54 protein-coding genes, 1 tRNA gene and 2 riboswitches (1 of these 57 cut by a window edge) are annotated in these 55,939 nt (G+C 55.7%); of the genes, 20 read left to right on the forward strand and 35 right to left on the reverse strand.

The window, feature by feature from the left end:
* Window positions 1-139: 139 nt before the first annotated feature.
* Window positions 140-334 (forward strand): hypothetical protein, encoded by a 195-nt coding sequence (locus tag IEY52_RS01000; RefSeq protein WP_188998467.1) that lies wholly within the window; start codon window positions 140-142, stop codon window positions 332-334.
* Window positions 335-365: 31 nt separating this feature from the next.
* Here the strand turns inward: IEY52_RS01000 and IEY52_RS01005 are convergent, their stop codons facing one another.
* From IEY52_RS01005 to IEY52_RS01015, 3 genes are all read right to left on the reverse strand, one after another.
* Window positions 366-668, reverse strand: a complete 303-nt coding sequence (locus IEY52_RS01005; protein ID WP_188998470.1) for a PadR family transcriptional regulator — start codon at window positions 666-668, stop codon at window positions 366-368.
* A 75-nt stretch (window positions 669-743) separates the two neighbouring features.
* Window positions 744-1,484: an alpha/beta hydrolase gene (locus IEY52_RS01010; RefSeq protein WP_188998473.1), complete on the reverse strand. Its 741-nt coding sequence runs from the start codon at window positions 1,482-1,484 to the stop codon at window positions 744-746.
* Between the two features lie 333 nt (window positions 1,485-1,817).
* Window positions 1,818-2,735 carry a transglutaminase-like domain-containing protein gene (locus IEY52_RS01015; protein ID WP_188998475.1) on the reverse strand — a complete coding sequence of 306 codons (918 nt, stop codon included), beginning with the start codon at window positions 2,733-2,735 and terminating at the stop codon, window positions 1,818-1,820.
* 106 nt (window positions 2,736-2,841) lie between these two features.
* Between IEY52_RS01015 and IEY52_RS01020 the strand changes: the two genes are divergently transcribed.
* On the forward strand, window positions 2,842-3,711 hold the full coding sequence (locus tag IEY52_RS01020; RefSeq protein WP_188998478.1) for a GNAT family N-acetyltransferase: 870 nt from the start codon (window positions 2,842-2,844) through the stop codon (window positions 3,709-3,711).
* A gap of 26 nt (window positions 3,712-3,737) precedes the next feature.
* Window positions 3,738-4,253, forward strand: a complete 516-nt coding sequence (locus IEY52_RS01025) for an HD domain-containing protein (protein ID WP_188998480.1) — start codon at window positions 3,738-3,740, stop codon at window positions 4,251-4,253.
* A 26-nt stretch (window positions 4,254-4,279) separates the two neighbouring features.
* On the opposite strand, the gene IEY52_RS01030 is transcribed toward IEY52_RS01025, so the two are convergent.
* From IEY52_RS01030 to IEY52_RS01065, 8 genes are all read right to left on the reverse strand, one after another.
* The gene (locus IEY52_RS01030; protein ID WP_229684592.1) at window positions 4,280-5,305 is read right to left on the reverse strand and encodes an aldo/keto reductase; all 1,026 of its coding nucleotides are present in this window, start codon (window positions 5,303-5,305) and stop codon (window positions 4,280-4,282) included.
* A gap of 72 nt (window positions 5,306-5,377) precedes the next feature.
* A complete protein-coding gene (locus IEY52_RS01035) occupies window positions 5,378-5,794 on the reverse strand; it encodes an RrF2 family transcriptional regulator (protein WP_188998483.1) in 417 nt (138 codons plus the stop codon).
* Window positions 5,795-5,966: 172 nt separating this feature from the next.
* Window positions 5,967-6,497 carry a hypothetical protein gene (locus tag IEY52_RS01040; RefSeq protein ID WP_188998485.1) on the reverse strand — a complete coding sequence of 177 codons (531 nt, stop codon included), beginning with the start codon at window positions 6,495-6,497 and terminating at the stop codon, window positions 5,967-5,969.
* A gap of 48 nt (window positions 6,498-6,545) precedes the next feature.
* A complete protein-coding gene (gene chrA / locus IEY52_RS01045) occupies window positions 6,546-7,688 on the reverse strand; it encodes a chromate efflux transporter (RefSeq protein WP_188998488.1) in 1,143 nt (380 codons plus the stop codon).
* An 89-nt stretch (window positions 7,689-7,777) separates the two neighbouring features.
* The gene (locus tag IEY52_RS01050) at window positions 7,778-8,776 is read right to left on the reverse strand and encodes a LacI family DNA-binding transcriptional regulator (protein ID WP_188998492.1); all 999 of its coding nucleotides are present in this window, start codon (window positions 8,774-8,776) and stop codon (window positions 7,778-7,780) included.
* Between the two features lie 123 nt (window positions 8,777-8,899).
* Window positions 8,900-10,102 (reverse strand): MFS transporter, encoded by a 1,203-nt coding sequence (locus IEY52_RS01055; protein WP_188998495.1) that lies wholly within the window; start codon window positions 10,100-10,102, stop codon window positions 8,900-8,902.
* 208 nt (window positions 10,103-10,310) lie between these two features.
* The gene (locus IEY52_RS01060; RefSeq protein WP_188998498.1) at window positions 10,311-10,910 is read right to left on the reverse strand and encodes a glycoside hydrolase family 19 protein; all 600 of its coding nucleotides are present in this window, start codon (window positions 10,908-10,910) and stop codon (window positions 10,311-10,313) included.
* A gap of 289 nt (window positions 10,911-11,199) precedes the next feature.
* Window positions 11,200-11,289: transfer RNA gene (locus IEY52_RS01065), tRNA-Ser, on the reverse strand.
* 125 nt (window positions 11,290-11,414) lie between these two features.
* Here IEY52_RS01065 and hmpA point away from each other — a divergent pair.
* The 3 genes from hmpA (at window position 11,415) to IEY52_RS01080 (ending at window position 15,368) form a co-directional block, all read left to right on the forward strand.
* Entirely contained in the window at window positions 11,415-12,647 is a 1,233-nt protein-coding gene (gene hmpA / locus IEY52_RS01070) for an NO-inducible flavohemoprotein (protein WP_229684593.1), read from the forward strand.
* Window positions 12,648-12,994: 347 nt separating this feature from the next.
* Window positions 12,995-14,833 (forward strand): alpha-amylase family glycosyl hydrolase, encoded by a 1,839-nt coding sequence (locus IEY52_RS01075; protein WP_229684594.1) that lies wholly within the window; start codon window positions 12,995-12,997, stop codon window positions 14,831-14,833.
* Window positions 14,826-15,368 carry a nucleoside deaminase gene (locus IEY52_RS01080; protein ID WP_188998500.1) on the forward strand — a complete coding sequence of 181 codons (543 nt, stop codon included), beginning with the start codon at window positions 14,826-14,828 and terminating at the stop codon, window positions 15,366-15,368. The genes IEY52_RS01075 and IEY52_RS01080 overlap by 8 nt, the downstream gene beginning before the upstream one ends.
* Window positions 15,369-15,422: 54 nt before the next feature.
* Here IEY52_RS01080 and metX read toward each other — a convergent pair whose 3' ends face one another.
* Window positions 15,423-16,475 carry a homoserine O-acetyltransferase MetX gene (metX, locus tag IEY52_RS01085; RefSeq protein WP_188998504.1) on the reverse strand — a complete coding sequence of 351 codons (1,053 nt, stop codon included), beginning with the start codon at window positions 16,473-16,475 and terminating at the stop codon, window positions 15,423-15,425.
* Window positions 16,476-16,572: 97 nt separating this feature from the next.
* Window positions 16,573-16,691: riboswitch (SAM riboswitch) on the reverse strand.
* Window positions 16,692-16,713: 22 nt separating this feature from the next.
* On the opposite strand from metX, the gene IEY52_RS27065 reads away from it, so the two are divergent.
* The 6 genes from IEY52_RS27065 (at window position 16,714) to IEY52_RS01115 (ending at window position 24,462) form a co-directional block, all read left to right on the forward strand.
* Window positions 16,714-16,812, forward strand: coding sequence for a GlyGly-CTERM sorting domain-containing protein (locus IEY52_RS27065; RefSeq protein ID WP_188998507.1), 99 nt, complete (start codon window positions 16,714-16,716; stop codon window positions 16,810-16,812).
* 60 nt (window positions 16,813-16,872) lie between these two features.
* Window positions 16,873-18,078, forward strand: a complete 1,206-nt coding sequence (locus IEY52_RS01095) for a serine hydrolase domain-containing protein (RefSeq protein WP_188998510.1) — start codon at window positions 16,873-16,875, stop codon at window positions 18,076-18,078.
* 19 nt (window positions 18,079-18,097) lie between these two features.
* A riboswitch (ZMP/ZTP riboswitch) is annotated at window positions 18,098-18,177 on the forward strand.
* 27 nt (window positions 18,178-18,204) lie between these two features.
* On the forward strand, window positions 18,205-19,707 hold the full coding sequence (purH, locus tag IEY52_RS01100) for a bifunctional phosphoribosylaminoimidazolecarboxamide formyltransferase/IMP cyclohydrolase (RefSeq protein ID WP_188998513.1): 1,503 nt from the start codon (window positions 18,205-18,207) through the stop codon (window positions 19,705-19,707).
* Between the two features lie 8 nt (window positions 19,708-19,715).
* Window positions 19,716-20,582 carry a bifunctional 5,10-methylenetetrahydrofolate dehydrogenase/5,10-methenyltetrahydrofolate cyclohydrolase gene (locus IEY52_RS01105; RefSeq protein WP_188998516.1) on the forward strand — a complete coding sequence of 289 codons (867 nt, stop codon included), beginning with the start codon at window positions 19,716-19,718 and terminating at the stop codon, window positions 20,580-20,582.
* Window positions 20,579-21,184: a cyclodeaminase/cyclohydrolase family protein gene (locus tag IEY52_RS01110; RefSeq protein WP_188998519.1), complete on the forward strand. Its 606-nt coding sequence runs from the start codon at window positions 20,579-20,581 to the stop codon at window positions 21,182-21,184. Before IEY52_RS01105 ends, IEY52_RS01110 begins: the two co-directional genes overlap by 4 nt.
* A 188-nt stretch (window positions 21,185-21,372) precedes the next feature.
* Window positions 21,373-24,462, forward strand: coding sequence for an alpha-amylase family glycosyl hydrolase (locus IEY52_RS01115; protein ID WP_188998522.1), 3,090 nt, complete (start codon window positions 21,373-21,375; stop codon window positions 24,460-24,462).
* A 131-nt stretch (window positions 24,463-24,593) separates the two neighbouring features.
* On the opposite strand, the gene IEY52_RS01120 is transcribed toward IEY52_RS01115, so the two are convergent.
* The 4 genes from IEY52_RS01120 to IEY52_RS01135 form a co-directional block, all read right to left on the reverse strand.
* Window positions 24,594-26,693, reverse strand: a complete 2,100-nt coding sequence (locus tag IEY52_RS01120) for a S8 family peptidase (RefSeq protein ID WP_188998525.1) — start codon at window positions 26,691-26,693, stop codon at window positions 24,594-24,596.
* A gap of 483 nt (window positions 26,694-27,176) precedes the next feature.
* Complete coding sequence (locus IEY52_RS01125) at window positions 27,177-28,166, reverse strand: EcsC family protein (protein ID WP_188998528.1); 990 nt, start codon at window positions 28,164-28,166, stop codon at window positions 27,177-27,179.
* 63 nt (window positions 28,167-28,229) lie between these two features.
* The gene (locus IEY52_RS01130; RefSeq protein WP_188998530.1) at window positions 28,230-28,571 is read right to left on the reverse strand and encodes a hypothetical protein; all 342 of its coding nucleotides are present in this window, start codon (window positions 28,569-28,571) and stop codon (window positions 28,230-28,232) included.
* A 77-nt stretch (window positions 28,572-28,648) separates the two neighbouring features.
* Window positions 28,649-29,563, reverse strand: coding sequence for a DUF2785 domain-containing protein (locus IEY52_RS01135; RefSeq protein WP_188998533.1), 915 nt, complete (start codon window positions 29,561-29,563; stop codon window positions 28,649-28,651).
* 82 nt (window positions 29,564-29,645) lie between these two features.
* On the opposite strand from IEY52_RS01135, the gene IEY52_RS01140 reads away from it, so the two are divergent.
* Window positions 29,646-30,380: a hypothetical protein gene (locus IEY52_RS01140; protein ID WP_188998536.1), complete on the forward strand. Its 735-nt coding sequence runs from the start codon at window positions 29,646-29,648 to the stop codon at window positions 30,378-30,380.
* A gap of 25 nt (window positions 30,381-30,405) precedes the next feature.
* Here the strand turns inward: IEY52_RS01140 and IEY52_RS01145 are convergent, their stop codons facing one another.
* From IEY52_RS01145 to IEY52_RS01160, 4 genes are all read right to left on the reverse strand, one after another.
* Window positions 30,406-30,969, reverse strand: coding sequence for a hypothetical protein (locus IEY52_RS01145; RefSeq protein ID WP_188998539.1), 564 nt, complete (start codon window positions 30,967-30,969; stop codon window positions 30,406-30,408).
* Between the two features lie 344 nt (window positions 30,970-31,313).
* Entirely contained in the window at window positions 31,314-31,847 is a 534-nt protein-coding gene (locus IEY52_RS01150; RefSeq protein WP_188998542.1) for a hypothetical protein, read from the reverse strand.
* Window positions 31,848-32,078: 231 nt separating this feature from the next.
* Complete coding sequence (locus IEY52_RS01155; RefSeq protein ID WP_188998545.1) at window positions 32,079-32,633, reverse strand: hypothetical protein; 555 nt, start codon at window positions 32,631-32,633, stop codon at window positions 32,079-32,081.
* A 189-nt stretch (window positions 32,634-32,822) separates the two neighbouring features.
* A complete protein-coding gene (locus IEY52_RS01160) occupies window positions 32,823-34,469 on the reverse strand; it encodes an acyl-CoA mutase large subunit family protein (protein WP_188998548.1) in 1,647 nt (548 codons plus the stop codon).
* A gap of 86 nt (window positions 34,470-34,555) precedes the next feature.
* On the opposite strand from IEY52_RS01160, the gene IEY52_RS01165 reads away from it, so the two are divergent.
* Entirely contained in the window at window positions 34,556-35,206 is a 651-nt protein-coding gene (locus IEY52_RS01165) for a hypothetical protein (RefSeq protein WP_188998552.1), read from the forward strand.
* 5 nt (window positions 35,207-35,211) lie between these two features.
* Here the strand turns inward: IEY52_RS01165 and IEY52_RS01170 are convergent, their stop codons facing one another.
* Together IEY52_RS01170 and IEY52_RS01175 are read right to left on the reverse strand one after the other, a co-directional pair.
* A complete protein-coding gene (locus tag IEY52_RS01170) occupies window positions 35,212-35,859 on the reverse strand; it encodes a DUF2259 domain-containing protein (RefSeq protein WP_188998555.1) in 648 nt (215 codons plus the stop codon).
* Between the two features lie 79 nt (window positions 35,860-35,938).
* On the reverse strand, window positions 35,939-36,871 hold the full coding sequence (locus tag IEY52_RS01175; protein ID WP_229684595.1) for a phosphohydrolase: 933 nt from the start codon (window positions 36,869-36,871) through the stop codon (window positions 35,939-35,941).
* Window positions 36,872-37,247: 376 nt separating this feature from the next.
* On the opposite strand from IEY52_RS01175, the gene IEY52_RS01180 reads away from it, so the two are divergent.
* Both IEY52_RS01180 and IEY52_RS01185 read left to right on the forward strand, forming a co-directional pair.
* Window positions 37,248-37,778, forward strand: coding sequence for a hypothetical protein (locus tag IEY52_RS01180; RefSeq protein WP_188998558.1), 531 nt, complete (start codon window positions 37,248-37,250; stop codon window positions 37,776-37,778).
* Between the two features lie 357 nt (window positions 37,779-38,135).
* Window positions 38,136-38,576 carry a hypothetical protein gene (locus IEY52_RS01185; protein ID WP_188998560.1) on the forward strand — a complete coding sequence of 147 codons (441 nt, stop codon included), beginning with the start codon at window positions 38,136-38,138 and terminating at the stop codon, window positions 38,574-38,576.
* 117 nt (window positions 38,577-38,693) lie between these two features.
* Here the strand turns inward: IEY52_RS01185 and IEY52_RS01190 are convergent, their stop codons facing one another.
* The 3 genes from IEY52_RS01190 to IEY52_RS01200 all read right to left on the reverse strand — a co-directional run bounded on the left by IEY52_RS01190 (window position 38,694) and on the right by IEY52_RS01200 (window position 41,018).
* Complete coding sequence (locus IEY52_RS01190) at window positions 38,694-39,494, reverse strand: enoyl-CoA hydratase/isomerase family protein (protein ID WP_188998563.1); 801 nt, start codon at window positions 39,492-39,494, stop codon at window positions 38,694-38,696.
* Window positions 39,495-39,532: 38 nt separating this feature from the next.
* Window positions 39,533-40,258 (reverse strand): phosphorylase family protein, encoded by a 726-nt coding sequence (locus IEY52_RS01195; RefSeq protein WP_188998566.1) that lies wholly within the window; start codon window positions 40,256-40,258, stop codon window positions 39,533-39,535.
* A gap of 109 nt (window positions 40,259-40,367) precedes the next feature.
* A complete protein-coding gene (locus IEY52_RS01200) occupies window positions 40,368-41,018 on the reverse strand; it encodes an ABC transporter ATP-binding protein (RefSeq protein ID WP_188998568.1) in 651 nt (216 codons plus the stop codon).
* 277 nt (window positions 41,019-41,295) lie between these two features.
* On the opposite strand from IEY52_RS01200, the gene IEY52_RS01205 reads away from it, so the two are divergent.
* Entirely contained in the window at window positions 41,296-41,997 is a 702-nt protein-coding gene (locus IEY52_RS01205; protein ID WP_188998571.1) for a Crp/Fnr family transcriptional regulator, read from the forward strand.
* Window positions 41,998-42,004: 7 nt separating this feature from the next.
* On the opposite strand, the gene queG is transcribed toward IEY52_RS01205, so the two are convergent.
* Window positions 42,005-43,138: a tRNA epoxyqueuosine(34) reductase QueG gene (gene queG / locus IEY52_RS01210; RefSeq protein WP_188998574.1), complete on the reverse strand. Its 1,134-nt coding sequence runs from the start codon at window positions 43,136-43,138 to the stop codon at window positions 42,005-42,007.
* A 209-nt stretch (window positions 43,139-43,347) separates the two neighbouring features.
* Window positions 43,348-43,827 (reverse strand): hypothetical protein, encoded by a 480-nt coding sequence (locus tag IEY52_RS01215; RefSeq protein WP_188998576.1) that lies wholly within the window; start codon window positions 43,825-43,827, stop codon window positions 43,348-43,350.
* Between the two features lie 102 nt (window positions 43,828-43,929).
* On the opposite strand from IEY52_RS01215, the gene aroH reads away from it, so the two are divergent.
* Window positions 43,930-44,295 (forward strand): chorismate mutase, encoded by a 366-nt coding sequence (gene aroH, locus IEY52_RS01220; RefSeq protein ID WP_188998579.1) that lies wholly within the window; start codon window positions 43,930-43,932, stop codon window positions 44,293-44,295.
* A 49-nt stretch (window positions 44,296-44,344) separates the two neighbouring features.
* On the opposite strand, the gene IEY52_RS01225 is transcribed toward aroH, so the two are convergent.
* Together IEY52_RS01225 and IEY52_RS01230 are read right to left on the reverse strand one after the other, a co-directional pair.
* Entirely contained in the window at window positions 44,345-44,998 is a 654-nt protein-coding gene (locus IEY52_RS01225; protein ID WP_188998582.1) for an MBL fold metallo-hydrolase, read from the reverse strand.
* A complete protein-coding gene (locus tag IEY52_RS01230) occupies window positions 44,982-45,557 on the reverse strand; it encodes a TetR/AcrR family transcriptional regulator (RefSeq protein WP_188998584.1) in 576 nt (191 codons plus the stop codon). The genes IEY52_RS01225 and IEY52_RS01230 overlap by 17 nt, the downstream gene beginning before the upstream one ends.
* A 256-nt stretch (window positions 45,558-45,813) precedes the next feature.
* Here IEY52_RS01230 and IEY52_RS01235 point away from each other — a divergent pair, with 256 nt between their 5' ends.
* A complete protein-coding gene (locus tag IEY52_RS01235; protein WP_188998586.1) occupies window positions 45,814-47,862 on the forward strand; it encodes a thioredoxin domain-containing protein in 2,049 nt (682 codons plus the stop codon).
* 57 nt (window positions 47,863-47,919) lie between these two features.
* Here IEY52_RS01235 and bioB read toward each other — a convergent pair whose 3' ends face one another.
* The 5 genes from bioB to IEY52_RS01260 form a co-directional block, all read right to left on the reverse strand.
* A complete protein-coding gene (gene bioB / locus IEY52_RS01240; RefSeq protein ID WP_188998589.1) occupies window positions 47,920-48,891 on the reverse strand; it encodes a biotin synthase BioB in 972 nt (323 codons plus the stop codon).
* Window positions 48,888-50,462 carry an ABC transporter substrate-binding protein gene (locus IEY52_RS01245; protein WP_188998592.1) on the reverse strand — a complete coding sequence of 525 codons (1,575 nt, stop codon included), beginning with the start codon at window positions 50,460-50,462 and terminating at the stop codon, window positions 48,888-48,890. Before IEY52_RS01245 ends, bioB begins: the two co-directional genes overlap by 4 nt.
* A 402-nt stretch (window positions 50,463-50,864) precedes the next feature.
* Complete coding sequence (locus tag IEY52_RS01250) at window positions 50,865-52,460, reverse strand: hypothetical protein (protein WP_188998594.1); 1,596 nt, start codon at window positions 52,458-52,460, stop codon at window positions 50,865-50,867.
* 428 nt (window positions 52,461-52,888) lie between these two features.
* A complete protein-coding gene (locus IEY52_RS01255) occupies window positions 52,889-54,148 on the reverse strand; it encodes an ABC transporter permease (RefSeq protein ID WP_188998597.1) in 1,260 nt (419 codons plus the stop codon).
* Window positions 54,138-54,869 carry an ABC transporter ATP-binding protein gene (locus IEY52_RS01260; RefSeq protein WP_188998600.1) on the reverse strand — a complete coding sequence of 244 codons (732 nt, stop codon included), beginning with the start codon at window positions 54,867-54,869 and terminating at the stop codon, window positions 54,138-54,140. Before IEY52_RS01260 ends, IEY52_RS01255 begins: the two co-directional genes overlap by 11 nt.
* Before the next feature lie 276 nt (window positions 54,870-55,145).
* Between IEY52_RS01260 and IEY52_RS01265 the strand changes: the two genes are divergently transcribed.
* Window positions 55,146-55,799, forward strand: coding sequence for a glycosyltransferase family 2 protein (locus tag IEY52_RS01265; RefSeq protein ID WP_188998603.1), 654 nt, complete (start codon window positions 55,146-55,148; stop codon window positions 55,797-55,799).
* Between the two features lie 23 nt (window positions 55,800-55,822).
* Here IEY52_RS01265 and IEY52_RS01270 read toward each other — a convergent pair whose 3' ends face one another.
* Window positions 55,823-55,939, reverse strand: the final stretch of a protein-coding gene (locus tag IEY52_RS01270; RefSeq protein WP_188998606.1) for a CDP-alcohol phosphatidyltransferase family protein. It continues 459 nt past the right edge of the window; 117 of the gene's 576 nt are visible here — the last part of the coding sequence; its start codon lies off the right edge, out of view — the gene reads right to left on this strand; it ends in the stop codon at window positions 55,823-55,825.

Genomic DNA, 55,939 nt, shown 5'->3' on the forward strand with positions numbered 1-55,939 from the left:
TCTTGCATCTGTACGGAAAACCATTGAGATTCTGCCTTCAGAGAATGGGCATGTGCATGATCCATGTGCATCCTCAAAGTGCAACCCATCAGAACTCAGGTTTCTGAAGCCCTCTCGGCCCCCTTGAAAGGAGCAGGCCATGATCCACATCGAAATGGAAGCCCACCTGCGTCACCTGGAACACCAGCAAGAAGCAGAGCTGCTTCATTTGCTCAGACAGGCCCCCAGAACCAGCATGTTGCATCAGGTGGCAGAATCCCTGCGATCTCTCGCAGACCAGCTGGACATGCTGCAACCTGACCAGCAGCAGGTCCGGCAACGGCAGCCTTCCTGAATCCAACCTCCCTGCTGCATTGATCCGTGAATCACCTGAGCAGAAAAGGCAAAATGCAGCTCAGGTGTTCCAGTTCAGGCTTTCGGGTTTGCAACTGGGCAAGTCCCTGAGCAGTCAGGTTGTACTGTTTCTGCAAGGTGCCTGCCCTGGTGGTGGCATGGAAACCCACAGCAATCTGACCGTGTGCCTCCAGCTGCTGCAATGCCCGTTCCAGATCTTCTGGCTGCAGGTCAAAGAAACCGCCTGTGCGTTCCTGCACCTGCCTGATCATGGCTGCAGTGATGCAGGGACCAGATTCCAGAAAGCTGAGCAGCAGCACCTGCAGATGATCCATGAACCTTGTGGACTCCATTTCAGCCTCCAGAAAAGGGCCTGCCCTCCTTGAAGAAGGCAGGCCCTGGTGTGGTGTTCAGGGGTTGAGTTGTTGCAGGAAGTCAAAAGAAGCTTTCTGGTAGACCTCCAGGGTTCTGGGGTCGTTGAAACCCAGGGTGTACCCATCCAGTTCAGGGGCCAGCACCACCTGACCTCTCTGGTCAGGCAAACCTTCCAGAATGGCTTCTGCAAGGCCTTTTTCATCTGCAGGGGTGATCATGACCAGCGGAACAGACAGGTTTTTCAGGTTTGCAGCCACTTCTCCTGTCATGTCGATGCTGCTTGAGCCCGGAGCAAAGGCCACCACACCTTGCACCTGCTCCGGGTGCTGCAAGGCATAAAAGATGGACATCATTGAAGAAAACCCATTCCCAAACAACAGGACCTTTTGCTGCCCGGTTTTGGCCTGCATCCATTGGACTGCAGCTGCCAGGTCTTGCATGGCGTCATAGGCATCTGCCACCGGGGCATGGGTGTGGGTCTGGCAATTTTGCCCATCGCTGCTGATGCGCAGGTCCACATTCAGCACAGCATAACCCTGGTCCTGCAGTTTCTGGGGAAAGGAGCCGTATTCGCAACGGTTGCGTGGAGGCACCAGCGGATCCAGCGGAGCACCATTCAGCAGGATGATGGCTCCTTTTGGGCTGGCAGGGGTGTAATAATCTGCGTAGACTTTCACCCCATCGGCGGCCTGCAGATAGACCCCTTCCTGCGCGAAGGCTGGCTGGAAAACAGACGTGCAGGCAAGGGCGAACAGAAACATCAGGGGCTTTTTCATGACAATCCTTTCTGCAGAAGCTCAGGCCTCTGCTTGAAACATGGGATGGTTTGCCCCTCGAAAAGGCAACTTCCACCCGAAGGGGTGATGTGTGGGCTTCCTGCATGGCATGTTCAGCAGGGTTCGGTTGATTTTAGTATAGATAAACGATATCGGATTTCGATAATCAAGTCAAGAGCCTCGTCAACAACCTCATCAAGGGCCTTCAGCAAAAACACACCCTTGCGGGTGTGCTGGGCGTGTAGGATTCGAACCCACGGTGAATGGTGGATCATGAGGACATCCTTTCAGCGACTCCCCACATTCGGCCACTCGATATATTCGGTCAAACTGTCAAGCGCCTGTCAACAGGGGATCAGGTTCCAGATCCCACTCCTCCTCAAATCCATTGGGTGCCCGGCAGATGATGTATTCTGCAGGATATTTGTGCAGCCAGTGCTGTAAACCTTCCAGCGTTTCAGTGCCGGAAGCAAGATACGCTGCCAGCAGGTCCATCTCCTGCAATTCCAGATCTGAGAGGTCTTCCACATCGCGCCAGAATTCGGGTGGACCTTCCCAGAGCAGCAACTCGATTATGTTCAGGGACCACAGTTCGTGCAACAGGTTCCCCCGAATGAAACCCGGCCCACCAATGGGTGAACCTGGAAAGATGGCGTAATGCCAGGGGTCAATTTTGCCTGCCCTGTAAAGCTGCCAGGCTTCTGCAGCCGTCACAAACACGGTGGGATCAAAAGGCATGTCGAGGGGATCAAAGCCCAGTTGCACGGCATCTTGCTGCAACTGGTCCAGTTGGGGATCCACCCGCACCCAGCGCTCACCGTTCCAGTGCTCGCTGATCACATGGTCATGCCAGTGTCCAGCCCTGAAATATCCTGCAAAGCCCACCCTGCTGCGGGCAGGAATTTCCTGGGCACGCAACAGGGCCGTGAAAAACAGGGAGAAATCCCTGCAACACCCAAGATGCCGCTGTTGAGGCACTGCCTGATCGGTCAGCTGGAATCCTGCCTGCTGTCTGGCCTTCAAGAGGCTGTCGATGCGTCGGGTGTTGATCTGCTGCAGTTTTTCTGCAGTGCCCTCGGTGTGGTAGGCCCCCAGCCAGCCATAATGCAGCAGGTGTTGCTGTGCGATTTCTGCCAGCCGGGAGAGGGCCCAGTCGGGTTGCACTTCCAGCAGTTCCGACTGGGAGAACGGGCTCTGGGCACGGTAAAAATCCAGCAGATCTGCAGTCGGTTTGAAGTCTGTCTGTTGCATGTCTGTAAGGTAAACCCTGACCAAAGGGCAGAGTCAACCCACAGAGTAAGCCCGCAGAGTCAAGCCCGCAAGAAAGCACCCTCTGTTCAGACCCTTAAGATGAGGCATGTCCCATGCTCAGGAGATTTCAAACCTTTCAAACCTTTCAAACCTTTCCCCTGCTTCGGAAGCCCTGCTGCAAGCCTGCATTGACAATTACGTCCAGATGTTTCCTGTGGGGCTTTACCCGGCCCTGCTGGTTCATGATGGGCCAGATCTGGCTTATCGGATCAGTGGATTTCCTGTGGCTCCCCTCAATTCGGTGGTGCGCTCCATTTTCGATGAAGAAACGGCTGAGGAGCGCATCAACAAGATGTTTCAGGAATTCCAGGAGCGCCAGATTCCTTTCAACTGGCTGATCACCCCCGAGAGCCGCCCACTGGACCTGAAAGACCGCCTGCTGGCCCAGGGAATGGAACTGGATGGCGAGCTGATCCCGATGGGCCGTTCACTGGAAAACCTGCCCGAACTGCAGCTTCCTGAAGGTTTTCACATCGAACAGGTGTGCACCGATCGGCAACTGGAAGACTGGGCAAAAGTGGGTCAGGTCAGTTTTCATTTGCCTCCTCAGGCTGTTGAAATCCGACTGGCACAGTTTTCACGGGTGCTGGAATCTGATTTGTGGCCGGTTCGGTTGTATGTGGGGTCCTGGGAAGGTCAGCCCGCATGCACCAGCGGGGTGCGCCTGACCCCTGGCAGTGCAGGTCTGTATTTCGTGGGCACCCTGCCTGGACACACCCGCCGTGGGCTGGGCACCCTGATGACCCTGCATCCGCTGCTGGAAGCCCGCAAACTCGGGCACCGGGTGGGGGTGTTGCTGTCCTCCAGAGCGGGTCTGAAAGTTTATGAGCGGCTGGGGTTCGAACGGCTGGGGACATTTCAGATCTACACGAAAGAGCAGGCCAGCGTTCCACAGGCAGCAGCTTCTTCAGATTGAATACCTGCTGCTTTATGCTGGTGTAGATGCACCTGTCCTCCAACTTCCCCGGGCTGCATGCCTTCATTCTGGAACAGTTTGAGTTGCCCCTCACTTCCATTCATGGGCCTTCCCACTGGGCACGGGTGGAGCGCATCGGTCAGAGGCTGGCCCAGCACAGCACGGCAGATCCAGTGGTGCTGGAACTGTTCAGCCTGCTGCACGATTCCAGGCGCACCAATGACGGCTGGGATCTGGAGCATGGCCCGGAAGCCGCACAGGCCATGGTGAAATGGCGTGGCACCCATTTTGACTGCAGCGACGACCAATTCAACTTACTGCAATACGCAGTGCAACACCACACCACTGGCAGGCCCACCCCAATGGTCACCATTGGGGCCTGCTGGGACAGTGACCGTCTGGACCTGATGCGGGTGGGCATCCGGCCTGACCCCGGATACCTCAGCCTCCCCCATTCCAGGGAGCCTGAGACCCTCCTGTGGGCCATCAACCAGTCCTTGCAGGAAATGTACCCGGGAACGAAAGAGATCACCCGGCTTTAAGGCACAGGTGATCTCTGAACACTTGCTCAGCCAGGGAGGTGTTCCAGTTCCTCTGAAACCAGCCCTTTGTGTTGCAATTCCTTCCAGAAATCTGCAGGAATGGAGGTCTGGTAATCCTGCAGGTTGCTTTGCAGCTGTTCCAGGTTCCTGACCCCCAGCAGCACCGAGGCCACAGCAGGGTGGGCCAGTGGGAATTGCATGGCAGCAGCCTTGATGGAAATGCCGTAATGGTCACACAAATCCTTGATGGCCAGGGCACGCTGCAGCATCAGTTCCGGGGCCTGGGAATAGTTGTATTTCGCATCCGGGGTGGGATTCGCCAGCAATCCGCTGTTGAATACCCCTCCCACAATGATTTTTGCGCCTTTTTCAATGCAGGTTTGCAGCAGAGGCAGGCTGTGCTGTTCCAGCAGGGTGTAGCGCCCGGCCAGCAGGAACACATCAAAATCTCCGGCCAGCAGGAGCTCGTGGGGCATTTCCCACTGGTTCATGCCTGCTCCAATGCCTTTCACCAGCCCCTGGTCCCGCAGTTCGGTCAGGGCGCGGTAAGCTCCATCCATCAGTTCAGAGGCGGTGACCCCCACCGAATCCGGGTCATGGATGAACACCAGATCCAGGCTGTCCATTTGCATGCGCTGCAGGGTTTCCTCAAAGCTGCGCATCACCCCGTCGTAACTGAAGTCATAGACCACGTTGTAAGGCAAAGACGTTTTGAACACCCGCTCTCCGTCTTCCATCAACTGGGTCGGGTGGGGTGGAATGCCTTCCCTGAGCAGGCGGCCCACCTTGCTGGACACGGTGAAGCCCGATTTTTGCTTCAAGAAGTCACCCAGGCGGATTTCGGATTCTCCAAAGCCATACCAGGGTGCGGTGTCGTAAAAACGAATGCCCGCATCCCATGCAGCCTGAAAAACCGCTCTGGCATCGCTTTCCTCAACGGGCCTGAACAGACCTCCCTGCACCGAGGCCCCCAGGCCCAGGCGGGTGACGGTGGCCCCACGGCCCACAGCAACGGTTTCGGTCAGTGGTGGTGTACGGAATGATGGCATCATGAACCTCCTGAATCCTGCGTTGATCTCAGGATCCAGCATACCCGAGATCGGGTGAGGCTCAGGAACGAAAACTCACCCTTCCAGTTGCATCAGGGGCTGCGCGGCCACATCTGCCAGCGTGAACTCGTTGAGTTTGGCGTAAAAAGCCTCTCTGGCATCAATGAGCACGCATTTCAGTTTGCAGTTGCCCCTTAAAGGACAGGGACCAATGTTGCAGTCGATGATGTCTGCCTGCGGTTCGGTCAGGCGAACCAGATCTCCCAGCCGGACTTCAGAGGGGTTTTTGGCCAGCCGAATGCCGCCATTTTTGCCTTTGCTTCCCTGAATGATGCCCATCTTGGAGAGGGAATGGGCCACTTTGTTGAGGTGGTTGTAAGGCACATTGAACCGGTCCGCCACCTCCTGCACCGTGGCCCTTCCCTGTTCAGGGACTTGCATCAGGTGCATCAGCAAACGCAGGCTGAGGTCGGTAAAGCGGGTCACTTGCATGGGTCAGACATCACCTTTCCTGATGATGCCTCACAGTAACAAATCGCAAGGGCAAAAGACATGGGTTGCAACGCTTTTCAGTGCAGCAGGGCTTAAGGTTTTCGTTTCCTTTTCTGGAAAAATCAACCCCCCCAAAGTGACATCAAAACCTTTGCCCTGCAAGGCCAGCAGGTCATTTGTTCAGGAACACAATGTCATCCAGAAAAAAATCGGACCTTGCACTGGAGTAATTCTGGAACACCACGCCTGCAATCCAGGTGGGGTTTCCCAGTTCGGACAGTGGAATTTCGTAATAGGTCCAGGTGTTCTTGTAAGCCGTGATGGGCATGGCTTTGTCTGAAAGCAACACATCATTTTCATCTGCAGGGGCGGCTTTGGAGGCCATCACCACCAGCAACTGGTGGTTCTCGGTGGGGCCACCATTCACCCAGAAGCCCATTTTGCGGATGTCTGCTTTGTTCATGACCTGTCCGGTGTGCAGGTAAAGTCCGGTCCAGTCTCCCTGATAAGCCAGTTTGATGCTGTATTTTCCAGACCACACCACACTGGTGCTGGAAAAATCCAGGGTGGTGTCCCAGGACCAGTTTTCCCATTTTGGACCCAGTGCATCCCGGTAGGCAACAACATCTCTGGAAGGCACTGTGAACTGCATGCATCCGGTGGTCAGCAGGCCAAGAACAGCAAGCCACACAACTTTTTTCATTGGGCTCCTTTGCTGTCATTATTGTAGTACAGGTTGCAAAACAGATGCCTACAGAACAAAGTAGCCCACAACAGCCCCTCCCAGCACCACCAGATGGGCCGGGATTTTCAGCAGGTGCAAGAGCACAAAACTGAGAATCACCCACAAAAATTCCAGCACGGTGTGGGGTCGGATGGTGAGGGCAGCGTCCAGCAGTGCTGCACCCAGCAATCCCACCACTGCAGCATTCACACCCCGCAAAGCAGCTTGCAAGAGGGGCAGGGCTTTGATGCTGTTCCAGACAGGCATGATGGCCAGCACCAACAGCAGTGCAGGCAGAAAGATGCCAGAAGTGGCCACCAGACCTCCCAGCACAGGATGGACTTCAGGAAAAGTGGCCCCCAGAAAGGTGCTGATGGCAAACACCGGTCCCGGAATGGCCTGTGCAGCTCCATAAGCGCCCAGAAATTGCTCCGGAGTCAGCCACACAGAGATGGGCTGCAGGAGGGGCAACACCACGTGTCCTCCTCCGAACACCAGGCTGCCTGTGCGGTACATCAGGCCAAACAGATGCAAAATGGGAGAAAAAGCCAGCAAGGGCAATCCCACCAGCAAGGTCGTGGCAAGTCCCAGGTAAATTCCGGTCCTGTGCAAGTTCAGGTTGTTGCTGAGAGGTGGCTTCTCCTGCTCTGCTGGTCTGAACTGCCAGATGCCATAAAGCCCTCCCAGTGCAATCACCAGCAAGCTGGTCCAGGCTGTGGGAAGCAAAAGCATCAACAGGCCGCTGATCAGGGCAATCAGGCGGCGGGTGTTGTCCGGGGCCAGGGTGCGGGCCATGCCCAGCACAGCACTGAGGATCACCCCCAGCGTCAGCAAACTGAGGGCACGCACCAGACCACCACTGAGAAACTGGTTGGCCCCCAGGGCCAGGGCCAGCATGATCAGCGCAGATGGTGTGGTGAAGCCCACCCAGGCCAGCACAGCCCCAAGTGTGCCCGCCCGCAATTTGCCCAGGCACATGCCCACCTGGCTGCTGGAGGGACCGGGCAAAAAGGTGCACAGGGCCACCAGATCCGCATAATCTGAATCTGACAGCCATTTTTTGCGCTCCACAAATTCCTGCCTGAAGTAACCCAGATGGGCCACCGGTCCCCCAAAACTGCTGCAGCCCAATCTCAAAAAAGTCAGCAAAACGTCCAGCGCTGGATGCATGCTGTTCATGCTAACCGTTCAGGTTCAAAACCGTGTGCTGCTGTTCTGCGCAACTGCCAGAAGTTGTCCAGAAGTTTTGCTGCCTCACATCATCTGGCCCGAGAAGCAGACTCCCGGATCACCAGTTGAGGGGTGATTTTTTCCAGCACCACCTCTTCATCGTTGAGGAGGTTCAGCAAGGCGGTGGTGGCCGCCAGTCCCAGTTCATGCATGGGTTGCCGCACGGTGGTGAGGGGCGGCATCATGTACTCGGAGTTGCGGGTGTCATCAAAGCCCACCAGGGAGACTTCTTCAGGGACCCGGATGCCCCGGCGGTACAGGGCAAGCCTGGCCCCGTAAGCCATCTGGTCGTTGGCCGCAAAGATCGCGGTGAACATGGTGCGCGATTCCAGCAGGGTGGCCACGGCAAGGCTTCCCGAGGCCTCCTGAAAATCCCCATGCACAATCAGTTTCTCGTCGATGTCCATGCCAAATTCCTTGTGGGCATCGTAGTAGCCCCTCAGGCGTTCACGGGCATCAATGTGCTCATGGGGGCCAGCAATGTGGGCGATGCGTCGGTGCCCCAGGTCAAAGAGGTACTTGACCAGATTGCGTGCTCCGGCGTAATTGTCAATCAAGACAGAGTGCTGCTCAAACCCTGGAATGGTGCGCCCGATGGTGATGATGGGCATGGATTCTGCCAGAGCACCGAGAGAATCCCCTTCCAGGTGACCTCCCATGATGATCAGACCATCCACCCGGCCCACCAGACGCTGAATCGCCACCGCTTCATCTTCGGGTTGCCAGTGTCCATCCATGAACACCGGGACGTAATCGGTGCCCCTCAGGGCTTCCTGCACCCCCAGCAATGCCGAGCCATAAAACGGACTGGCAATGTCCTGCGTCAAGACCCCGATGGAGAGGGTGCGGCCCTGCACCAGGCCTTTGGCCACCAGGTTGGGCTGGTATTTGAGCTGTGCAATGGCCTCTTCCACCTGCTTGCGTTTTTTCTCGCTGACCCGCGCTGTGCCAGCCACAATTCTGGACACCGTGCTGGGGGAAACCCCGGCAGCCTCGGCAACGTCCAACAAAGTCACTTTCTTCTTCATGCCCGCCTCTTTTTCAGTGAAGACCATTCAAGTGGGTGAACCTGTTTTCAGAGGCTCAAATCAATGCAAGCGAGGAAAGGTCTTTTGAACCCGGCCAGGGCACTCAGGTTTTGCTGCCCTGCGTCAGGTGCCGGGTTGCACCTTTCCTGCACGTCTTAAATATACCCCAATTGCTGAGATCAAACTGATGGTCAGGGCCACACTGTACATCAGGGGAAAACCCGACTGGGCCACCAGCAGACCGCCTCCCAGTGCTCCTGCAGCCGCAGAACCCCACACAAACACATCCAGTTTGCCCTGTGCTGCTGCACGGGTTTCTGGAGGCAGGCTGCTGGTCAGCAAACTGGAGCCCGCCACAAAACACAGGTTCCAGCCAATGCCCAGCACAAAAAGGGCAATCCCCATTTCCATGAGGCTGTGCCCCAGCAAACCCAGCAAGGCACTCAGGGCAAGGAGCAGGCTTCCCATGAAGATCATGGTTCTGGCGCCAAAGCGGTCCACCCAGCGCCCGGTGATCCAGGACAGACCAAACATGCCCACCACATGCCCGGTCATCACGCTGGAAATGGCCTCCAGACCGTGGCCCAGATGGGTGGCGTGCACGGGCATCATCACCATCAGCATCAACATCACACCCTGACCCACCATCATGCCCAGCAGGGCCAGCCTGACCTGGGGGTTTTGCAGCAGTTCTGCAACAGACAGCTGGATTCTGGAGGTGTGTTTTGGCAAGTCAGCAGGTCTGGCTGTGAAGAACACAGCCACCAGCCCACTGGCCAGGGCCAGGAACAGGGCACTGAGCAACCAGCCCGCCTCATTTTCAGGCAACTGGTGGGACTGGGCCACGTTTTTCAGGGCAGGAATGCACAGGCGGGTGATCACCGCTCCTATGGCACTGCAGGTCAGCAGAAAACCAATGAACTGGCCCCGCTTCTCGGGCTGAACCAGTTCACTGACTGCATAACGCATCTGGTTGATGCCTCCGGTGGCCAGACCCACCAGCAAAATGCCCACCATGAAACCCCAGAAATTTTGCTGCATGGCCTGCCAGAAAGCCACACTGGCCCCGATGGTTCCCAGCAGGAAAGCCAGGGCCAATCCCACCCGGCGTCCATGGCGGGACATGAGTTGCCCGGCAAAGTAGGCACTGAAAGCCGAGGCCAACAGGTTGACGGTGGAGGGCACGCCAGAGTAGCTTTCCGATCCGGTGAGTTTCACCGCCAGAATGCTGGCAAGGGCCACTCCGATGGTGGTGGCACTGGTGGACAGGGCCTGTGCAAGATACAGAGCGGGCAGGCTGCGCTGAACTGTGCTGGGCTGAGTCATGGTGGTCACTCTAACCTGTTTTGAGAAAGATGTGCAGAGGATTCTGGCTTATTTTCAGACAACTTTTCAGACAACTTCTGGACGGGTGTGCCGGAAAAAGGAACATCTGCCTGCAATGTGTGCCAGATGCAGGCAAGAGGCAGGAGCGCTGAGAAAAGACCAGAACATCCGCCCAAGAGGGTCTTTTGGTCTTTCCGGTCTGCAGGTCTCAGTGCAGCAAAGCCATGATTTTTTGCAAGTAAGCCTGCCTGCTGGGGAGGCCAATCAATCCACCATTGATGGCACGGGTAACGGCCTGCAGGTCATTGCGGTCTGCCATGGCATTGATGTGGTGGTCCTGCCAGAAAGCAGCTGCCGTCTGGGCACTGACCCCAATTTGCAACAACAAATCGGGGTCGTTCACCAGATCAAAGCCGGTGAGCTGGCTGTAACGGGTGTAATTGCTGCGTCCGGTGAGTTGAATGAATCCTCTGCCACGGTACTTGAAACCGTCTCCAGGCTGGGTGTTGCCCATGCGGCCCCCATACACGGTGTTGCCGAGGGCCTGGGGGTTCATGGCACAACTCTGGGCAGCCTGCAAACTGGGGAAGCGGCTGGGCCACACCTGACACAGCCGTTTGGCTGAGTAATTCAGATTTTCTTCCTGTGGAACCAGTCCAGACTCTGCAGTGAGCTGGGCCAGCCAGTGGGCCAACCTCAAGGTGGTGTTGATGCCGTACTGGTCTGCAGCGTGCTGCAGCTTGGCTGCAGTGACATCGGGCTGCTTCAGGTTGGGGTTGAGGGCCTGAATCAGGGCTTTGGTGATCATGCTAGATGCCTCCTCATGCGGCGCTGCTGGAAATGGGATGCAAGTTCAATATGCCCTGGATGCGTATTGGGCCGGGTGATACACCTCAGTTTAGGACAGCACCGGGGGGCATTCATAAGTGATAACCCCTAGCAAAAATTCAGGGGTTTCAGCAGGGAAACCCCCCAAAAGGCCAGAGCGCACATCTGATCAGCGGGGCCGCTTTGCAGACGCTGCCCTTTCTGGCTGCACTTTGGCTGCACTCTGTCACCACAAAGCAAACACCCCACCTTTCGGTGGGGCTGCATTCTGGCGGAGAGAGCGGGATTCGAACCCGCGGTAAGTGTTACCCTACACACGCTTTCCAGGCGTGCCCCTTCAACCGCTCGGGCACCTCTCCCTGGGAGTTTGTCCCAAGCTTTCGTCTCGGGAACGGAATAGATTGTATCACTTTTTCTAGAAAATGCTAGAGGGTGCGCGGGGACATTTCTCTCTGCATCTAATATATATTTTAAATGCATATTCATGACGGAGGACCACATGCTGACCGCCCCACAACTTCACCTCATCAAAGCCACAGTTCCCGTGCTCAAACAACACGGAACCACCATCACCAGCCACTTCTACCGCCGCATGTTTGCCCGGCATCCAGAATTGCAGAACGTTTTCAATTTGACCCACCAGCAAACCGGAGCACAGTCCCGCAGCCTGGCTGCTTCGGTGCTGGCTTACGCAGAATTCCTGGACCAGCCTGAATTTCTGTCCGGCATGGTGGCCCGCATTGCCCACAAACACGCCAGTCTGGATGTCCTGGCCGAACACTATCCCATTGTGGGCGAAAACCTGCTGGCTGCCATTCAGGAAGTGCTGGGAGATGCTGCCACACCTGAAATTCTGGACGCCTGGGGTGCAGCTTATGGGATCCTGGCAGACATCATGATTGGTGTGGAAAAAAACCTTTATCAGGCTGCTCCCTGGGAAGGGTTCAAAGCCTTTCAGGTGGTCCAGAAGGTGCAGGAAAGTGCCCAGATTGTTTCTCTGCACCTCAAACCGCTTGATGGCACTTCCATTGCGCCCTTCAAACCTGGTCAGTATGTCAGTGTGCGCCTGAAAACCGAACACATGCCCTACACCCAGATTCGCCAGTACAGCCTCTCTGATGCCCCAGGCAAGGACACCCTGCGCATCAGTGTCAAGCGTGAACTGGCCCCCCAGGGCAGCTTTGATTTGCAAGATGGCCTGCTCTCCAACCTGCTCCATGACCACATTCAGGTGGGAGATGCGCTGGATGTGCACGCTCCCATGGGAGATTTTGTCTTGCAAGAACGGGGCCGCCCTGTGGTGTTGTTGGCAGGTGGAGTGGGCATCACTCCCCTCTTGAGCATGGCCAAAGCTGCAAAAACCAGCGAGGTGCACCTGCTGCAGTTCGTGATGAAAAAAGCAGACCATACCTTCAGAGATGAACTCTCTGCCCTGCAAGTCGAAAACCCACAGGTTCAGGTGACCGTGTTTTACACCGAAGTGGGAGCAGATGAGCTTCTGGGCATTGACCACCAGGACACGGGCCTGATCTCCACAGAGAAACTTCTGAAACATGTCCCCCTGGACGCAGATTTTTATTATTGTGGTCCGGCAGGCTTTATGCAGGCTGTGGAAAGCATTCTGGATGATTTGCAGGTTCCAGCAGCCCGGCGTTTCTTTGAAGCTTTCAGCCCCACCCAGGATTTCAAAGTGGGAGAAGTCCAGCTCCAGGGCTGATTTGCAGAGCAAAACCAGGGAAAACCCCTGATCAACCCCATACCTCAAAAAATTCAGTTTAAACTCGGTTTTTTTTCTTGTTCCAGAGGATGAAAATCTTCTGGTTTATTTTTTTGTCTCTTGACAATTTCGTCTTTTTAATGGCATCAATAAAGGCAGGTTCTGAAATTCAGCAGGACCTTGCGCCAGAGGAAGTCCGCAGAATTGTGATCTACCCAAGCAAAAATCGTCCCTCTGTGGGATTGCTCATAGATTTATCGCCGCAATCATCAAATTCTAAATGTTGGTTCTGGTGCGGCTTAAAAAAGATGACTTTATGAACCAGCATTTCAAGTGAGGAGCAGGACATGACTTTAACAGAAGAAAAAGCCTCCCGATCCGCCCGCAAAAAGACAGAAATTTCCCCAGTCCCAGGCATGGGGGCCATTCCCACCCCAGACGGGGTGAGTTTCCGGGTGTGGGCACCCAACGCCACTGCCGTGTGCGTGGGTGGAGATTTCAACAACTGGAACAAAACCGAGCACCGCCTCGCCAAAGAAAAAAACGGTTTCTGGTCGATTTTTGTGCCTGGGGTCAAACCCGGAGCCACCTACAAATTCAGAATCAAAAACAAGGGTTTTGATGCCTGGAAAATGGACCCCTACGCCCGCGAAGTCACCAGTTCTGTTGGAGAATGCGTGGTTTACGATCCCACCTTTGACTGGGGCGACCTCAAAGAATACCGGGTTCCAGCCTGGAATGAAATGATCATCTATGAACTCCACGTGGGCACCTTCAATGCGCCCGAAGGGCAACGCGGCAATTTCGATTCTGCTGCAGAAAAACTGGATTACCTCTCGGACCTGGGGGTCAACACCCTCCTGATCATGCCGCCCATGGAGTTTGCCGGAGACATCTCCTGGGGATACAACCCCGCCCATCCTTTTGCTGTGGAAGGGGCTTATGGGGGCCCCAATGCCCTCAAACGCTTCGTGAAAGCCGCCCACGAGAAAGGCATTGCCGTGCTGATCGATGTGGTCTACAACCACTTCGGACCTTCAGACCTCGACCTCTGGCAATTTGACGGCTGGAGCGAAAACGGCAAGGGTGGCATCTACTTCTACAACGACTGGCGTTCTTCTACACCCTGGGGAGACACCCGCCCGGATTATGGCCGCGAAGAGGTGCGCCAGTACATCCGCGACAACGCCCTGATGTGGCTGGAAGAATTCCAGATGGACGGCCTGCGTTTCGATGCCACCGCCTACATCCGCAACGTGCAGAGCAACGAAAACCCCGGAGATGACCTGGAAGAAGGCTGGGGACTCTTGCGCTGGATCAACGATGAAATTGAAGCAAGACAGCCCTGGAAAATCACCATTGCAGAAGATTTGCGGGGCAATGCCCTGGTGACCGCCCCCACTTCAGAAGGCGGCCTGGGCTTCGATGCCCAGTGGGATTCTGGATTTGTACACCCTGTGCGCGAAGCCCTGATCGTGCAGGAAGACCTGCACCGCAACACCCAGGCTGTGGCCAATGCTGTGCTCAACTGCTACAACGGAGAGGCTTTCAGTCGGGTGGTCTACACCGAATCCCACGATGAAGTCGCCAACGGTCATGCCCGTGTTCCCGAAGAAATCTGGCCCAACAATGCTGCCAACTATTACGCCAAAAAACGCTCCACGCTGGGGGCCTGCATCACCTTCACCTCTCCTGGCATTCCCATGGTGTTCCAGGGTCAGGAAATGCTCACCGCAGGCTGGTTTGACGACAGCAATGTGATGGACTGGTCTCTGGCAGACAACTTCAAGGGCATCACCCAGATGTACCGGGACCTCAAGCAGCTCAGGCAAAACGCTTACGGGCACACTGCGGGCCTCAAAGGTCCGAATGTGGTGGTGCACCGGGTGGACATTGAGAAGAAAATGCTGGCCTACCACCGCTTCGATCAGGGGGGTCCCAAAGACGACGTGATCGTGGTGGTCAACCTGTCGGGTCAAACCCTGGAGAACTTCGAAATTGGCTTCCCCAGAGAGGGCCTGTGGCGCACCCGTTTTCACTCCGACTGGGAAGGATATGACAGCGAATTCACCAACGTGTTCAGCCACGATGTGGACGCAGAAGAAGCCGAAATGGACGGGATGCCTTTCAAGGGCAGCGTGGCTGTGGGACCTTACAGCACCATCATCCTGTCCCAGGATGAGTAAAGTCCGCCCAGAGGACCGCCCCTTCTTGATGCGCACCCTGGAACTTGCCAGGGAAAGCGTTGAGAAGGGGTCCTCCCCCATTGGTTGTGTGGTTGTGAACGGTCAGGGCCAGATCATTGCAGAGGGCCGCAACCGGGCACATGAACCCTGGCCAGACCATCCCCACGAGGTGGCAGATTCCAGTTTCGCCCATGCCGAGATGGTGGCCTTCTACCGTCTGGGACGGATTGAGAAACCAGAGGAGTGCACCCTGTACTCCTCTCTGGAACCCTGCCTGATGTGTGGAGGGGCCATCGGAATGGTGCAACTCGCCCGTGTGGTGTGGGCCTGCGATGACCCCTGGGGCGGGTCTGGACGCCTGATCAAATGGGACATGCATCCGGCCTATGAAAAAACCGAGGTGGTTCCGCATCCTTTTGAAGATCTGGAGCAGGAAGCCACAAAACTGTTTGCACCCGAAGCCAGAAAGGCTTACCCAGCAGAAGGCTGGGAGGCCTGGATCAAAAGGTACCCGGAGACGGCAGAGCTGTCATAGACCTGCTGTCTTGAAAAGACCAGAGCCTTCAAAGCTCTGGTCTCTTTGTGCTGTTCATTTCTGCAGGAATTCCAGCAACCTGAGGTTCAACGGTTCATCCTCAATCAGGAAGGCATCGTGACCGTGTGGGCTCTGCAGTTCCCAGTATTCGCTGTTCTTCATTTGTGCCGCCACCTGCCGCACTTCACTGGCAGGATAAAGGATGTCGGTGGAGATGCCCACCAGCAAAGTGGGCACGGTGTTGCGCCGCAATTCATCGTCGGTCACCTCAAAGAGGTCCATGGCCTGGGTGATCAAGAGGTAGGTGTTGGCATCAAAGCGCTTGAGCAGTTTTTCCCCGTGGTACTCCAGATAGGTCTGGATGGCGCTCTGGTTGGGATTGAATTTGGACTGCCCGCCCTGTGTCATCTGGTAGGACTCCGGGCTGCGGTAACTGATCATGGCGATCTGGCGGGCGATGGCCAGACCGTGGGGTTGCTCCTGGTACTTGCCGCCTTTCCATTCAGGATCGCTGGTGATGGCGTTGCGCTGGGAGACATTGAAGCTCTTGGCCCAGGCACTGTGGCGGGCAGGTGCACCAATGATGATGGCTTTCTTCAGGCACTCAGGATAGCTTCTGACCCATTCCAGGGCCTGCATGCCGCCCATGCTGCCCCCAATGACGGTCAATTTTTTGACGCCAAGGTCTTTGATCAGTTCTTTTTGCACCCGCACCATGTCATGGATGGTGATGGGGTCCAGCCCGATTTCTTTGGGACCAGAGGTTCCTGAACACCCCCCCAGCACGTTGGAACACACGATGAAGTGCTTTGTGGGGTCCAGGGTCTTCCCTTCCCCGAACATGTCTGCCCACCAGCGGTGCACGGCACTGGTGCCGGTGAGGGCATGGCAGACCAGAATGGCATTGTCTTTTTCGGCGTTGAGGGTGCCGTAGGTGTGGTAACCCACCCGGATGTTGCTGAGGATGCGGCCAGAATCCAGAATCAGAGGTGCTTTCTCAAAGAACCACTTGTAACTGGGCGTGATGGTGTAGTCGTGCTGACTTTTGGCGACGAACGTAAACGGGATGGCTCCCTCATCGGTTTCGAAAGCGAACTCGAAGCGCATGTGCTCCCCTCCAGGAGAAAAGAGTGTTGATCTGCGGGGGAACTAAAGATTCCCCCTCTCGTGGTGTTGAGAAGGGGAAATGGTGGTTTACGCCCTTCTCTTATCGTCCCCGAATGGGACCATCGTGGTCTTTCGGGCTGGTGAGCACCGTACCGTGATGGAGGTCGGTTGCTGCGGCGTTGCGGGCCAGTTCCCTGCGCCGACTCTGGATAAGAGTCGCCTGTGTCTCACAGGCTAAATGTCAGTGTATCGGGTCTCTGGGGGCAGTGTCAACTTCTGGGCTTTGCTGGTGTTTTGCTGCTGTGCTGTTGCTCGATCTGGATTGTTACAAACATGACAGCAACCTCAAAGCCTGCTGTCTGATGGGATTCTCATGCTGGTTGCTTAATTTGATACCGTGAAACCTTATTTGTTGCCTGTTCTACTGATCACTGGATGTTTGCTCACTGGATGTCAAACCATCGCCCCCAAAACCCCTGAAGCTGTCCTGGCAGACAAAACCAGCCAGCTGGTCATTCAGCACAAACTGCCCTCCCTGAGCATCACCCTGTTCAATGAAAAAGCCATATTGCAGCAGTCTGCCAAAGGGGTGCGCAAATACGGCTCTCCTGAAGAAGTCACCTTGCAGGATGTGCACCACCTGGGGTCCATCACCAAATCCATGACCGCCACCCTGATTGCCACGTATGTGGAAAGCCACAAACTGTCTTTCCAGAGCAAACTCAAGGAGCTGTTGCCAGACACAGAAATGCGGGAAGAATACCAGAACATCACCATCGACCAGTTGCTGTCCCACCGCTCAGGCATTGTGGATGACCTGGAGCCCCAGCCCGGGTGGTGGGATGCCAGCATTCCTCTGGCCACCCGCAAAGCCGACTTCATCAAGGACCTGCTGCAAACCCCTCTGAAGCATGCCCCTGGGACTGCTTTTGAATATTCCAATCCAGGCTATGCCCTGCTGGCTGCCATTCTTGAGAAAGTGGGCAAGAAACCTTTTGAAACCCTGATTGAGACACAGCTTTTCAACCCCCTGCACATGAAAGGGTGCAGCATGGGTTACACCTGGGACGTCTCCAGCGTTTCACAACCCTGGCCCCATGTGCTGCAAGCGGGAGTCCCTGTGCCTGTTCCACCAGTGTATCCCACACAGGAAAACAATCTGGTGGTGGCGGGCAACACCGAGGTGATCGATGGCGCAGACAATGTGCGCTGCCCGATGTCCGATCTGGTGTTGTATGGTCAGGCCCACATGAACGGTGAAAATGGCAAGAATGGCTTCTTGAAAGCCTCCACCTTTCAGGAGCTTCACAAGGACCATTACGGTGACCAGTATGGTTATGGCTGGGTGGTCAACAAGACCGACAGTGGAGAGCTGGTGCTGGGCCATGATGGCAGCAACACCCTCAATTACGCTTCTCTGATCCTCATTCCTGCTTTTGAGCTGGGCACTGTGGGGGTCAGCAACATCGGCGGGGATGAAGCCCAGAAAGCCATCTATGCAGGCATGACCCAGGCCTTTCAACTGGGCCCCAGCGGCCACCAGCAATTGAAACCCGCAGAGGTGCAACAGGGGTTCAGACAGCGGGGTTCGGGGCTGCACTGAATTCTGGTACACTGGTAAAGCTTGTTGCGGTGACTGGCGCAGCGTGGAGTACCACGGGGAAGCCGCAGCGTTGGAGTGCCGCACGCCTGGGCGAAGAAGCTTTGTGATCCCATAGGAGGGCTTTTCGTGCGCGCTATACTTTCTGTCAGCAATAAAACCGGCATCGTGGACTTTGCAAAATGTCTCGTGGAAAAAGGCTTTGAAATCATCTCCACCGGAGGGACCTTCAAAACCCTGAGGGACGCTGGAGTCGCAGTCCGTTATGTCACCGAAATCACCGGCTTTCCTGAAATTCTGGAAGGCCGGGTCAAGACCCTGCACCCCGCCGTGCACGGGGGCATCCTGGCCCGCAGAACCCCCGAGCATCTGGCCCAACTGGACCAGCAGGACATCACCCCCATTGATCTGGTGTGCGTGAACCTTTACCCTTTCCGGGAAACCATTGCAAAACCCGATGTGACCTTCAATGATGCCATCGAGAACATCGACATCGGTGGACCTGCCATGATCCGTGCCAGCGCCAAAAACCACGAGTCGGTGCTGATCGTAGTGGACCCCTCAGATTACCCCGAGATCCTGGGCAACCTGGGGAATGTCACCTCTGGGTACAGAAAATACCTGGCCCAGAAGGCTTTTGCCCACACTGCCGCTTACGATACTGCCATTGCCAATTACCTGGCCCCCTCCAGCAGTCTGCCTGCCCAGAAAACCGTGGAACTGACCCAGGTCATGGAACTGCGTTATGGAGAGAACCCCCACCAGAAAGCCGCCCTGTACAGAGAAGGCAGCCAGAAAGGTACCGTGCTGGACGCCGAGGTGCTGCACGGCAAGGCCATGAGCTTCAACAACTACACCGATGCAGAAGCCTGCTGGAACCTGTCCACCGAGTTCAGCGAACCCACCGTGGTGGGGGTCAAGCATGCCAACCCCTGCGCTGTGGGCACCGGGGAGACCCTGGCCCAGGCCTGGCAACGCGCTTACGAAGCCGATCCTGTAAGCATCTTCGGGGGCATTGTGGCCGTCAACCGCCCGCTGGACGCCGACACCGCCCGTGCCCTCAAAGACGTGTTCCTGGAAGTGATTCTGGCTCCCGAGTACACCCCTGAGGCTTTTGAAATCCTCAGCAAGAAGAAAAACCTGCGCTTGATGAAGGTCGCACAGGCCCCCAAACCCACTCTGGATTACAAGCGCATCAATGGGGGTTTTGTGGTGCAGGAAGCCGACACCCTGGGTCTGGAAGGCATCCAGCAAACCGTGGTGACCAGGCGTGCTCCCACCGAACAGGAGCTGCAGGATTTGCTGTTCACCTGGAGGGTGGTCAAGCACGTCAAATCCAACGCCATTGTGGTTGGCAAGGATGGACGCACCACCGGAATTGGGGTGGGGCAGGTGAACCGCATCTGGGCCACCAAGCAGGCCATCGAGCACGCAGGTGAGCACGCCAGAGGCAGTGTGCTGGCTTCTGACGCCTTCTTTCCCTTTGATGACGTGGTGAAAACCGCTGCTGCTGCTGGCATCACGGCCATCATCCAGCCCGGAGGCTCTGTGCGCGATGAAGACAGCATCAAAGCTGCAGACGAACTGGGCATCGCCATGGTTTTCACTGGCGTGCGTCACTTCAGGCACTGAGATCCTGCATGCAGCCGATTTACGGAAAAGACACTGCACGGGACATCAAGTACAACGTCAAACTGGAAATTGCCCGCTGGAACGGCAGGGGCATCACCCCCAGAATGGCAGTGGTTCTGGCTTCCAGCGATCCAGCCAGCCTGGTATACGTGCAAAGCAAAAAACGCACGGCTGAAAGCCTGGGATTGGGTCTGGAGGTCTTTGACCTGGGGGCCGAAGTGTCCCAGCGTGAGTTGGAGCAAACCCTGCACCGACTCTCAGACAGTGCAGAATTTCAGGGGGTGATGCTGGAGTTCCCTCTGGCCCCCCATCTGGACCCTGAAAAAGCCCTGTCCCGCATTGCTGCACACAAGGATGTGGAAGGGCTTTCTCCGGCCAACCTGTCCCTGATTGCCACAGGTCGGGAGAAGGATGCCATTCTGGCCCCCACCCCCCATGCCTGCATTTTGCTGGCTGAAACCCAGGGACCCCTGATCGGGAAGCGTGTGGCCGTGATTGGTCCGGGCCGCACGGTGGGCAGACCCCTGATCAGCATGCTGATCAACCGGGGAGCCACTGTCACGGTGGTCACCGAACACACCCGCGAAGTGCAGACCACCCTGAAAGACTGCGAGGTGATCTTTGTGTGCGTGGGCCGCCATGGCCTGCTCAGGAAAGCCGCCATCACCGAGGGTCAGATCGTGATTGATGCAGGCATCAACGTGATCAACGATGGCCTGAAAGGCGATGCAGACCCAGAAATCTATCCCCTTTTAAAAGCCTACTCTCCAGTTCCCGGAGGGGTGGGCGTGGTGACCAGTGCCCTGATCTTCCAGAATTTCGTACGCGCACTGGAGTTGCAGGCCCAGGAAGCCCTCACTGGAGGTCAGGCATGAGCCTGTGGAATCAGAACATCCAGGATTTGCTGAACCAGACCGCCAGCGATGCCCCCACTCCGGGGGGTGGATCGGTGGCAGGACTGACCGCCTCTTTTGGTCTGGGGCTCATCATCATGGCCCTGGAGATTTCCAGACCCAAGAAGAATGCAGATGTCACTGGAATTGAAGCGCTTTTGATCGAGTGCCGTGAACTGCTGACCATCCTGCAAACCCATGCGGATCGGGATGTGGCGGCATTTGAGCGTTACATGGAAGCCCTGAAACTCCCCAAGGGCACCGAGGAACGCAAGACGGCGGTCAAAAGCGCCACCCGCAATGCTGCCCTCACCCCTCTGGAAGCGGCACAGGATGTGCTGCGGGCTGTGGGACTGGGAAAAAGAGCAACCTTTCTGGCCCACAACAGCATCATCAGCGATGTGGGGGCCGGGGTGGCCCTGCTCAGGGGAGCCAGCCAGGCTTTCTTGCTGACCGTGGACATGAACCTGAAATACGATGCAGACCTGAACTCTGAATTTGCCGCAGAGCGCACCCGTGTGCTGCAAGACACCCAGGATCTGGCAGAGGAAGTGCTGGCTGTGGTGCAGGGCATCCTGTCCTGATTTCTGGCTGTTTTGCAAAACCCTGAACTCCGGCCCATCTGGGCCGATTTTTTGTTTGCCTTTCTGGTGCAGCTTTTTGCATTGCGAATTGGTTTTGATGATCAAAAGAGGCTTTCTGATAAAGCACTTGTATAGGCAAGTTAAGAACTATCAATGGCAAAATTTTCTGAATTTGGTAGCGTTTCCATATGGAACAACCCAAGTCTGGGAACCGGCAACGGTTCCGTCTTCAGCATGCCCTTGCAAGCCTCACCCTGGCCCTGACCGTTTCAAGCTGCAACCTCATGCCAGCTCCTCCCAAAATCGTCAATCCCGGTCCTGTGGTCAATGGCCAGGACGTGATTTACTTCGCGCTGACAGACCGTTTTGCCAACGGAGACACCAGCAACGACAACGGCAGCAACACTGGCCCCGGAGACAAAGCCCAGCCCAGCAGCCCCATCAGCTGGCACGGCGGAGACTTCAAAGGCCTGGTCCAGAAAATCAACGAAGGCTATTTTGAAAAACTGGGGGTCACCGCCATCTGGATTTCCCCCGTCTACCTGCAGGTGCCTTCCCAGCTGGCCGGAGATGGCCCCAACGCTGGAAAATACCACGCAGGCTACCACGGCTACTGGGCCGAGGATTTCTTCAAAGTGGACCCCCACTTCGGCACCCTGGATGACCTGAAAAACCTGGTGAAAACCGCACACAGCAAAGGTCTGAAAATCGTGCAGGACATGGTGGTCAACCACGCTGGATACGAAGCCCAGCTGGTCAAGACCCACCCCGACTGGTTCCACACCGCAGCAGATTGTGATGCCAGCAGCAACAAAGATGTGGACTGTGCCCTGGCAGGTCTTCCTGATTTCAAACAGGAGAAAGCCGAAGTCACCAAGTTCCTCAATGACTCCGTGGCCTACTGGATCAACGAACTGGACATCAACGGCATCCGCATGGACACCATGAAGCATGTCCCCGACACCTACTGGAAACAGTTCTTCAAAGCTGGAGGGGTTGGAGATCCAGCCAAAATCTGGACCGTGGGCGAAGTGCTCTCTGGAGACATCAACTTCAACAAGAAGTTCATCAATGACCTGGGGTCCCCTGCCCTCTTTGACTTCCCCCTGCAATTTGCCCTCAAGGACAACCTGAGCAGTGCAGGCGGCAACCTGAATGCCATCGCCAGCATCTTCGATCAGGATGGGCTTTACAACGACCCCAACAAACTGGTCACCCTTGTTGACAACCACGATGTGAAACGCTTCGTCAGCGAAGCTGTGGACCGGGGCGTGGGCCTGTCTGAGGCCAGAGAGCGCCTGGATCTGGCCCTTTCCCTGATCTTCACCTCTCGGGGCACCCCCAGTGTCTACTACGGCACTGAAATCGGCATGATTGGCAAGGGCGATCCCTACAACAACGTGCTGGGTGAATCCAACCGTGAAGACATGGATTTTGGCAAGCTGGCAGCAAGCACCCTGGATGAGCGCATCAAAGCCCTCAGCGATGCCCGCAAGAAGAGCGAAGCCCTCAGAAAAGGCAAACAGGAAGTGCTGTCCCGTCCGGCCACCAACGGCGGGCAACCCCTGCTGGCTTTCCGCAGAACCCTGGCAGGCAGTGACCCCGTGGTGGTGCTGATCAACAACAGCAATGCAGACCTCAACCTCAGCAGTCTGGCTGCAGGAAAAGTGCAACTGCTCGGCACCTTTGCCAAAGGTTCCACCCTCAAAGAGCTGACCGGCAAATCCCACAGCCTTGTTCTGGATGCAGACGGCAACCTGACGGGAAACATCGCCAAACGCAGCGTGCTGGTTCTGAGCGCCCAGGCAGGCACTGAACCTGGCACCGATGCCACCCTTCCCCAGCCCACCAACCTGGACCGGGTGGTTGGATTTGAAGCCGTCAAACTCACCTGGACCCCCGCCGTCAGCGACAAAGTGGGCGGATACCGGGTGTACCTCAGCACCGACGGAACCACCTTCAAGCGTTACAACGCCGAACCCGCTCCAGCCAACCTGGGCAGCCTGATGGTAGAAGGTCTGGACTCCAGCAAAACCTACACCTTTAAACTGATCAGCGTGGGCAAAGACGGCCGGGAAGCCACCACTGGTCCTACCACCACTGCACAGCCCAATGCCATGTCCACCGTCAGTTTCACCGTGGATGCCCGCTCCCAGGGCGATGCCCAGATCCAGGTTCGCACTTTTGTCAATGGTGAAAACCGCGTCAACCTCACCCCCGATCCTGTCCACAGAGGCTTCTGGAAAGGCACGGTGTCCCTGCCCATCTTCAAAACCACCTCCTTCAAGTTCGGCAACGGCTCTCCAGCTGCCAAAAACAGTGGTTATGAAGGCACCGGCTACACCAACCGTGAAATCACCCCGGATGAGCCCACCGAAACCGTGAGCGGCGTCTACAACTTCATCACCGTTCCAGCGCCTGACAGCTTCATCTCTGGCAAGGTCACCTCTTCTGGTACAGGAATCAAGGACGTGCTGCTGGACGCAGCCCTCGATCCCAATTACTACTTTGCCCTGACCTACAGCGATGGAACTTACTACCTGCCGGTTCCCAGCGGCACCACCACAGATGTCACCGCCAGCAAAGTCAGCTATGGCAGCAAAACCGCCAGTGGCACCAGTGGTCAGACCGACCTGAACTTTGACCTGCCCCTGACTGCAGCACCCAAATACACCGTTGATGGCAACCTCGCAGACTGGACTGCTCCCAAGATCACTGTCACCAACGCAGCAGGCGGCTACGACACCGGCTTTGGTGGAGACAACATCTTCAAAGAGCTGCGCATCGACTCTGACGACAACTTCCTGTACCTGGGCTACGTTTACCGGGCTTCTGGAAACTCTGCCATTGTGCACCTGGACTTCAAAGACGGTGGCTTCACGGATGCCAACACCATCAATGCCTGGGCCAGAAAAGCCACCTTCAACAATGGCATTGATGCCTTCGTGGCCCAGTACCAGGAGCAGGGTGCCCAGATGTGGGTTTTCAATGGCAGCAACGTGGACCAGAACAACAACTTCACCAGAGTCACCACAGGCACTGGCCCCGAGTACACCACCGAAGTGGCCATCCCCTGGAATGCCCTGGGCCTTGCAGGCAAACCTGCACACGTGAATGCTTATGCCGGGGTTTACGGCGGAGACAACTATGGTGCCGGAGACATCCTGCCCAGCGAAAAATCCACCCCTGCCTACCCGGGCAACACCATTGCAGCCAGCTATGACCCACCGGTTCAACGTCAGGTGACCTTCACCAACCCCATCCAGATCCTCCCCTGATCTTCAGGTTGCAGTAAAGAAGATCCCCCAGGTGTGCGCCTGGGGGATTTTTTGATTCCGTGTTCTTTGCTCTGGCTCTGAAAGCTCTGTTTCTGAAGGCTCTGTTTCTGAAGGCTCTATTTCTGGACCTTTTATTTGGCCTGTTGTTGAATCATTTGTTCCAAAATCTTCTGTGCAGAGATGCTGGCTTCAGATTCCACACCCAGCTGTTTGATGTCGTGGAAGAGCTCCAGGGGCAAATCAATGCCTGATTCTCCGGGATCCACCAGCACCAGTTTGCCATTGCGCTCGTAGAATCCCCAGAAGTCGCCACCATCCAGTTTTCCGCTGCCGTTCTTGTCCAGCCAGGCCACCGGGATGTAACGGCGGCTCGTACTCAGGGAAATCTGGTAATTGGCCACTTTGCCGGAAGCCGCCACATCAAAAAACCTGGAGAAATTGGGGTCACACAACATTGCAGGGTTTCCAGTGTATGCACACGCAATCACGGAGGTTCCCTTTGCATTCACATCCGTGGGTTTTACCTGAACGCTCAGCATTTCAGTCCTGGTGGTGATCCCGGAATTGGCTTTCACAGTGATGGTGTAATTTCCAGCAGAGTCAGCCAGTGCTTTCACGTCAATGCGAAACTTGTTGGAACCCAGATTGACCAGGGTGGCCTGCAGTTTGGCATCCACACCTTCAATTTTCACATCAATGGGCTGGGCAAACCCACCCGTCAGGTTGAGGTGCAGGGTGGCAGAAGCGCTTGATTCAGCTTCCAGGGTGATGGCTGGAACGTCCAGCAGCACATTGAAATCCGGCACTGGGATGGAATTGGCCATCTGCACAGCTTTGAAGGCATTGATCAGGCCTGCACCGCAGCCATTGGCCACCCGACACTGCTCGTTGCTGAGGGGTGTGGCGGTTTTCTTCAAAATCTCCACAGCTTCCGCATAGTTCAGGTTGGGTTTGACGCTCTTCATCAGGGCCACCACACCCGCCACGTGGGGTGCAGCCATGCTGGTGCCCTGCAGGAAAGTGTGGATGAATTCCTTCTTGACATCGTCTTTGCCGAGGCTCAACACACCGTCGGGTTTTGTATCACCATTGAGGTCCTGGGCCATCTCCCCACCTGGAGCCATCACATCCACCCGGGTCCCAAAGTTGGAGAAGGTGGAGCGGTCACTGGCAAAACCCGTGGATCCCACGGTGATGACGTTTCCGCAACTGGCCGGACTGAACTTGCTGGCATCGGCATTGGAATTGCCAGCAGCCACCACCACGATGATGCCTTTGGCGGCCAGTTTGTCAAAGAGGGCCTGATAGGCAGGCAAATCTGAGCAAATGGCCTTGCCTCCCAGGCTCATGTTGATCACCTGGGCAGGGTTGGCATTGGCGGGCACTCCGGCCACAGGTTCTCCTGCAGCCCACAACAGACCGTCCATGATGTCAGACAGGGGGCCTCCAGCCAGACCCAGCACCCGCACAGGCACAATCTTGGCTCCCCATGAAACGCCTGCCACTCCAGCGCCGTTGTTTGTGGCTGCAGCAATGGTGCCTGCCACGTGGGTTCCGTGGTAGGAGGTGGTGTCGTTGCTGCCCGTGTCTTCAGGGTCAGGGTCCCGGCTGTCTCCATCTCCGGTGGGTGTGTCGCCTGTGAGGGTTGCGAAATCGTAACCCGGCAACAGTTTTCCAGCCAGTTCCGGGTGACCCTTCAGGATCCCGGTGTCTGCCACCGCCACGGTCACATTGCTCCCGGTGGTGATGTCCCAGGCTTCCTGCAGCTTGATGCTGTTGTAGTGCCACTGGAAGCCCAGCAGGGGATCATTGGAGGTCTTCATGGGATACATCATGTAATCGGGCTGGGCATATTCAACGTTGGGATCGGCCCTGAGGGCAGCCAGCACGCTGGCCGTCTGGGCACGGGTGGCACCATCAAAAGCCAGCAGTTTTACCCCGGACAGGGCAAGGTTCCTTTGCAGGTGCAGGGTTTTTCCAGCCACCTGCACCAGCCCTTGCTTGCTGAAACCTGCCTCGTTGCGGTATTTGACCAGGAAGTGGCCTGGAATCACATCAGGGCTGAGGGACTGGGCGGCTTCTTGCTGGCTGAGGCTGAGGCTGGTGTCAAAAAAACCCACCTGTCCCTTGATGGTGCCCTGGGTGGGTCCCCCGCCGCCTCCTCCGCAAGCTGCCAGCACCACGCTCAGCAAGGTGGCATTCAACCCCAGTGTCACATAAGTCTTTTTCATTCTTCCTCCTTCAGGTCCAGTTGGACACACCTGGCTGGACCGCACTGCGTGGGCAGCATGCACTTGCCCTGGACTGAACAACTCTGGAAAACTGATGATGGTTCCGACAGGATGGAAGCACCGGGTCTGGCGGTTGTGGGTGCCAGAATTTCCCCTGTGCACCCTCTGATGCACCCGGCCACTGAGAAACCCACAGGACGAACGTTCCAAATGGTCCTGCAATTGAAAGGATGTTGCGCCTGAACTTCAGGTGAACCACAACCTGTTCTGTATAAACTCATCCTCCGTTCATATGCAGAGTAGCATTTTGCACCTGCATGCAGGATGATGGGCATCACACCTCCGGCCAGGGCAATGCTCTAAAACCAAATCCAGCATCATTGTCCAAAGAAGAGGCACCAGAACAGCATTCTGGTGCCTCTTGAGCTTCTTAAGGGAAGGGGTTTTCAGGGCAGGCTTTTGCCTGAATGCCCTGTGATCGTTTCAGGCAGATTCATCCACAGCAACAGCTTCCATCACCTGATCGTCTTCTGGGAGTTGCACACTGGCGTACACGTCGGTGTGCTCTTCCAGCCAGCGTTTGCGGTACACCATGAAAGCCGCAGTGGCGGTGTCCCGGATGGTGAGGGCATTCATGGTGCCTCCCACTGCAGCACCCACCAGGGGCACCAGTTGCAGGGCTTTGCGCTGGGTCAAATTGATGCCCAGGCTCTTGGCAATTTCCCGCACACCCAGTTTCTCCAGGGTGGCGGGCAGCAAGATGGACACCACTTTGTCCAGTCCTGCACCCTGACGCAGTGCACGGGTGATGGCGTGCATGCTCAGGATGAATTTTTCCCTTTGCCCCACATCCAGGGCCGAAGCAGAACCCAGAATGCCACGGGCCAGGGCTTCTTCTTCCGGGGAATCCACTTTGTAACCATATGCCGCTGCCACCTGCCTGATCACCCGCTGGGTCACGGTGATCAGGATGGGCACATCCAGCAAAATGGTGGCCCAGCCTCCTGCACCTGCGGCTGCCCCGGAGGCCGTCCCCACCCCGAGGTTTTCCAGAATGATCTTGCGGGCCACTGCATCTCTGGCCTGCAGTTCACAGGGAATGGATTTGCGGGTGACTTCCACGCTTTTTTCGATTTTTTGCCCATCCAGCAGGTGGTCTGCCAGAGAAGCCGTGCTGCTCAGGGCCTGCTCCACGGCTCCAGTCACCCGCTCGGTCATGCTTTCAGGGATGTATTTGGCCAGGGATCCCAGACCACGTTCCACCAGCAGGGCTGTCTTTTTCCCGGTCTGCTCCAGGGCAGTGGGTCGGGCACTGGCCCAGCGGTCTATGTCCTGGCGGGCTTTTTGGTGGTAGGCTCTGGCTTCCTGGGCCTGTTCATAAAGCATCATGTCGGTGCTGCTTTGCCCCTCTTCGGTTTGTGCAGCATCCTCCACTGGAGGATTTTCACTTTGATGTGAGCTGTCATGTGGCATGTCGGTCTCCTTGATCAGAGTATGGGGTTTGAGGGTCCAGGGTTCCCTGACCTGCAGGGCAGGTCACAGTTCCTCCACCACCAGCGCCCCGAAGTACATCAGTTGCAGACCGTCATGGGCCTTGAGGATTTCACGGATTTTCTGTTTGTGCTCGGAATCGGCAGCATAAATGCCCACCGTCACTCCACCTTCTTCCCAGGCTTTCTGGTGCTCCTGCAGAATCACACTTTCATCTCCAAACGAATTCAAATTGGCCGTGAGCTGGCTTTTCAGGTCATCGTCTGCGCTGGTGTGCACAATGACTTCTGAAAAACCTGCATTTTGCAGCTCTTGCTGAACGGCTTGCAGGTGCTCACGTCTGATCACACCCACCACGTAACCTCTGGGATAATTTTTTTGCGGCATGTCGTCTCCTCTGCAGTCAGTGTCTCACAGAGGAAAAAGGAGATGCCGCAGCAAAACATACGATCAGTGAAACGCCATCAGTAGAGGTCCAGGCTGGTCAGGGCACGCCGCACCGTGTCTTCAATGGCCCTGGCCTGATCGTTCCCTGGTGCAGGAAACAACACCTGAAAATACAGCGCCTGGAAGAAATTGCGGGTGTTGTGCAATCGGGCCATGCCCAGCTCACTGTCAAAGGAACTGCGCCAGGCCACGCCAGACACCAGGCTGTACAGCCAGTCGTCCAGTTTCTGGGCTGAAACATCCGAACGGGAAAGCAGGGTGGAAATCACCCGTGCCATGCGTTCCGGTTCATTGTGGGTATAAAACACAGGCTGCTCAGGGGCCACTTTGCTTTTGAGGGCATCCAGCAGCACATCCAGATCCGAGGCAGTGGTTCTGGGGTTTTCTGCCATGCGCCACAGCACATCTGCAGCATGGGCCACCCCGTGCATCCAGCCCTGCTGGTCATTGAAGGCCCGGAGGTCTTTTTCAGCTTTCAGGTAGGCCGCAATGCCTGTCACCACCTGCTGGTACTCTGCATCAGAAAGAAACCGGTTGCGGGCATCCCTGCGCATCACCTCAGAGAGGATCAGGGCAGAGAAAGTCCTTCCAAAGACCGTGGGGGTGCCTTCTTCTCCAATGCCTTTTTGCAGCCCTTTCAACAGCAGTGCGGTGAGGTCACGGGCAGCGGAATCGGTCAGGGTACCACCCCGCAGCCAGTTTGCGAACACCTCGTAGCCCACCACATCCCGCAGCACCGGGTCAGGAGAGGCAAGGCACTGGAACAGCAGGGGACTGAGGGTGTCCGGGGTTTGCTGATCTGGCAGCATGCCAGAACGCACATCCATCCAGAAATCAGAGGTGTATGGAGGCTCTCCACAGGTGGCATCCTGAGCGAAAGCAGGCTGGGTCAGCAGGGCCAGAAACAACCAAGACAGGCATGTTTTTTTCATGGGTTCACCTCAGGAGGACTTGCACAGATTTGGTTTTGCACAGATTTGGGTCTCTCCTGACCATAGACCTATACTGCTTTCCATGACAGTCCCCTTTGAAAGCAGCTTTTCCGAAGGCGTGTCTGCTGGCCCTGGTCATTTTGCAATGCAGGAAAACTGTGCCCACATCACCAGTTTCCAGGCGGCGGCATTGCTGGTAGAAACGGACCCTCTGGATCTGCTGCTGGTGCATCTGGAACAGCAATGGACCATCAAGGAGGCCGCAGAGCAACTGGGCTGGTCCCTGTTGAAAACCTACCGCCAGGTGCAGCGGTTGCTGGACCTGGGTTTGCTGGTGGTCAGCCAGCACATTCCGCGCAAAGGCCGGGCCATCAAAAAATACACCGCTGCCTGTGAATGCTTTTTTGTGCCCTACCACCTGACCCCCATGGGGGCTCTGGAGCAGTTGCTGGATGTGCTGGAACAGGATGCCAGACGGATGCTTTTTACCAGCACAGCACGGGTGTTTGAGGCAGAGTCGGTCAGAACCCAGCATGAAGTGGGACTTCATCTGTTCAGAAACCGCCATGGACAGCCTTCGGTGATTCATTCGCTGTGCGCCGAAAACCAGCCGCCCAGAGGCATCGTGCGCAACCTGCTGGACCAGGAAGCCACAGCTTTGTGGAACGAATGGGCTTCTCTGCGGCTGAACCATGACGATGCCAAAGCTTTGCAGCAGCGTCTGGCCAGTCTGGTGCGTGAGTTTTCAGAAAAACAGGGCTCTGGCCGTTACCTGATGCGGGTGGCCCTGGTGCCTGTGGAGGATGCCAGCCCCTGAGTTTGCTCCCTGCAGGGTATGCAGGTCACTGGGACAGCCGTCTGATCTGGCGGGCAAACTGGGAGGCCTCGGTCCAGCTGAAAACCTTGTGGCTGAAGGTCCCCAGGGTTTCGGTCAGGTGCTCCCAGGAGGTGAGCAGGGTCCCCTGCACTTTCCAGTGGGTCTGTTCAGGCTGTTCTGCAGCCTCGGCGGTGTAACCCCGGCGGCCTGCCACAGCTGCAGTTTCCTGCGATTTGGGAGACAGTTCGCGGTACACCAGCACCGGGTAGACTTTGGTGCCCACGGCCTGTTCCAGGGCCTGGGTGGCATGCCAGGCGTTCTGAATGGCGTGGGACTGGCGGTCATTGTTGACAAAAATCTGGTCGCCCTGCTGGTGCACCACACCACTGCGCTTCTGGGGCAGCAACGCAAAAATGCCATACCTGGAAACCAGCACGTATTCCATGCTGTGGCGGCCCACCACAATGTCTTCACGGATGAACCAGTCGTCCGAGAGGGTGTACACATTTTCTTCGTAGCGGACTGCTTTCAGGTTCGGTGTGCGAGGCAGTGAGGTGACGTAGGTACTGGGCACTCGGGCAATGGTCATGGTCTACCTCCAGATCCCTTCAGATTCCATTCTGGATCTGCATGGCCCATTTTTGCATAATCATGCCCATGCTGTACAGGAATTGAAATCAATTTTGTTTTTTGCTATAGAATTCAATTGTAAAGATCGAAAAAGCACATTCAAAAAAACCTTTTTCTGGACATGAATTTTGTAACTTTGTAAGGCTTTTTGCATTGTTGGTTTCCGGAAAAAATCAGCATTGAAAACTTTCCGCCTGAAAAACCCATTCAAATTGTTATACATCTTGAGAATGTTCCCCACAAAGTAACAATCCCCGAGGAATTCCTCGGGGACAGAAAATTTCTGAAATGAAGGGAGATGCTTTATTGTGCAAGGGCCACAGGTGAGCGGTTGACCTTGACAGCAGGCTTTTTGGCTTCCATGGCACGCAGCCCTTTGCTGATTTCCACGATTTGCTTGGGGGACAGGGTGCCCATGTCATGGGATTTCAGGTAAGGCAGCACCTGCTCAGGGGTCAGCAGTTTGATCCCGGAAGCTTCCAGACCATGCACCTCGCCACCCGTGAAGACAGCAATGGGAATGGCTCTGGCCTTGACCTGGGATTCGATCATGGCATTGCACATTTTGATGGATTTCACGATGTAGTCGTGGGGGTGCCCGTTCACCAGAATGCTGGTGGAGTTGGCAGTGATGGTGCCCGTCGCAGTCTGCTGAAAAATGGTGAAGAGGCCCACGCGGGACACCACAGCAAAATCAACCACATGGTGGTCCAGCGCAATGTCTTCACGGATGTACCAGTCGTCATTCAGGGAGAAAATGGCGTCTCCCAGGCGGACAGGTTTGGTGGATGTTGCCTGAGTGGGAGTTTTCTTCTGATTGCGACGGAAAAACAACATGCAGACCTCCGGGTGTAAGCAAGGACACTTTAAAATCCTGTTACCGGATTGTAACACATTTGTGTTGCATGTGTAAGGTGGTGGTTGTTGAACTGGGTCCATGTTTCAGGGTTGGGTCATGCCCCATACACCACAAAGCAGTCCAGGGTTTTCTGGACTGCTTTTGGAGGGACTGTGCAGGGGAAACAAAACCCTTTAGAATCTAAGGTTTGCTGAGTTTACTGGGTTTCCTCAGTATCGCCACTTCTTGGCTTCTTCCAGAAGCACATTGATGCGTTTGAGCACTTCCCGCAAATCATTGTCGTTGTGGGGGGTATCCACCTTGAAGGTCAGGTAGGTTTTCAGGCGCTCTGGAGAAAAGATCTTCAGGGCCCCCACTTCTGCACCAGTGATTTCACTGTCTCTGAACACCATGATGGCTTCCAGAGGAATGCCCAGGTATTTTCTCAGGGGCTTCAAAACACCCGTGACATCGGTGGGGAGGGGCTCGATTTTGTCTCCGTTGACATACAGACCACGGGGTGTGGCGGTAACTTTTCCGCGTTTGGCAGGTTCAAAAATGCAGAACACGCCGTAAGGAGAAACCGCCACATAATCCACGCTCATGCGCTCAATGGTGACATTTTCACGGATCAGCCATTCATCGGGCATTTCACCCAGAATGTCCCCCACCCCTTTGGGAATGGGTTTGGGTTGCGGTGGGGCATCCTCATCTTCGGCATCGTCGGAGTCATCGAATTCAGGTTCTACGGGCTTGGGTTTGAAGAGGCGTTTGAAGAAGGTCATAGAAGCGACTCCCGTTGTTGTCTGGTCGGTGGTGACTGGTGAGGCTCTGCAGGGCTGCCAGGGGGCAGCGATACCCAATCATACCCCATTACTCAGAAATCAAAATGGAGCTTTCATGAGCAGGGCATCAGGCAAATGCCTGAGTCAAACCGCCTCAACCCTTCTTCAACCCTCCTTCAACCCTGCACATCAGACCGTCACTGGCTCCACGTATTCCCCATACACCTTGCGCAGCACGTCCATCATCTCGCCCAGGGTGCAATACGCATGGGCGCAGGCAATGAAGGCTGGAGTGGTGTTCAGGCCCATCACAGCGGCATCCCTGAGGGCTTGCAGACCTTCTGCCACCAGACGGGGATCCCGTTCCCGGCGCACCCGTGCCAGCCTTTCGGCCTGAATGCGTTCCACCACCGGATCAATCAATTGAATGGGCACATTGAGGGGCCGCTCATCGGTGAAGGCATTGACACCCACAATCAGGCGTTCTTTGCGGTCCACCTCTTTCTGGTACTGGTAGGCGGCTTCCTGAATTTCCCTGGCGTAATACCCCAGTTCAATGCCTGCCTCCACCCCTCCGAGGTCCCGGATCTGCTGGATGTACTGCATGGCCTGCTGCTCAATGGTGTGGGTGAGGGATTCCACGTAATAGCTGCCTCCCAGAGGGTCCACCACCCCGGCCACCCCGGTTTCGTATGCAATGATCTGCTGGGTTCTCAGGGCGATGGTGGCGGCTTCTTCGGTGGGAAGGGCCAACGCCTCATCAAAAGAATCGGTGTGCAGGCTGTTGGTGCCCCCCAGAACGGCAGCGAGGGCCTGAATGGCCACCCGGGTGATGTTGTTGAGGGGTTGCTGGGCCGTCAGGCTGACCCCGGCGGTCTGGGCGTGGGTTCTGAGCATCCAGCTTCTGGGGTTTTTCGCTCCGTAACGGTGGCGCATTTCTCTGGCCCAGATCCTGCGGGCCGCCCGGAATTTGGCGATCTCCTCGAAGAAATCATTGTGCACATCAAAGAAGAAACTGATGCGTGGCGCGAATTCATCGATGTCCAGGCCCCGTTCCAGGGCTTTTTCCACATAATGGAAACCATCGGCCAGTGTGAAAGCCAGTTCCTGCACTGCCGTGGCACCTGCCTCACGGATGTGGTACCCCGAAACACTGATGAAGTTCCACTTTGGCATGTGTTTTGGTGCCCATTCAAAGGTGTCAATCACCAGTTTGACGCTGGGTTCAGGCGGGAAAATGAACTCCTTCTGGGCAATGAATTCTTTTAAAATGTCGTTCTGAATGGTGCCGCCCACTTTATTGAGGTCATACCCCTGTTTCTGGGCGTTGGCGATGTACATGGCCCAGATGGCGTTGGCCGGGCTGTTGATGGTCATGGAGGTGGTGACCTCTTCAGGATTGATGTCCTGGAAAAGGATTTCCATGTCTGCCAGACTGGCCACCGCCACCCCGCATTTCCCGACCTCTCCCTTCGAGAACGGGTGGTCCGAGTCGTAACCCATCAGGGTGGGCAGGTCAAAAGCCGTGGACAGTCCGGTCTGGCCAGCACCCAGCAGGGCTTTGAAGCGTTGGTTGGTCTGCTCTGCGCTCCCAAACCCTGCGAACATGCGCATGGTCCAGAGTTTGGCCCGGTACATGCTGGGCTGCACCCCACGGGTGTAAGGGTATTCTCCGGGGTAACCCAGGTCTTCTGGTTTGAGGTCCTTCACATCCTCTTTGGTGTAGAGGGGTTCAGGATCCAGGTCAGAGAGGGTTTTGAAGTTGTATTGCCGTTCGGGGAACTTCTGGGTGGCCTTCTGGTACTGGGTGTTCAGCCATTCATTCTTTGTGGGCATGGGGGCCTCCATTTGTGACAGTTTTTTCGCGCTTTGCTTTTATTTTGTCACAGATTCATGGGAAGACAAACCCTGTACCCTGAAGTGTGGACTTCATTCAGCGAACCCGGCGCTTCTCCCCTGCCCTGGCAGACCACCTGCAACAGGTGGCCCAGCAAACCCTGGATTTTTCTGGCCTCCATCCGCTGGACCATTCCAGACACAATCATGTTCACCTGTGGAAACTGGAATACGAAGCAGATCTGCACCCAGAAATCAACCTGCAGTACCGGGTGGATTGTGCCCGCTTTGTGCAGCAAAGCTGGACAGAGCAACTGAAATTTCATCCAAAAGGGGCCTACCTGTTTTACCTGTATGAAGACCTGGCTCCAACGGTTTCTGTGGTGAGGGAAACCGAATACGAATTTCCTTACGCAGGAACACCCGTTTTCGTGGAGGACATGGCTGGAGTGATGCGCCTTTATGTGGGCAGGTCCTGGAAAGCACAATTCAAAGGAAACCGCCTGGACCGCCATGTGCTGGAACAGCTTGAAAAACATCAGGGCTCACTCACCCGCACAGCCCAGCACCTGAACCTCTCCATTGCGGAACTCAGACGCTGGATCGAGCAACTGCAACTGACCGCAGAGGTCAATGCCCTGCGCAAACACTTTTACAGGCGATCCCTGCAGCTGAAAACAGAATGGGAATTGCCCCTCACCTACCGGATTTACCACAAGCGCATTCAGCGGGATTGAGCACTCTAAGGAAGCAATCCTGACACAGCCCAGAAGCGCACATCTGGACCCTCAAACCCGTCTTTCTCGTACCTCAGGAAAGCAATGAATCCCCTGTTTTTGTCCCACACCCTCACCTGCTGGATGGCGTATTTCTGGGCACACACCCGGTCTTTTGGCAGGGCCAGATCTTTGAAAATCACTTTTTTGTTGAGTTGCACGTTCACGCCTCTGACCGAGGGGTTGATGCAACTGCTGGTTTTAAAAGTGATGGGCTGCACACCCATGGCATAGCTCTTGTTCTTGGCCTGAAACTGCACACTGGATTTTCCAAGTGGGCTGGCATACACGCTGCGTCCCAGGTTGCTGGACTGGATGCCATATTTGCTCAGCTGGGCAGCTTTGAGGGCCTGGGCTCTGGCACCATCGATGGTGCTGCCGTCTTGCTGCAAGGATTTGTTGACAGAAACCACAGTTTTGTTCTGGGAGACATTCAAAACCACAATTTCACTGAAAGGAAACCCACTTCCGTCATGAATCCCGTACTGCTCGTAAGCAGCGTATTTGCCATCTCTTGAAAATCCCAGGAACTGCAGCGTGGACTGGTCTGCAGCCAGAGCAGGCGTCAAAACAGACAGTACAGAAAACATCAAAGCACCCAACAAAAATCGCATGCCTTAGGATAAACAAATCCCTTGAGGCATGCTTTCTGGTTTTATGAATCAGGCTTTACTCTTGCAGAACTCCTGTGGGTCAGGTTTCTTCTTCCAGCACGAACTGAGCGCCATGCAAACGCACTTTGCGCAACATCCTGTCTTCGGTGTTGGAGTGCACGGCGGTGATGGTCACATATTTGCTGAGGGGGGTGCGGATCACTTTGGGGGCCAGCACCTCTTCCAGCTGGAAAATTCCCGCCGGGTTGTTGTAAATGGCCCGGATTTCGATGGGAGTGTCTTTGCCTTTCACAATCTTGACTTCATCTACAGCCAGCGCACTGAGGCTGTGGATGTCCACACTGCCCAGCATGAACGCTTTGCGCCCACGGCCTTTGGTGATGTCGGTGCCGTCTGCAACAGCTGTGATGCCCCCTTCGATGGTCAGGGGTGCAGGGTGCAGGTCGTGGCAGTTGATGCAGTGCAGGATGAAACCTCGCACCTTGGTGCGCTTGTACACATCCTCGTAGATTTCTGGCAGGATGCGGTCCAGGATGGGCATGGCCAGAATGACCCCATACTGCTCGTGCTGCTCGCGGTGCACCTCGTTGCCAATGTCGTGCAGCATGGTGCCCAGAATCACGATCAGGTTGGCATCGTCGATGTCTCCAAAACCACTTTCCACAAAATCGGGTTTGACCCCGCCTTGCAGCAGGAGTTCCAGAATGGCCAGGGAAGCTGCACCGGTCATCCAGGCATGCACCCGTCCGTGGTCGTTGTAGCCCAGTTTGCGCATGGTGATGTAATTGCTCATGTCCCAGTGCCCCAGGGCTTCAGGGTCTTTGATCAGCATGTCGTAGGCTTGCAGGGCTTTGGGGTAAGGCGTAAGGTCACTGCGAATGCCCTGGTCCATCTCGTCCAGGATTTTCTGCCTCGGGCTGGAGAAAGCCACCGCGAGTTCGGTGTTGGCGGGGGTGACTTTCTGAACCTGACCGTCTTCAATCTGGATGCGGAACTTGGTGTTCTGGTTCATGTTCGCTCCCTTTCAGCGGCAATGGTGGGTGTCTGCCAGGTCAATTTTTCAGCACCTCAGTGCCTCGAGGTGGTTTCCATTTTAGGACAAAATCTTCCTCGAGAAGTCAGAATCGCGTCAATTCGCTCACACCAACGCAACCTGCCCATAATGTGCTCTTGCAGTTGTAAAAAAGAAGTAATTTATTGGTTAATTTTTTTTGGTTTCTGATTTTTTTCTCTTTCCATCAGGAATTTTCCATTTCTAACGTGTTTTTTTGAATTCTGGAATTTTCTGTGTCAAAAAATTTTCTGTTCAAATTTCAAAGCCCATGCTATCTTGTTGGTATTTACAGGGAACAAAGGTGGCCCCCCTCTGTCCCTGCAGGAGGAGCATCATGACCCTGGCACGAACACTGAAAACAGAGCTTCCAGCCTTGCCCAGCATCCTGCTGCCCAGACGGTCAAAACTCGAACAGACGTTGTACTCTCTGCCAGACCACTGGCTGATCCGGGAAGACCTGCAGGTGGGGCACCTGACCCAGGTGACTGTGCTGATTTCGGCCCATGGGGTTTTTGCGCTGGTGCCCCAGGAGCCCAGTGGCGTGATCCTGCACAACCCCCGCACCTTGCTGGTTGCAGACCAGAACCTGATGCCCCAGGTGCAGGCCGTGCAAAACAACACCGAGTATTTTTCCCGCCAGCTGGGGGTGCCTGTGTATCCTGTGATGCTCTTTCAGCAGCTTCTGGAAGCCGATGAACTGAAGGCCCGTGCCCTTTACAGCAGCACCGTGCGGGAATGGGAAATCGACAATGTCAAAATCGTCACCTGGGACAGCTTAAAGACCTATTTGCTCTCTCACACACGCAAAAAACTCAGCTGGGAGGACACCATGCGCCTCAGCCAGAAGATGCGCACATTGTACTGAAGACTCTGTATGAAACCTGACAGTCATTTTGAGCAGAAGGGAATTCCCTTCTGCTTTTGTTTTGGAAGTGCAATTCTTTTGTAATCAATCTGTAACCGAAAAATCAAGATTTGCTGTCTTGTAGCTGAATTCAAACTGTAAACAGACTGAAGTCTGACAGAATTATCACAAATCAAGCAACAGTTTTGTTACAGATCCTCTTGACGTATCCACCGTCGCCACATTTCAGATTTTACATGCTATCTTCTTGTTACTGAGCACAGGAGTTCTCTGGAGGTCAATATGGGTCTTGCTAGAAATCAACAAGCACATCAAGAAATCATCCCCAGCCAGAAGACCATTCTTCATCCTGAAAAAGTGCTATACAGCCTTGCAGATCACTGGATCGTCAAAGAAAATGTACGCATCGGTTATGTGGAAGAGAACTTTCTGCTGATCTCCAGCTATGGTGTATATGCCATCTTTCCTCAAGAAGTCCAGGGACAATTCGCCATGACACCCCGTGGATTCACTGTGGACGGCCAGCACCAGACACCTGTGGTGCAATCCATTCAGGAATCCATCAAACAATTTGAAAGACGCCTGGGCATCAAAGTTCAGCCCATCATCCTTTACAAAGAACTTCAACAGGAAAGCCGCAACATCACCCTGGGGCCACCCCGCCAGGAATGGGAATCTGGAGAACTGGTCATCCTGACCTGGGAAGGCCTGAAACCCTACCTGCACTCCCGCGTGCGCTGGTTCCTCAACTGGCCTGACCTGATGAAGCTCTGCAAGCGCCTCAAAGAACTGTACTGAGCTGCACCTCGCCCTCCAGAAGAACCCCTGCTTTTCCGATTCGCAACAAGCCAGACGCCAAAAATAAAACCTCTTCCAGATTGGAAGAGGTTTTCTGCTGGTGCTGCAAAAGCGGGGTCATTCCCCTTTGAAATTGGGTTTGCGTTTCTCCAGGAAAGCCTGCGTGCCTTCCTTGCGGTCCTCGGTGGCCACTGCCATGCCAAAGAGATCTGCTTCGATTTCCAGAGCGTCACCAAACGTGGTGTCCATGCCCCTGCGCACAGCCTCTTTGATCAGGCCCACGGCCAGAGGAGCCGTTTTGGACAGCACATTGCGGGCATACTCCTTGGCACGGTCCAGCGGCTGATCCACCACTTCATTGACCAGACCGATGCTGTGCGCCTCTCTGGCATCCACCAGACGGCCTGAGATCATGATGTCCAGGGCACGGCCCACCCCCACCAGACGGGGCAAACGCTGGGTTCCACCATAACCAGGAATCAGACCCAGGGTGGCTTCTGGAAGGCCCAGTTTGGCCCCAGGAGAAGCAATCCTCAGGTCACAGGCCATGGCCAGTTCCAGGCCACCCCCCAGGGCGTAACCATTTACAGCAGCAAGGGTCAGAAAAGGCAACTGGGAAATCTGCTGAAAGATGTCCTGACCTTGCAAACTCAGGTCGCGGCCATTGAACGCACCTTCCAGTTCTGCCACCTCGGTGATGTCAGCACCTGCCACAAAAGCTTTGTCTCCTCCACCAGTGACAATCAGGGCTTCCACTTCGGGGTTCTCCTCGATCAGCATGATGGCCTCTGCGATTTCACGGAAGGTCTCGATGTTGAGGGCATTCAGGCTCTTGGGGCGGTTGATGGTGAGGATCCCCAGAGGACCATCCTGATCCAGGGTGATGTTTTCAAATTCTGCTTCCAGCATGTTGTTCATGTGTTTCCTCCTGCCGTTTAAAGGCTTTTACCTGTTTTCTACTTGTTTTCTTCTGCATGCATCAGACAGAAGGCTTCTAACGCCACCTCAATCATGCTGTGCACGCTTTGCCTGAGCATGCTGGGCTCCACAAACTCAGGGTCCCCAATGTTGTTGCTGGCCACAGCCATGCAACCTGCATGCACCCCATGCAATGCCGCCACCGTGAAAATGGCACTGGCTTCCATCTCAAAGCCCAGCACCCCACGGGAGGCCCAGAGTTTAGCATGTTCCGGGGTGCTGGCATAAAAAGCATCCTCGGTCATGATCAGGCCGATGTGGTGTTTGACCCTTCCATCTCTGGCCGCCTGCACTGCAGCTTCCAGAATTCTGTAACTGGCAATGGGAGCGTAAGGTGCACCACCAAAAAACTGCCGGGTGGTCCCATCGTTGGGCACACTGGCCTGGGCAATCACCAGGTCTCCGGGCCTGACCCTGGGATGGGATGCACCCAGGGTGCCCACCCTGAGCAGGCAGCGACCACCCAGACGGATGGTTTCTTCCGTGACGATGGCGGCACTCGGGCAGCCCATCCCGGTGGTCTGCACACTGATGGGAACCCCTTTGTAGGTTCCGGTGTACCCCAGCAGTTGACGGTTGTCGGTGTAAAGCACGGGGTCCTGAAGAAAAGTCTCAGCAATCCAGCGTGAACGGTTCGGGTCACCGGGCAGCAGCACAAATTCGGCCACCTGACCGGGCTCTGCATGAAGATGAATTTCACCCATAGCGGTAGTATAACTTAGCGGTCAGCGGTCAGCAGTCAGCGGTCAGCCAAAACCCCAGAAAGCTGAAGCAAAAGACCCTGGGTTGCTGATCGGCTCCTCTCCCCTTGCTTCAGCTGACCAGAACCCCATCCAGCAAATGCAAAATGCGGTCTGCACGGCTGGCCAGGGGTTCATCATGGGTGACCAGCAGGACTCCAGAGCCGCGCTCACGGGCCAGTTCCAGCAGCAGGTGCATCACCTCCTGGGTGTTGTGCTGGTCCAGGTTGCCGGTGGGTTCATCTGCCAGGATCACCGAGGGGCGGTTGAGGACTGCACGCACCAGGGCCACCCTCTGCCTTTCCCCACCTGAAAGCTGAGAAGGATAATGCTGCAAACGGTGGGAAAGGCCCACCCTGGCCAGCAGTTCCAGCGCTTCTTGCTGCTCATGTTTTGCCTGAATCCAGCTGGGCACCAGGGCATTGTGCAGCACCGTCAGGTCGCTGAGCAGGTAATGCTGCTGAAAGACCAGACCGATGTGCTGGTTCCGCAGGCGGTCCAGGGGGGTTCCTTTGAGGGTGCTCACCTGGGCGGTTCCCCACATCACCTTCCCAAGGGTGGGACGCTCCAGACCTGCCAGCAAGTGCAGAAGGGTGCTTTTTCCGCTGCCGGAAGGTCCGGTCAGGGCAACGACCTCTCCAGGATTCAGCTGCAGGCTGACCCCTTTCAGGACTTCCGTGTTTCCAAAGGTATGGTGGATCTCAAGCGCTTGCAGCACAGACACCGGACCATCCTAGCATGCTGAAAGGAAAGCAATCAGCGATCAGCCATCAGCCGTCAGCCAAAAGCCCGCTGGTGTGCCCTGGCTTTTGAAGGAGAAAAATGTTCAAGAAGCAGATCAAATGCTTCTGAACCGAATGAGGGGTCCTGTGGACCCAGAGGTAAGCTTTGCATTTACGGATCGCTGATGGCTGAACACCCAGATGTGATGGTTTAGGCAGGTGTTTCAGCGATTTGTCACAGATTTACCATTTTGCCCACTTCAGGCTTAGAATGTGCACATGCAATCCAGCCAAGCCATCACGGACTTGCAAAACCAGACCCTTTTTGCTGACCTTCCCGAGGAGGCCATCCACCGCATTGCCCAGTCGGCCATCCTGCGCAACTACAGCGCCGGAAACGCCCTGTTCGATCAGGAGGAGGGCGGCGAGGCCCTGTACCTGATTGTCAGCGGTGAAATTGGCATTGAGCATTACGGAGCGCTCGGGCAGGAACGGGTGATCAACCAGATGTATGCGCCATGCATCGTGGGGGAAGTGGCGGTTTTGACCCATGTTCCCCGCACTGCCACCGCACGCTGCCTGACTGCAGTTCGCTGCTATGTGATCTACCGGGACATCTTCAAGGAACTGAGTCGCAAGTATCCGCAGATTTTGTGGAACCTCGCCAGCATTCTCGCCGAACGCCTCACCCAGACCAACCGCGACCTGACCATGCGCACGTTTGCCAACGCCGAAACCTGGATCGCTTACACCCTGCACTCCATGTTTGAAGAGCGTCACCGCAAAAACGTGCCCAAGCACAACGAACTGCCCGTCACCCACGCAGATCTGGCCCGCCGCAGCGGGAACAGCCGGGAAACCATCACCCGCACCCTCAAAAAGCTGGAAGAAGTCGGTGTGGTGAAAACCCACCCCCGCATGATCAAAATCCTCAATGCCGATGAGCTGGAAGCCCTGGCCAACGACCTGGGCGACTTCTGATTGGTTTTTAGAGCCTTTCCAGTTGCTTTAAAGCCTCCTGCCTGACCTCTTCATGGGGATCATGCAGGAGTTTTTCGATGGTGCCTCTGAGGGTGCGTCTAGACGCACCCTCTGCAAATTGACCCAATACAAATTGACCCAGCGCCCAGGCCGCAGAAGCCCGCACCTCCCAGGCTTCATCCTGCGTGCCTTTCAAGACCAGGGGCAAATGGGCAGGATCTTTCAGGTTTCCCAGCACCATCAGGGCATTGCGGGCCATGCCCTTGCGTCTGGGCCTGGAAAAAGCAGTGTGGGCAAATTTGCGGTCAAAATCCCGATTGGATCCCTCAAAGAACTGTGTGAGGTCCGGGTGGGCCAGCTCTGGATCAGGGATGAGGTTTCGGGCCACACCTCCTGCCTTGATGCTCCAGGGGCACACCTCCAGGCAGTGGTCACAGCCAAACAGCCAGGACCCCAGACTGGAACGGAATTCCTCTGGAATGGGACCCCGGTGCTCAATGGTCAGGTAGGAGAGGCAACGTCTGGCATCAATCACCCTTCCTTGCTGAATGGCAGAGGTGGGACAGGCCTGCACACAGGCAGAGCAGCGGCCACAGCGGTCTGCATGTCTCCCCTGCTCCTCCATTTCCAGATCGGTGAGCAGCACCGCCAGGGTCACAAAAGCCCCGAGTTTCTGGGAGATCACCATGCCACTTTTGCCCTGCCAGCCCAGAAAAGCCCTGGAGGCCAGTTCCCTTTCCATGATCGGAGCATAATCCACACACCCCCGACTGCTGACCCCCATCTGGGCAGCGGTTTCTTCCAGGCTTTTCAGGAGGGGTTCGATTTGCTGGTGGTAATCGGGGGTCCAGGCGTAGCGGGCCACCTTGCCCACCCGCACCCCACCTTCCGGAACTTTTAAATCTGGAAAAGCATGGGAAATGCCCAGCACCAGCACGCTTCTGGCTCCGGTCAGGGTGCTGCCCAGGTCGCTCCTGCGGGGCAACTGCCGGTCCAGATAATCCATTCCTGCCTGAAATCCCCGGTCCAGCCAGTCCTGATAGCGGGAAATGGCTTCTGGTGGGGTGTGGGCCACTGCCCAGCCTGCCACATCAAACCCGAGGTCCAGTGCTTTTTCCAGAAGGAGGTCCTGCCTGTTCACGCAGACAGGATACACGACCGGGGGTATATCGTTTGGGATTTCTGGTGTTGGCGAAGGGTGTTCAAGATTTTGAGCGGCAGGGCGAGGCACGCCGTCTTGTGCAAGACGAGGGACCGCAGAATGGTCCCTCTGCACGCTCGCCCCTACAGGCTGGTGCAGATTCCTCCCAACAGGGTGCAGCACCCTGCGCCCCTACAAAATGCGATGGCTCAATCAGGTCTGCACCCTTGCTGATGGAGTTCCTCAATGATCATTTCAGCAAAGCCTGAGATTTCTGCATTGGGATGGGAAACCAGGGCTGCAAAACGCAGGTGTTCAGCATGAAGTTGCTGTCTCAATTGTCCCCACCAGCCTGCTGGCTCAGGATCATGCCTGGGAGACATTTCATGGAGTGGGCTGCTGCACACCACCAATCCATAAAAAATGTCCATCAGTTCTTCCTGCAATTGTTCACTGGCACTGTCAAAAATCTCCAGCAAAAACGGCAATGCAGGCAAAGCCGCAGATGAAGCAAAAACATGCTGGTGACACAGCCCACACCACAATTCATGGCCAGCCTGAGCAGCCAGACCAGGATCTGCTGAACGCAGCTGAATGAGCTGGTCCGGGACCTTCACAGCAATTCCATAAGCCGTTCTGTATTTTGTCCAATCTGTGGCACGAATCCTTGATTCAACATCCAGCGTCATGCCCTGATTCTGGTTTGTTTTCTGTTTTGCTGCAAGCCTCACCCACCAAATGGGATTAGACACCTCTCTCCCACCCTGACTTTTCAGTGTTACAATCACCCCATGATGCGCGGGATTCGCGGTGCCACCACCGTCACTGAAAACACCTCTGAAGCCATTCACGAAGCCACAACCGAGCTTCTGCAGAAAATGCTGGATGCCAACACTGTGGAATTTGAAAACATCTGCTCGATCATCTTCACGGTCACACCAGACATCAATGCAGCCTTTCCAGCAGAAGCTGCCCGTGCCATTGGCATGACCACCGTGCCCCTGCTGAATGCCCTGGAAATTCCGGTTCCTGGCCGCCTGCAAAAAGCCATCCGGGTGATGATGCACGTGGAAACCGAGAAAAAGCAAGCAGACGTGAAACACATCTACCTGCGTGAAGCTGTGGTCTTGCGTCCAGACATTGCCAGCGCACAGTAAGCACTGAGAACTTCAACCCCCATGTTCAGATGGACATGGGGGTTCTGGTTTAAAACCCACCCGCAAACCGTTTCAGGGCCTGCCTGTCCGTCAGGGGCCGCCCATGTCCGAAAACCACCACTGCAGGGTCCAGTGAGGCCAGCAGTTTGATGCTCTGTCTGCTCTGTTCCCGATGAACGGTGTATTCGTCGGGCATTTCGTGCAGGCCGGGCTGCAGGGTGAAGGGGTTGAGGTTGCTCAGCACATCGCCTGCCACGGCCACCCCGTCTTTTTCCCGGAAGAAGATCACCGATCCAGGGGTGTGTCCGGGGGCGTGAATCACTTTGAAACCTGCAATTTCATCCCCGGCTGTGAGGGGACGGGCCACAGGATGCGGGCGGCCCATCCAGGTTTTTTCCTGCAGTTTGATGATCCAGCTTCTGGGCAGCATGGGTTTTCTGCCTTCCATGATGTCCCGGTCTGCTTCATGGCAGGCCAGAGGAAGGGCCATCTGTTTGCACAGGTGACTGGCCGCACCCTGGTGGTCCGGGTGCACATGGGTGAGGGCCAGCATGCTGGGTTTGCGGCCTTGCAATTGGCGGGTCAGGCGGCCTGCATCCCATTTGGTGGCAGCGTCGATCAAAACATCTCCCATCAGGTAGGTGTTGATCGAAAAAGCCGGAAAGTTGGGCAGCAGGTGCAGGTCTTCAGCGATTCTGAGCATGTTGGGCCTCCAGCATTTGAAAGAGGGCTTCTCCGGTGGTTCTGAGGGGAAATGTGCTTTTCTGCACCCGACACAGCATCAGGGCACCTTCCAGGCTTGAGAGAATCAGGGGGGCGAGGTGCTCCGGGAAATTGTGGGCTTTCAGGGCCTGCGAGATGCCTTGCAACCAGCTGTCGAAAACCTGATTGCAGGCTTCCTGCAAGGCGGTCTGTTCGGGTTGCAGGGTGGTGGCCACACTGGCAATGGGGCATCCCTGGGTGTAGTTGCTGGTCACCAGCATGTTCTCGAAGTACCCCAGAATGAATTTGAAGCCGTACATCAACCCGTGTTCGCTGAGGGCATGCTGGAAAAGCTGGCTGTACTGTGCCCCAACCTGCTGAAGGGCGTCTGCAGCGAGTTGTTCCTTGCCTTCTGGAAAGTAGTGGTACAGGGAGCCTTTGGGTGCAGAACTGGTCTGCAGGATCTGGTCCAGCCCTGTGGCTGCGTATCCCTGTTTCTGCAGCAGCAGGGCTGTGGTGTCGATGAGTTTCTGGCGGGCATCGGACTTGCGGGGTGACATGTTTTTATTATAGTGACTGGTCTATATAATTCAAGGGGTGTGGCTGCATCTGCCGCATGAATGTCAACAAGCAGCTTCAGCGCCATCAAGCAAGTCAGTGCTTTCTGCAGTTTGCCCTGTCTTGACCCCAAGATGCGCCTTCAGGACAGCCTGGTTGGCGCGGGGTCGCTCGGCTCTCGGCCCTCAGCACTCGGCATCTTTCCCGAACCTGCACCATCATCCAGACTTTCCCTGGCCGCTTCGTTAAACTGACCCCATGACCAACCGATTGAGCCAGGAAACCAGCCCTTATTTGAAACAGCACGAAAACAACCCGGTGGACTGGTATCCCTGGGGAGAAGAGGCTTTTGAGAAAGCCCGGCAGGAAGACCGTCCCATTTTGCTGAGCATCGGGTATTCCACCTGCCACTGGTGCCATGTGATGGCCCATGAATCCTTTGAGAACGAGGAGATCTCTGCCCTGATGAACGGGTGGTTTGTGCCCATCAAACTGGACCGGGAAGAAAGACCCGATGTGGACGCTGTCTACATGAGCGCTGTGCAGGCCATGACGGGTTCTGGCGGATGGCCCATGACGGTTTTCCTGACCCCCGATCTGTGTCCTTTTTATGGAGGCACCTATTACCCACCTGAAGATGCTTTCGGGCGCATGGGGTTCCGCAGGTTGCTGCATGCCATTCACAACGCCTGGGAGAACAAGCGCGATGAAGTCCTGACCAGTGCAACCTCCCTGACGGACCATCTGAAGCAGTCCAGTGTGAGGGAAGCCCGCAACAATGACCTCTCTGCAGAACATGCGACCACCACCATTGAAAACCTGCGCATGCGCTTTGATTCCCACTGCGGCGGATTTGGGGAAGCCCCCAAATTCCCTGCGCCCACCACCCTGGAATTCCTGCTGATGCATGCCACCCGCACCGGAAACCAGAAGGCCCTGGAGATGGTGACCTACACCCTGGAACAGATGGCCAGAGGAGGCATTTTTGACCAGCTGGGCGGAGGTTTTGCCCGTTACAGCGTGGACAGCGAGTGGCTGGTGCCCCACTTTGAAAAAATGCTCTACGACAATGCCCAGCTTGCCAGGGTGTACCTGCATGCTTACCAGATCACAGGCTCTCCCCTGTTCCGGGAAACCACAGAACGCACCCTGGATTACCTGATCCGGGAAATGCTCTCTAAAGAAGGCGGATTTTACAGCGCCCAGGATGCCGACCAGGAGGGCATTGAAGGCAAGTTCTTCGTCTGGACCCCTCAGGAATTTGATGAGCTGCTGGGCCAGGACAGCGACCTGTTAAAAAGACACTATGGCGTTACACCTTATGGCAACTTCGAGGACCCCCACCACCGGGAATTTGGACGCAGGAACGTGCTCTCTGTGCAGCGCAGCCTGCAGGACCTTGCCGAAGATTTCAATGTCAGCATCGAAGTGGTGCAGGACAAAATCCTGCAGGCCAGAAAAACCCTGTTTGAGGCGCGCAATGAACGTGCAAAACCCGGCACCGACGACAAGATCCTCACTTCCTGGAATGGTCTGGCCCTGGCTGCATTTGCAGAAGCAGGTCGGGTTCTGGGACGCGAAGATTGCCTGCAGGTCGCCCGTCAGAATGCCTCTTTCCTGAAAAACAACCTGTGGAATGGGGACACGTTGCTGCACACCTACAAAAACGGTCAGGCCCGCATTTCGGGTTTGCTGGAAGACCATGTGCTGTACGGTCTGGGCCTGATCGAACTGTTCAAGGCCACTGGAGAACCCGATCACCTCCAGACCGCCCAGCGGCTCTGGGACACCGTGAAAGCTGAGCACTGGGACAGTGAAACCGCTGCTTTTTACAGCACTCCTGCCACCCAACGTGATCTGATCACCCGCAGGCAGGAGTTTTTCGATGCGGCCATCATCAGTGACAATGCGGCTGCCACCCTGCTGGCCCTGTGGATCGAGCGCTATTTTCAGGATCAGGAGGCCCGCCAGATTGCAGAGCAGGTGGTGTCCAGCAGTCTGGGCCAGATGCGCTCTTACGCCACGGGTTTTGGGGGGATGTGGCAGGCTTTTGAATTCCTGCATTCCAGACACACCGAACTGGTGGTGATGGGAAGTCCAGAAGAAAGGCAACCTCTGGAACAGGTGATTGCAGAATTCTACCTGCCCACCACAGCCCTCTCCCCTGCTGCATCTGAATGGGGGTTGCCTGTGCTGGAAGGCCGTCAGGCCAATGGCATGGCCTACGTCTGCGAGGATTTTGCCTGCCAGTTGCCAGCCAGGGATCCTGAAGCCCTGCGTGAACAGCTGAAAACTCTGGCTGGATAAATTCAACAAACAAAAACAGGCCGTTTTACAGCGGCCTGTTTTCTGTTGATCTGCCTATCACATCAGGGTGAGGTTCAGTTTCTCCAGCATCAGGTGGTCTTTTTCCAGTTCAGGGTTTCTGGCGGTCAACAGCTTCTCTCCCAGGAAAATGGAGTTGGCCCCAGCCATGAAGCACCAGGCCTGTACAGGTTCTCCCATGCTCTCCCGACCTGCCGAGAGGCGCACAAAGCTGTCTGGCATCAGGATGCGGGCCACTGCCACGGTCCTGACCACCTCGGACCAGTCCAGGGCTTTAGAGTCTGCCAGAGGGGTTCCTGGGGTGGCAATCAGGTGGTTGATGGGCACCGATTCGGGAGCAGGATTGAGCATGGAGAGTTCCAGCAAGAAACGTGCCCGCTGTTCACGGGTTTCCCCCAGACCAACAATGCCGCCACAGCACACCTTCATGCCCGCTTCCCGCACGTTCTGCAGGGTGTCCAGGCGGTTCTGGTAGGTGCGGGTGGTGATGATGTTGCCATAGTGGTCGCTGGAGGTGTCCAGGTTGTGGTTGTAGTAATCCAGCCCGGCTTCACCCAGGGTCTGGGCCTGTTCATCGTCCAGCATGCCCAGTGTGGCGCAGGTTTCCAGGCCCAGGGCTTTGACTTCCCGCACCATCTCGGCCACCCGTTCCAGGTCTTTTCCTCTGGGGGAGCGCCAGGCGGCACCCATGCAGAAACGGCTGGCCCCCTGTCTTCTGGCACTCTTCGCGGCTTCCAGCACATCATCAATGTTGAGCAGTTGCTGGGCTTTCACACCCGTGTCATGGTGGGCAGACTGGGGGCAGTAAGCGCAGTCTTCCGGGCAGCCTCCGGTTTTGATGGACAGCAACGTGGAAGCCTGAATTTCCCCGGCCCTGAAATGTTCACGGTGCACAGCATGGGCCTGAAACACCAGATCCATAAAGGGTTTTTGGAAGAGGTCCAGCACCTGCTCAAAACCGTAAGTTGGGATGGGCTGGTTGATGGTGCTGTGTTCGGTGCTGAGGGTCATTTGCTGGCCTTCTTTCGGACTTTGTTGAAGGCTTCCACACCCAGAGGACTGGGAACCCAGCCGGACACGTTGGAGCGGGTGGCAGCCACAGGACGGGAATGCACCAGTGGAATACGCACATTGGCCTTGAAGGTCAACTGGTGGATTTGCTGGTACAGGGCGGCTTTCTGGTTTCTGTCTTTGACGCTTCTGGCACGGACCAGCAGGTTTTCCAGTTCCTGGGGGTAATAATGGCTGTCCAGGCTGGTGTAAGGACCATAATAGGCGCTGTAGAAGTTGTCAGGATCGCCGTAATCGCCGATCCAGCCCACAATGTAGCTGTCATAGCCGGGTTCGGTGCGGGAGTCTTTGACCCATTTGGCCCAGTCCTGGGTGCGCAAATTCACTTTGATGCCCACATCGGCAAGATCCACCGCAATGGCTTCTGCGAGTGCTTTGGGGTTGGGATAATACTGCCTTGCAATGGGCGGGTACCAGAGGTCAAAAGACACGTTGTTCAGATTGGCATCTTTCAGGATTTTTCTGGCCTGGGCGGGGTCAAATTTGTAGTCTTTGATGTTGGGGTCCAGGGCCCAGGCCAGCTGGGAAGGCAACAGTCCGGCATCGGTGTAACCCAGATCGCCATAGAAAGCTTCCACAATGGCTTTTTTGTTGACGGCCAGACTGATGGCCTGCCGCACCTTTTCGTCTTTGAGGTAAGCGTTTTTGACGTTCAGGCTGAGGAAACCTACATTGAAAGAGGGCTTCAGGACCACTCTGAGGTTGCGGTCTGCCTTGATCAGGTTCAGGCTGTCTGGAACCAGGTCAGAGGTGAAATCAATGCTGCCAGCCCGCAGTTCATTGAGCCGCTGGTTGGCATCTGCAATGAAACGGATGATCAACTGGTCGGTGTTGCTTTTGACCCCCCAGTAAGTGCGGTTGGGTTTGAGGGTGATGTGGTCCCCAGAAAGCCACTCCACAAATTCAAAAGGACCGGTGCCCACGGGTCTGGAGGCGGGAGTGCCGTATTTGGCTCCCTGGGCCTTGATGGCGGTGGGGCTGGCAATGCCGAAGTAGCCTGCCCCAATCAACTGCGGAAAGCTGGCATAAGGTTTGTTCAGGGTGAATTTGACTGTGAACTCGTCCAGTTTCTGGACGTTTTTCAAGAGGCCATCTGCAGAGCCTTTGTAGCCGCCCAGAAGCTGGCCCCAGATGCCGAAGGCCTTGCCACTGTCCCGGTAGCCGTATTCAAAACCGGGGTCCCACCAGCGCATGACATTAAACACCACAGCATCTGCATTGAAAGGGGTTCCATCATGGAATTTGACCCCTTTGCGGAGGGTGAAGGTCCACTCGGTGGCGGTGGAGTTGCTTTTCCAGTGGGTGGCCAGGGCAGGTCTGGCCTGCACTGTGCCATCTTGCACCCACACCAGGGTGTCGTAAATTTGCACCTGAGGCAACATGCTGGTGCGTTCCACAATGTTTCCGCTTTCCAGGTTGACAGGTTCACCGGTGGCACCATAAACCAGGGTGCTGGCAGAAGCTGCAGAGACGGTAAAAAGGGCGAGAGCAATCAGGGTGTGTTTCAACATCATAAAGATGTTAACTCAAAACCAATTTTTTGGGTTAACCCTGAACGGCTGCGCACAAAAAGGGAAAACCCGGATGGGGGCATCCGGGGAGCTTGATAGGAAATCATACGAGCATTTGGACAGGTGACCTCAAGGAGTGTGCGCAGGTTTTTCTGTGCAGTTAAGGTTTTCCAGCCCATGTAGAAATCTACATTTGCATTGATACAGGGGTATGGGTTGGGAGTGATATACGCTCAACCCGAGATAGATGGTACCTGAATTCACAGTTTTGTGTTACTACAAAAGGACGGTTCAGGGTCCATCGGTTCTGTAGTGTTTTCTCCTTACATATGAATTTTTTACTGTCTCAATCGAATGAAAAATTTAATGAGTATTTAAAATGAACCTTATAAGGGAAATCCCCTAGTTAACGGTAACGCCATTGGAAGAAGGCACAGCTTCTTTCAATTTCTGGTATTTCTCAGGCAAATGGCGTTTCAGATAGATCAAATCTGAAGTCTCTCCCAGATCTGCGCCGTAGCCTTTGACCAGATGGTCCACAATCAAACTGAAGGTGATGGGAGGATAGCCATTTTCCCGCATGGTGATGCGGTGGCGGTAAATTTGCATCTCGTGCTTGGGTTCCTGGGCACGGTGCACCTCCAGAATCTCATAGAGGCTGCTGGAAATGGCCCCTGCCGAAGGGTGGTTCACCATCCTGAAATTGTGGAAGGCCCCCAGGGGCGTGATGAACAGCACCTCTGCCAGTGCAGTGTAGGTGGCTGCTGTACCCTCTCCCAGCAACTCAAGGGCCACCAGCACCCCAATGCCAAAACGCAAAAGCCAGTGGGCCAGAAAAGCCTGCGAGCCTTCTGAGCCCCGCTGAAAGAATGCAGCCACATCCTGCAAAGCCTGCTGGGTGGGGTATGTTTGGGACACCATCCGGCGAATGCTGGAAAGTTCTGCTCCCAGCACCCCACGCAGGCAGCGCACCAGCGGATTTTGCAAATTCAATTGCCCCAGTTCTTCCAGCGAGTGTTTTGCACCGTCCAGGTCACGAACGATCACCTCGCAGAGGCCTTTCATGTACAGGGCAATCCCATACATCACGTCAAAACTGGCGTTGGTGCCCCGTCTGGCCTGCTGAACCACCTCAAACGTCTGCAACACCCGTTCAGAGGTTTTGCGGGCATCCACAAAATGCCCCAGGTGAAACTCCTGAAACGCCCGTTCTGTCCAGCGCACCATCTGTGCCAGTGCAGCATAAGCATCGCGCGGTTTGAGGGGCTCTTCTGCTGTTTCCGAAAAAGAAGTGCGCTGAAACAGGGCCTGCATCAGGCTTTTCAGGGAAGTGCGCAGGGGCCTGCTGGAAATGCTGTCCAGAAAAGCCTGATCGTATTCCCCGGCACAGATCATGGCACAGCAGCACTCGGCAACGGCCTGCTCGAACATCCGCGCATCCCGGATCCTGCGGGAAGCCTCCATCACCTGGCGGTACACGGCGATGGATCCCTGAAAATCCCCCAGCTTGAGCAAAGAAAGGGCCAGATCCAGCTTGACCTGACACAAATCCATCCCCAGCACACAGAAGGTGCGTGTTGCAGATTCCAGCAACTCTCTGGAACGGGGATGCCCCTGCTGGCCCATGGCCACACCCATCACCCAGGAGATGCGTCCGTAGGCTTCCACTTCCAGCATGTCTGTGGCCCCTGGCCAGGTGTTGAGGATTTCTTTGCCCTCGGCGATGACTTCGTCGCAGCGGGACTGGTGCAAAAGCACCCCCAGTTTCTCGGCACGGGCCAGCAGGTGGCTGGATTGTTGCAGGCAACGCCAGCCGTCTTCCCAGCGGTGTTGCCTCAGATACAACTGGGCCAGTCGGATGCGGGCAGTCTCGCCCTCAAGTTTGAGCAGTTCACGCTCAAGCTGTCTGACCGGGTGACGCAGCAGGCTGTCCCAGGCACCAGGAATCAAGAGGGTTTGCGGCAGTGCATGCAACGAAGGTAAGTTCAGACCGGACACCAGACACCTCTTCTCCCCTCTGTTATAGGTGTTTTTGTGTCACGCTACTATGACAAATGCATTTTGCATGCCAGTGCAGCACACAAAGCAAATTCACCTGTCCATGCAGCAGGACATCTTCCCCAATTGTGCACATTCCAGCAATGTGATTTTTTCATCAAACATTTTCCGAATTGAAACACATCATCAAAATTCTGCCAAACCTTTCACACCCAGAGACCGCATTGCGCTTTGAGGTGGAAGCATTCTTGACTTTTCCGTAAAAACGGGGCTTTAAACCTTCCTGCATCTCCTGGGGCGACGAAACTTGAAAATGACAGGCAAATGATAAATTGATACAACTGCTCAACAACAAAGCTTCCAGACTCAGAGCCTGGAAGCTTCCATAAAGGGTTTGAAAGATCGCTGTTGTGTAGAAGTTTGGTCGCTCAGTTGCGGAAAATCACTTCTTCTCTGGAGAAAGACCGCAAAGCCACCAGCAGCAGGATTCCGGTGAACAGCAGGTTGCTGACGCAGGTGACGGCCATCATGTCTGGTTTCACTGCCCCCTTCACAATGTCCATGATGGAAATCATCGAACCAATCAGGGGAGCGGCATACAGGCCCACACTGGCTTTCAGGAAATCCGAGAATTGCAGAGCGACTGCAGGAATCACCACCAGCAGGGAGAACGGCACCAGATAGGTCTGCGCTTCCTTAAAGTTGCGGGCATACACACTGATGGTCAGCACAATCACACTCACCAGCAAGGCCACAGTCAGTGCCACACCCATCAGGAGCAGCAAACTGCCAGAGTCCAGGTTCAGGCTTCCACCAAAGACCTCACTGACCGATTTTCCACCTTCCTGTTCGTTCAGCAGGCGCGGCAAGAGGAATTTGGAGGCCAGCCCCGCCAGCACCAACCCTGTGACACTGAAGATGGAACTCACCAGCGAAAACACCGTCACCGCCCCCAGTTTGCCCAGCACCACTTCCAGCCTGCGGATGGGAGACACCAGCAGCACTTCAAAGGTGCCGCGTTCTTTCTCACCTGCCGTGGAATCAATGGCTGTGGGCTGTGCGCCAGCCAGAATGAACTGCAGAATGAACATCGGGATGATGAAAGCCAGCTGTCCGCTGCGTTTCTCTGCGGTGGTGCTGGCATCCACTGTCTGGGTCTGGATGGGGGTCAACACCTGACGGTTCAGGCCTGAGGCCGTGAGCTTCTTCTCGACCAGGATGTCTTTGTAGGCGTTCACAGCCCCTTCCAGCTTGCTCATCACACCTACACTCTTGAGGCTGTTCTGCTTGACGTAAATCTGAATGGTGGCAGCCATTCCGCCAGCATCGGTGGGCAGGTTGTCCGGGATGGAGAGGGCAGCATCCAGGGTTCCAGCCTGCACATCTTCAACGGGCTTTGCCGTGGGAATGAGTTCCACCCCAGATGAAACCACCTTGCCATTCACTTTTTTGTCTTCTTCCAGAAAACTGCGGAGTTGCTGTGGCATGCGTTCCATCCCAACCACTCCGACCTTCTGGCGGGCCTGTTCCTCACCCTGAAAGGCCTTCCCAAGCATCAGGGGAAATCCCAGAGTAAAAATCGGAATCATGATCAGGGGCAGCAAAATGGTGCTCATCAGGGTGCGTTTGTCGCGCCAGGTGGAAAGGATTTCTTTGCCCAGAACGTGCAGGACAAAATCAAAACGCATGGCTCACTCCTCTGGCCAGTTCAAAGAAGGCCTCTTCCAGTCGGGGTTTGCGGGTCCTCAGCTTCAGGTCTTGCAGGCTGCCATTGAAGAGCAAACTTCCGTGGTCAATGACCGCCAGGTTCTCGCAGAGTTCTTCCACCTCTTCCATGACGTGGGTGCTGTACAGCACCAGTTTTTCGCCTGTACGGTAGGATTTCACGAAATCCAGCAGGGCGCGCCTTGCCACCACATCCAGACCGTTGGTGGCTTCATCCAGGATCAGCACTTTGGGGTCGTGGATCACAGCACGGGCCACCACAATTTTTTGCTTCATGCCGGTGGAAAACTCTCCTGCACGGCGATCCAGGACTTCTCTGAGGTCCAGAAAACCATCGAGTTCTGCAATGCGTTTTTCAATCTGGGGTCTTTTCAGGTCGTAAAAACCCCCAAAGTAATGCAGGATTTCCCGTCCGGTCAGGCGATCATAGAGCCCCATCCCTCCATTGACCACCCCGATGTTTTTGCGCACCTGTTCGGGATCTTTGCGGATGTCAAACCCGGCCACAGTTGCAGTGCCCTGGGTGGGTTTGAGCAGGGTGGCCAGGGTGCGCAGCAGGGTGGTCTTCCCTGCCCCGTTGGGACCCAGCAAACCAAAAATCTGTCCATCCTGGGCCTGAAAACTGACGTCTTTGAGGGCCTTCACCTTGCCATATGACTTGCTGAGGTTTTCAATTTTGACCATCTGCTGGCCTCCATTTCTGAGGATTCACTTTCAGGTACGCCCAACCTGCAACAGGGGTTGCCCTGCTGTGCGGTGGGATCCTGATGAAGTTGAGGGGTGTTGCAGGAATCTTGCAAAGAGCGAGAAACCCAGAGCAAACTCGCATTCATCATCAATGTAAAGCTTGCTTGACTCAAGGTAAAACAGTTTTAGCAAAATGTCAAGGTTGCTTTACCTTCGAATTCGGAACAAACCCCATCTCTGCAGCAACTCATGCGAAAAAGGCACAATGAAACCATGACCGGGAACCCTGCAGTCCTGACCCTGATCATTCCTGCATACAACGAAGAAAAACACATTGCCCGTGTGGTTGAAGCAGCACTGGCATCCAGACTGGGGCGCGTGCTGGTGGTCAGCGATGCCTCCAGCGACCAGACCGCAGACTTGGCCAGAAAAGCTGGTGCAGAAGTGATTGAGCTTCCTCAGAACCTTGGGAAAGCCGGGGCCATGCTGACTGGAGCCAGGGCCGCCACCACCGAACACCTGATGTTTCTGGATGCCGACCTGCAAGGCCTGACTGCAGAACACCTCCAAAGGCTTGCTGCCCCGGTGCTGACAGGCAAAGCACAGGCCACCGTGGGGCTCTTCTCAGGTGGACGGGCCAGCACCACCCTGGCCTCCTGGATGACCCGCCACTGGAGCGGTCAGCGGGTGCTTCCCAGAGACATCCTGTTGAATCTGCCCCATGCTGAGCACCTGAGGTATGCCATCGAGGTGGCCCTCACAGATGCATTAAAAGAAGCCCGGATGGGCATCACCTACGTGACCCTGCACGGCGTTTCACAGGTCACCAAGGAAGAAAAGCAGGGGCTGCTTTCGGGCGCAAAGGCCAGGCTGCGCATGTTCAGGCAGATTTTCAATTACCACCTGCAAAAAGCAAAACAGGGGTGATCCTCAAACCGGTACATCACATTTCAGCGCCGCAAAAAAGCCTTGACTGCCTGCTTGTGTGTGAACAGCAGATCCAGCGTGGACCACAGTGCTGTCCCCACTGCAGCCAGCATGAAAAGTTGCACCAGCAGCAGGTTGAT

It is taken from the genome of Deinococcus roseus (assembly GCF_014646895.1).
Lineage (GTDB): Bacteria > Deinococcota > Deinococci > Deinococcales > Deinococcaceae > Deinococcus_C > Deinococcus_C roseus.

What these genes read in the sequence shown, in the direction of transcription:
- IEY52_RS01000 (WP_188998467.1), top strand. Translation starts at nt 140, where the DNA reads ATGATCCACATCGAAATGGAAGCCCACCTGCGTCACCTGGAACACCAG.
- IEY52_RS01005 (WP_188998470.1), bottom strand. Translation starts at nt 668, where the DNA reads ATGGATCATCTGCAGGTGCTGCTGCTCAGCTTTCTGGAATCTGGTCCC.
- IEY52_RS01010 (WP_188998473.1), bottom strand. Translation starts at nt 1,484, where the DNA reads ATGAAAAAGCCCCTGATGTTTCTGTTCGCCCTTGCCTGCACGTCTGTT.
- IEY52_RS01015 (WP_188998475.1), bottom strand. Translation starts at nt 2,735, where the DNA reads ATGCAACAGACAGACTTCAAACCGACTGCAGATCTGCTGGATTTTTAC.
- IEY52_RS01020 (WP_188998478.1), top strand. Translation starts at nt 2,842, where the DNA reads ATGTCCCATGCTCAGGAGATTTCAAACCTTTCAAACCTTTCAAACCTT.
- IEY52_RS01025 (WP_188998480.1), top strand. Translation starts at nt 3,738, where the DNA reads ATGCACCTGTCCTCCAACTTCCCCGGGCTGCATGCCTTCATTCTGGAA.
- IEY52_RS01030 (WP_229684592.1), bottom strand. Translation starts at nt 5,305, where the DNA reads ATGATGCCATCATTCCGTACACCACCACTGACCGAAACCGTTGCTGTG.
- IEY52_RS01035 (WP_188998483.1), bottom strand. Translation starts at nt 5,794, where the DNA reads ATGCAAGTGACCCGCTTTACCGACCTCAGCCTGCGTTTGCTGATGCAC.
- IEY52_RS01040 (WP_188998485.1), bottom strand. Translation starts at nt 6,497, where the DNA reads ATGAAAAAAGTTGTGTGGCTTGCTGTTCTTGGCCTGCTGACCACCGGA.
- chrA (WP_188998488.1), bottom strand. Translation starts at nt 7,688, where the DNA reads ATGCATCCAGCGCTGGACGTTTTGCTGACTTTTTTGAGATTGGGCTGC.
- IEY52_RS01050 (WP_188998492.1), bottom strand. Translation starts at nt 8,776, where the DNA reads ATGAAGAAGAAAGTGACTTTGTTGGACGTTGCCGAGGCTGCCGGGGTT.
- IEY52_RS01055 (WP_188998495.1), bottom strand. Translation starts at nt 10,102, where the DNA reads ATGACTCAGCCCAGCACAGTTCAGCGCAGCCTGCCCGCTCTGTATCTT.
- IEY52_RS01060 (WP_188998498.1), bottom strand. Translation starts at nt 10,910, where the DNA reads ATGATCACCAAAGCCCTGATTCAGGCCCTCAACCCCAACCTGAAGCAG.
- hmpA (WP_229684593.1), top strand. Translation starts at nt 11,415, where the DNA reads ATGACGGAGGACCACATGCTGACCGCCCCACAACTTCACCTCATCAAA.
- IEY52_RS01075 (WP_229684594.1), top strand. Translation starts at nt 12,995, where the DNA reads ATGACTTTAACAGAAGAAAAAGCCTCCCGATCCGCCCGCAAAAAGACA.
- IEY52_RS01080 (WP_188998500.1), top strand. Translation starts at nt 14,826, where the DNA reads ATGAGTAAAGTCCGCCCAGAGGACCGCCCCTTCTTGATGCGCACCCTG.
- metX (WP_188998504.1), bottom strand. Translation starts at nt 16,475, where the DNA reads ATGCGCTTCGAGTTCGCTTTCGAAACCGATGAGGGAGCCATCCCGTTT.
- IEY52_RS27065 (WP_188998507.1), top strand. Translation starts at nt 16,714, where the DNA reads ATGTCAGTGTATCGGGTCTCTGGGGGCAGTGTCAACTTCTGGGCTTTG.
- IEY52_RS01105 (WP_188998516.1), top strand. Translation starts at nt 19,716, where the DNA reads ATGCAGCCGATTTACGGAAAAGACACTGCACGGGACATCAAGTACAAC.
- IEY52_RS01110 (WP_188998519.1), top strand. Translation starts at nt 20,579, where the DNA reads ATGAGCCTGTGGAATCAGAACATCCAGGATTTGCTGAACCAGACCGCC.
- IEY52_RS01115 (WP_188998522.1), top strand. Translation starts at nt 21,373, where the DNA reads ATGGAACAACCCAAGTCTGGGAACCGGCAACGGTTCCGTCTTCAGCAT.
- IEY52_RS01120 (WP_188998525.1), bottom strand. Translation starts at nt 26,693, where the DNA reads ATGAAAAAGACTTATGTGACACTGGGGTTGAATGCCACCTTGCTGAGC.
- IEY52_RS01125 (WP_188998528.1), bottom strand. Translation starts at nt 28,166, where the DNA reads ATGCCACATGACAGCTCACATCAAAGTGAAAATCCTCCAGTGGAGGAT.
- IEY52_RS01130 (WP_188998530.1), bottom strand. Translation starts at nt 28,571, where the DNA reads ATGCCGCAAAAAAATTATCCCAGAGGTTACGTGGTGGGTGTGATCAGA.
- IEY52_RS01135 (WP_188998533.1), bottom strand. Translation starts at nt 29,563, where the DNA reads ATGAAAAAAACATGCCTGTCTTGGTTGTTTCTGGCCCTGCTGACCCAG.
- IEY52_RS01140 (WP_188998536.1), top strand. Translation starts at nt 29,646, where the DNA reads ATGACAGTCCCCTTTGAAAGCAGCTTTTCCGAAGGCGTGTCTGCTGGC.
- IEY52_RS01145 (WP_188998539.1), bottom strand. Translation starts at nt 30,969, where the DNA reads ATGACCATTGCCCGAGTGCCCAGTACCTACGTCACCTCACTGCCTCGC.
- IEY52_RS01150 (WP_188998542.1), bottom strand. Translation starts at nt 31,847, where the DNA reads ATGTTGTTTTTCCGTCGCAATCAGAAGAAAACTCCCACTCAGGCAACA.
- IEY52_RS01155 (WP_188998545.1), bottom strand. Translation starts at nt 32,633, where the DNA reads ATGACCTTCTTCAAACGCCTCTTCAAACCCAAGCCCGTAGAACCTGAA.
- IEY52_RS01160 (WP_188998548.1), bottom strand. Translation starts at nt 34,469, where the DNA reads ATGCCCACAAAGAATGAATGGCTGAACACCCAGTACCAGAAGGCCACC.
- IEY52_RS01170 (WP_188998555.1), bottom strand. Translation starts at nt 35,859, where the DNA reads ATGCGATTTTTGTTGGGTGCTTTGATGTTTTCTGTACTGTCTGTTTTG.
- IEY52_RS01175 (WP_229684595.1), bottom strand. Translation starts at nt 36,871, where the DNA reads ATGAACCAGAACACCAAGTTCCGCATCCAGATTGAAGACGGTCAGGTT.
- IEY52_RS01180 (WP_188998558.1), top strand. Translation starts at nt 37,248, where the DNA reads ATGACCCTGGCACGAACACTGAAAACAGAGCTTCCAGCCTTGCCCAGC.
- IEY52_RS01190 (WP_188998563.1), bottom strand. Translation starts at nt 39,494, where the DNA reads ATGAACAACATGCTGGAAGCAGAATTTGAAAACATCACCCTGGATCAG.
- IEY52_RS01195 (WP_188998566.1), bottom strand. Translation starts at nt 40,258, where the DNA reads ATGGGTGAAATTCATCTTCATGCAGAGCCCGGTCAGGTGGCCGAATTT.
- IEY52_RS01205 (WP_188998571.1), top strand. Translation starts at nt 41,296, where the DNA reads ATGCAATCCAGCCAAGCCATCACGGACTTGCAAAACCAGACCCTTTTT.
- IEY52_RS01215 (WP_188998576.1), bottom strand. Translation starts at nt 43,827, where the DNA reads ATGACGCTGGATGTTGAATCAAGGATTCGTGCCACAGATTGGACAAAA.
- aroH (WP_188998579.1), top strand. Translation starts at nt 43,930, where the DNA reads ATGATGCGCGGGATTCGCGGTGCCACCACCGTCACTGAAAACACCTCT.
- IEY52_RS01225 (WP_188998582.1), bottom strand. Translation starts at nt 44,998, where the DNA reads ATGCTCAGAATCGCTGAAGACCTGCACCTGCTGCCCAACTTTCCGGCT.
- IEY52_RS01230 (WP_188998584.1), bottom strand. Translation starts at nt 45,557, where the DNA reads ATGTCACCCCGCAAGTCCGATGCCCGCCAGAAACTCATCGACACCACA.
- IEY52_RS01235 (WP_188998586.1), top strand. Translation starts at nt 45,814, where the DNA reads ATGACCAACCGATTGAGCCAGGAAACCAGCCCTTATTTGAAACAGCAC.
- bioB (WP_188998589.1), bottom strand. Translation starts at nt 48,891, where the DNA reads ATGACCCTCAGCACCGAACACAGCACCATCAACCAGCCCATCCCAACT.
- IEY52_RS01245 (WP_188998592.1), bottom strand. Translation starts at nt 50,462, where the DNA reads ATGTTGAAACACACCCTGATTGCTCTCGCCCTTTTTACCGTCTCTGCA.
- IEY52_RS01255 (WP_188998597.1), bottom strand. Translation starts at nt 54,148, where the DNA reads ATGCGTTTTGATTTTGTCCTGCACGTTCTGGGCAAAGAAATCCTTTCC.
- IEY52_RS01260 (WP_188998600.1), bottom strand. Translation starts at nt 54,869, where the DNA reads ATGGTCAAAATTGAAAACCTCAGCAAGTCATATGGCAAGGTGAAGGCC.
- IEY52_RS01265 (WP_188998603.1), top strand. Translation starts at nt 55,146, where the DNA reads ATGACCGGGAACCCTGCAGTCCTGACCCTGATCATTCCTGCATACAAC.